Below are 57,671 nucleotides of genomic sequence, written 5' to 3' on the forward strand. Positions count from 1 at the left end.
CATAATTCCGTTTCTCTGCTGCAGACGCAGCGACGCAAACGAAGCAGTGCCGGGCAGGAGTGGTTCAGGCGCGGCGGGTTTGGCGGACCGATCTTTAAAAACTAACAGCCGATAAGTGTGGGCGCTTGATGCGGAATGCGGCGGCGGATTCTCCGGAGTCTGCTGCCAGGCAGAAGTATCAGCAGCCTCACACAGTATTAGAGGAAGGTTTGTCTGTCGGAAGACGGACTGATCATCGTCAGTACGTTGAGTGAGCGACCGGGTTCGAGAGAGCCCGAAAACAGTAACAGGTTTGAACTGAAGAGTTTGATCCTGGCTCAGATTGAACGCTGGCGGCATGCCTTACACATGCAAGTCGAACGGCAGCACGGACTCCGGTCTGGTGGCGAGTGGCGAACGGGTGAGTAATACATCGGAACGTGTCCTGGAGTGGGGGATAGCCCGGCGAAAGCCGGATTAATACCGCATACGCTCGGGAGAGGAAAGCGGGGGATCTTTCGGGACCTCGCGCTCAAGGGGCGGCCGATGGCAGATTAGGTAGTTGGTGGGGTAAAGGCCTACCAAGCCGACGATCTGTAGCTGGTCTGAGAGGACGACCAGCCACACTGGGACTGAGACACGGCCCAGACTCCTACGGGAGGCAGCAGTGGGGAATTTTGGACAATGGGCGCAAGCCTGATCCAGCAATGCCGCGTGTGTGAAGAAGGCCTTCGGGTTGTAAAGCACTTTTGTCCGGAAAGAAAACCTCGTGGCTAATATCCGTGAGGGATGACGGTACCGGAAGAATAAGCACCGGCTAACTACGTGCCAGCAGCCGCGGTAATACGTAGGGTGCGAGCGTTAATCGGAATTACTGGGCGTAAAGCGTGCGCAGGCGGTGCTGTAAGACCGATGTGAAATCCCCGGGCTTAACCTGGGAACTGCATTGGTGACTGCAGCGCTGGAGTATGGCAGAGGGGGGTGGAATTCCACGTGTAGCAGTGAAATGCGTAGAGATGTGGAGGAACACCGATGGCGAAGGCAGCCCCCTGGGCCAATACTGACGCTCATGCACGAAAGCGTGGGGAGCAAACAGGATTAGATACCCTGGTAGTCCACGCCCTAAACGATGTCAACTGGTTGTCGGGCCTTCATTGGCTTGGTAACGTAGCTAACGCGTGAAGTTGACCGCCTGGGGAGTACGGTCGCAAGATTAAAACTCAAAGGAATTGACGGGGACCCGCACAAGCGGTGGATGATGTGGATTAATTCGATGCAACGCGAAAAACCTTACCTACCCTTGACATGTATGGAATCCTGCCGAGAGGCGGGAGTGCCCGAAAGGGAGCCATAACACAGGTGCTGCATGGCTGTCGTCAGCTCGTGTCGTGAGATGTTGGGTTAAGTCCCGCAACGAGCGCAACCCTTGTCCCTAGTTGCTACGCAAGAGCACTCCAGGGAGACTGCCGGTGACAAACCGGAGGAAGGTGGGGATGACGTCAAGTCCTCATGGCCCTTATGGGTAGGGCTTCACACGTCATACAATGGTCGGAACAGAGGGTTGCCAAGCCGCGAGGTGGAGCCAATCCCAGAAAACCGATCGTAGTCCGGATCGCACTCTGCAACTCGGGTGCGTGAAGCTGGAATCGCTAGTAATCGCGGATCAGCATGCCGCGGTGAATACGTTCCCGGGTCTTGTACACACCGCCCGTCACACCATGGGAGTGGGTTTTACCAGAAGTGGCTAGTCTAACCGCAAGGAGGACGGTCACCACGGTAGGATTCATGACTGGGGTGAAGTCGTAACAAGGTAGCCGTATCGGAAGGTGCGGCTGGATCACCTCCTTTCCAGAGCTATGCATTCATTGCACTCAAGTGCTCACGCTTATCGGCTGTGGTTAATGGCAGCAACGCAGACAGACAGCAGGGGTCTGTAGCTCAGCCGGTTAGAGCACCGTCTTGATAAGGCGGGGGTCGATGGTTCGAATCCATCCAGACCCACCAGTGTCGTGTCGGGTGAGCTGAAGGGCTGGGGCCGCTGGAATGGCTGTGGGACTGGGGGATTAGCTCAGCTGGGAGAGCACCTGCTTTGCAAGCAGGGGGTCGTCGGTTCGATCCCGTCATCCTCCACCAATCCTCAATGCGCAGTGTTCTGCCTGCAGGCAGAGCGTTGCGCATTGGCGATTGAGCCAGTCAGGGCGGTATGAGGCAGAGGCTTCATACCGGCTGTCGTTCTTTAACAATCAGGAAGAAGTAGTAAAGAGATTCACGAAAGCATGCCTGGAGATGGGTGTGTGAGTAGGTGAATCAGGGTTGTGATTGTATCGATGTATTTTAAAGGTGATCGAGAGATCGCTTTGGAATACGGCGCAACACGAATACTCAACCTGTAGCGAGTGCGTCTGTCCCCTCCGGGGATGGGACCCACGTAAGCGCTAAAGCGCTCACGTGGGTCGACCCAGAGACACACCCGTTATAGGGTCAAGCGAACAAGTGCATGTGGTGGATGCCTTGGCGATCACAGGCGATGAAGGACGCGGTAGCCTGCGAAAAGCTCCGGGGAGCTGGCAAACGAGCATTGATCCGGAGATGTCCGAATGGGGAAACCCACTCCTAATGGAGTATCCGCAGCTGAATCCATAGGCTGCGTGAGGCGAACGCGGTGAACTGAAACATCTAAGTAACCGCAGGAAAAGAAATCAACCGAGATTCCCAGAGTAGTGGCGAGCGAAATGGGATCAGCCGGTACACGTTATCTGTATTGTTAGTCGAACGCTCTGGAAAGTGCGGCCATAGCAGGTGATAGCCCTGTAGACGAAAACAGCATGGAAGAACTGGGTGTACGAGAAGTAGGGCGGGACACGTGAAATCCTGTCTGAAGATGGGGGGACCATCCTCCAAGGCTAAATACTCGTGATCGACCGATAGTGAACCAGTACCGTGAGGGAAAGGCGAAAAGAACCCCGGGAGGGGAGTGAAACAGATCCTGAAACCGCATGCATACAAACAGTCGGAGCCTCTGCGAAGGGGTGACGGCGTACCTTTTGTATAATGGGTCAGCGACTTACATTCAGTGGCGAGCTTAACCGATTAGGGCAGGCGTAGCGAAAGCGAGTCCGAACAGGGCGTCCAGTCGCTGGGTGTAGACCCGAAACCAGGTGATCTATCCATGGCCAGGTTGAAGGCACGGTAACACGTGCTGGAGGACCGAACCCACTAACGTTGAAAAGTTAGGGGATGAGCTGTGGATAGGGGTGAAAGGCTAAACAAACCTGGAAATAGCTGGTTCTCTCCGAAAACTATTTAGGTAGTGCCTCGTGTATCACCTTCGGGGGTAGAGCACTGTCATGGTTGTGGGGTCCATTGCGGATTACTACGCCATAGCAAACTCCGAATACCGAAGAGTGCAATCACGGGAGACAGACATCGGGTGCTAACGTCCGGTGTCAAGAGGGAAACAACCCAGACCGCCAGCTAAGGTCCCCAAATATGGCTAAGTGGGAAACGAAGTGGGAAGGCTAAAACAGTCAGGAGGTTGGCTTAGAAGCAGCCATCCTTTAAAGAAAGCGTAATAGCTCACTGATCGAGTCGTCCTGCGCGGAAGATGTAACGGGGCTAAGCCATATACCGAAGCTGCGGATGCACAGTAATGTGCATGGTAGGAGAGCGTTCCGTAAGCCTGCGAAGGTGCACTGGAAAGTGTGCTGGAGGTATCGGAAGTGCGAATGCTGACATGAGTAGCGATAAAGGGGGTGAAAGGCCCCCTCGCCGTAAGCCCAAGGTTTCCTACGCAACGTTCATCGGCGTAGGGTGAGTCGGCCCCTAAGGCGAGGCAGAAATGCGTAGCTGATGGGAAGCAGATTAATATTTCTGCACCATTGTGAAATGCGATGGGGGGACGGATCGCGGAAGGTTGTCCGGGTGTTGGAAGTCCCGGTCCTTGCATTGGAGAAGGCGCTTTGGCAAATCCGGGCGCGTAATTCAAGGGTGCGAGGCGAGCCACTTCGGTGGCGAAGCAACTGGAAGGGGTTCCAGGAAAAGCCTCTAAGCTTCAGTTTCACAGTGACCGTACCGCAAACCGACACAGGTGGGCGAGATGAGTATTCTAAGGCGCTTGAGAGAACTCGGGAGAAGGAACTCGGCAAATTGGTACCGTAACTTCGGGATAAGGTACGCCCTGGTAGCCTGACTGGCCTGCGCCAGAAGGGTGAAGGGGTTGCAATAAACTGGTGGCTGCGACTGTTTAATAAAAACACAGCACTCTGCAAACACGAAAGTGGACGTATAGGGTGTGACGCCTGCCCGGTGCCGGAAGATTAAATGATGGGGTGCAAGCTCCTGATTGAAGTCCCGGTAAACGGCGGCCGTAACTATAACGGTCCTAAGGTAGCGAAATTCCTTGTCGGGTAAGTTCCGACCTGCACGAATGGCGTAACGATGGCCACACTGTCTCCTCCCGAGACTCAGCGAAGTTGAAGTGTTTGTGATGATGCAATCTCCCCGCGGCTAGACGGAAAGACCCCATGAACCTTTACTGTAGCTTTGCATTGGACTTTGAACCGGTCTGTGTAGGATAGGTGGGAGGCTATGAAGCGTGGACGCCAGTCTGCGTGGAGCCGTCCTTGAAATACCACCCTGATCTGTTTGAGGTTCTAACCTTGGTCCGTGATCCGGATCGGGGACCGTGCATGGTAGGCAGTTTGACTGGGGCGGTCTCCTCCCAAAGTGTAACGGAGGAGTACGAAGGTACGCTAGGTACGGTCGGAAATCGTGCTGATAGTGCAATGGCATAAGCGTGCTTGACTGTGAGACTGACAAGTCGAACAGGTGCGAAAGCAGGTCATAGTGATCCGGTGGTTCTGTATGGAAGGGCCATCGCTCAACGGATAAAAGGTACTCTGGGGATAACAGGCTGATACCGCCCAAGAGTTCATATCGACGGCGGTGTTTGGCACCTCGATGTCGGCTCATCTCATCCTGGGGCTGTAGCCGGTCCCAAGGGTATGGCTGTTCGCCATTTAAAGAGGTACGTGAGCTGGGTTTAAAACGTCGTGAGACAGTTTGGTCCCTATCTGCCGTGGGCGCTGGATATTTGAAGGGGGCTGCTCCTAGTACGAGAGGACCGGAGTGGACGAACCTCTGGTGTACCGGTTGTCACGCCAGTGGCATCGCCGGGTAGCTATGTTCGGAAGAGATAACCGCTGAAAGCATCTAAGCGGGAAACTCGCCTTAAGATGAGATATCCCCGGGGCTTCGAGCCCCTTGAAGGGTCGTTCAAGACCAGGACGTTGATAGGTCAGGTGTGCACGTACAGTAATGTACTGAGCTAACTGATACTAATTGCCCGTAAGGCTTGATCCTATAACAGGTGTGTCTCGACCCGCGTTAGTGCTTCAGCACTTGCGCGGGTCCGATCCCCGAAGGGGATTGGTGTGAACTCCCGCGGGAGCTAACAGAAACGCACGGTTGGGATTCAGTGTTGTGCCAGAAACAACACAACCCCCACACGAATCCTTTATGCTTCTTCCCGATTGGCTGTGGCGCAACCGGTTGACTCCAACCCCTGCGACGCAGCAACCCGTCATGCCTGATGACCATAGCGAGTCGGTCCCACCCCTTCCCATCCCGAACAGGACCGTGAAACGACTCCACGCCGATGATAGTGCGGATTGCCCGTGTGAAAGTAGGTAATCGTCAGGCTCCCCCCCAGGTCAGAAACCCCACCCGCCGCGGTGGGGTTTTTGCGTTTACGCGGCCCAAATCAACAGCAACATCGACAGAGATGATTGGTAAGCACCTCGCGACGGCCGTCCGCAACGCGGCGCCCGCGTGAGGCATGATCGGGAATCGGGTTACGTGTCAGCAGACGCCGATGGGCCAGACTGCCGAGGCAGCTTCGTGACCACGTTCCAGGGCAACAGTTCGTCGATGCGGTTAATGGGATGGTCAGCGATATGGGTCAGGACGTATTCGAGGTAGGCGCGCGGGTTGATCCCGTTGAGCTTGCATGTGCCGATCAGACCGTACATCGCGGCTGCCCGCTCGCCTCCGCTGTCGGAGCCGGCGAACAGGAAGTTCTTGCGGCCCAGACTCACACAGCGCAGCGCGTTTTCGGCCAGGGCGTTGCTGATCTCAGCACGACCCTCTTCGCAGTACAGCGCGAGCGCGTCCCACTGGTTGAGCGAGTAACGGATCGCTTTGGCCAGTTCGGATTTCTTCGACAGCGTTGCGAGCTTGTCCGTCATCCACGTCCTGATGGTCGCGAGCAGCGGCACGCTTTTCTCCTGCCGCACGCACAGCCGTTCAGCAGCGGGTTTGCCACGGATGTCCGCCTCGATGCCGTAAAGTCCACCGATCAGTTCGAGCACCTCTCGGGTCGCCTCGGTAGGCGTTCGGGCATGCACGTCGTAGAGGTACCGTCTCGCGTGGTCCCAGCATGCAGCTTCACGGATCTTGCCGCTCTCGTACAGCTCGTTGAAGCCACTGTAGGCGTCGGCCTGCAGGATGCCCTCGAATCCAGCGAGATGGGTCTGGGGGTGGATGCCTTTGCGGTCGGGCGAGTAAGCAAACCACACCGCGGCCGGTTCGGTCGAGCCCGAACGGGTGTCATCGCGCACATACACCCACAGTCGCCCGGTCCTTGTCTTCTTCCTGCCCGGTTCGAGCACCGGGATCGGCGTGTCATCCGCGTGCAGCTTCGACGGTGCCACCGTGTAGCGGCGCAGCGCCTCGGTCAGCGGCACGCAAAGGGCCTCGCACTGGCCGACCCAGCGTCCCATGCTGGCCGGATCCAGCTTCACGCCGTCGCGCGCGGCAATCTGCGACTGCCGGTACAACGGCGCGTGGTCAGCGTACTTCGAGACGAGGATGTCGGCCAGCAGGCTCGGATGGGCAATGCTGCGCGTGATCGGCAGGCCGGGCATGGGCGGCTGCGAGAAGTGGTGGCCGCACGGACAGACCGTCTTGCGCCGGATCGTGCGGATCACCTTGAACATTGCCGCGACGCGGGCGAGCTGCTCGGACACGTCTTCTCCGAGCGGCTGCATGGCGCTGCCGCACTTCGGGCAGGTCGCGTCGGCGTCGAGTACGCGTTCTTCGCGTGGCAGATGCGGCGGCAGCGCTTCTTTCGGCGATGCGTCGCCCACAGGCGTGCTCGCGCCTGATTCGTGGGCGCGTCGCACGTCAGCGACACCACGCTCACCGGTCAAGTCCTCGAGCGCGGTTTCGAGCCGCGCGACCTCCCGGTCCAACTGCTCGGACTTGCGTCCGAACTGCATGCGCTTGAGCCTGTCGATCTGCGCCTTGAGCTGCCCGATCTCCAGATCGCGTTCGGCAAGCTGGGCACGCGCCTCGACCAGCAAGGCCCGCAGGGTTGCAACATCGTCAGGAAGTTCAGCGCCGTTCGACATGTGGCGCAGTTTACGAGCCTTCCTCGCGGTTTACAACATCGACAGCGCAGCCGTACGACGCGGCTGCCGCCAATCGATGCCTTCGAGCAACCTCGACAGTTGCGCCGCCGTCAGATGGACCTTGCCGCCATCGGCGTGTGGCCAGACGAAGCGACCACGCTCAAGCCGCTTCGCAAGAAGCCAGAGCCCGTCTTCGGTCGCCCACATGACCTTCACGAGATCGCCGCGCCGGCCCCGGAAGATGAACACGTTGCCACCCAGCGGATTGTCCTCGAGCGCCGTCTGCACCTTTGCCGCCAGCCCCTGGAACCCGCAGCGCATGTCGGTGACGCCTGCCACCAGCCAGACGCGTGTACCCGTGGGTAGAGAGATCACGATCGCACGCTCCCCAGGACGACGCGTAGCGTGTCGGCGTCGACAACGCCGTTGACCTTGACTACCACGTCACCGAACCGGATCTCGATCGTCCCGGCTCGTGCAGTCCGGTTGCAGACGTCCCTTGCATCTGGGGGCATCGCCACGCGCTGCGGCGGCGTCTCATGAACCACCGCCACTGGAATCAGGCACGTCGTTTCCGCCTGCAATTGCTCGCGATAGCGACGCCGCCAGGTGAACAGCATGTTTGCATTGATGCCATTGTCCCGCGCCAGCTTCGCGACCGACGCACCAGGCTCACATGCCGCGGCCGCAAGCCGGCGTCGAAACTCGCGATCATAATTCGGGCGTTCCTTGCGGCTACCCGGCCTGGCTTCCGACTCTGTCACAGTGATGTCCATCAAATCGAAAATGATGGGCACCACTTTGATGTCGGTTCTCGCCGCCGTCTACGACGGTCGTCGTGAGGTGCTTACGATGATTGTAAGGTAAACGCCCGGTGAAGGCCCGGGAGCGAGCTGGCGGAGCGGCCCCTGGAACGGCCCCGTCGAAAACCGGAAACGAGGTAACGCTTAAACTTTAAGGTAGTCTTCCGCCTATGCGCCTATGTTTAAGCCTAGCTCCCATGTAGAACCCGTTGAGGTTCTGACCCAGCCGGAACAGCGCCGGCGCCGCTCTGTCGAGGAGAAACTCGCGATAGTGCGTGAGACCTTCGAACCCGGAGCGAGCGTTTCCGGGGTAGCCCGTCGCCATCAGGTGAATGCGAACCAGGTGTTCGCCTGGCGCAAGCTGTATCAGGATGGCAGCCTGTCAGCCGTGAGTGCCGGCGAACAGGTGGTGCCAGCCTCCGACCTGGTCGAAGCGACGAAGCAGATTCGCGAACTCCAGCGGCTGCTGGGCAAGAAGACCATGGAAGTGGAAATCCTCCGCGAAGCAGTGGAGTACGGCCGGGCAAAAAAATTGATTGCGCGCTCACCATTGCTGCCGGGGGACGACCGATGAAGACGGTCTGTGAAGTCCTGGGTGTGTCGCGCTCTAATCTTGCGGTCAAATCGAAGCGCCCCGCCAAGTGGGTCGACCAGCGCAAGACGCCAGCCCTGGACGACATGCCGCTGGTCACCGAGCTTCGGGGGCTGGTTGCCGAGCTGCCCACCTACGGCTACCGGCGTGTGTGGGCGCTGCTGCGGCGAAGCCGGGACGCGCAGGCCCAACCTCGCGTTAATGCAAAACGGGTTTATCGGGTCATGCGTACCTACGGCCTGCTACTCGAGCGCCGGCCTTGTCATGCCCAGTCCGCACGCCGGCACGACGGCAAGGTCGCGGTGGAGCGAAGCAATGCGCGCTGGTGCTCGGACGGCTTCGAATTCCGTTGTGACGATGGTGCGCTAGAGAACGACAATTACCTTGGCCGGCGCATTGACTCAAGATTTTTGCTACCAAGCGGTACCTGTTGCCTCATGTAATTTGTTACCCGTCAGAATGCTGGCGGGGACGACTTATGACGAGGCGGCTCAGCATGACAACACGACGGGAATTGACTGAGGCGGTTGGCGAGCGGTATCGACGTTCTGACCGGACGGAGAAACGCCAGATCCTGGACGAATTCATTCAATTGACGGGCTATCACCGCAAGCATGCGATCCGGGTGCTGTGTCGGGATCCGCAGCCGCAAAGGGCGAAGCCAGGGCCGCAGCGACGCTATGGCGACGAAGTGCGTGCGGCGCTGATCACGCTGTGGGAGGCCGCCGACAGGATCTGCGGCAAGCGGTTGGAGGCGCTCATCCCGACGCTGATCGACTCGATGACACGGCATGGTCACCTGTCGCTATCGAAGGACGTGCGCCAACGGCTTAAGCAGATCAGCGCCGCTACCATTGACCGGCTGCTGCGCGACGTGCGCGAACAGGCCTTCTCCGGCCAGCGCCGGCGCGCCGGAGGAATCGGCAATGCAATTCGCCGTGCGGTGCCGATCCGCACGTTCTCTGACTGGAACGATCCGTTGCCCGGCTATCTCGAGGTCGATTTCGTCGAGCATTGTGGTGGCACCAAGATCGACGGCGACTTCGTGCACAGATTCGTGATGACAGATATCGCGACCGGCTGGACCGAATGCCTGACCATGCCGTATCGCAGCGGGGCGTTCGTTCTCGAGCACATCGAGCGTGTTAGCCGTGCGTTGCCGTTTCCGCTACGTGGTCTGGATTGCGATAACGATACTGCCTTCATGAACGCGGCCATGCTTGACTTCTGCAAGGCAACGGGTATCGAACTGACGCGCTCACGTGCCTACAAGAAAAACGATCAGGCGTGGGTCGAGCAAAAGAATGGCGCCATTGTGCGTCGCCTCGTTGGCTATGGCAGGCTACGCGGCCTCGAAGCCACGGCAACCTTGCATCCCTCTACGAGGTGTCGCGGCTGTACATCAACTTCTTCCAGCCATCATTCAAGCTGAAATCGAAGACCCGTCACGGCGCGAGGGTGACGAAGCGCTATGAGGCGCCCTTGACGCCGCTCGAGCGCGTGCTGCGCTCTGCTTCGGTGTCGGAGGCAACCAAACGCAGACTGCGTGCCCAGTTCAGAGCGCTCGACCCACTGGATCTCTTACGTCGAATGCGCGACGCCCAGCAGCGTGTCGCCGAATGCAGTGCTTCCGGAGCGGCGCCGCCGGAGACAAGAACATCCGGTCAAGTTCCACTCGCGGATTTCCTGGCGAGTCTTGGAACGGCGTGGCAGGCCGGAGAGGTCCGGCCGACGCATCATCGAAAAGCGCGCGTCCCCCATGACTGGCGTACCCGGGAAGATCCGTTCGAGCATACTTGGCCGAAGATACAGCAGTGGCTCGAAGCGGAGCCCGGCATTACCGCGCAAAAGCTCCATGAGCGTCTCACTTCGATGGCTCCCACCATGATTCCGGCGCGCAGTTGCGCACCTTGCAGCGCCGCGTGAAGGTATGGCGATCGAATCGCGCCAGAGAACTGGTGACGCGGATACTCGGCGATGCCGACGCGATGACGGCTGGCGCCGCTACGCAGCGCCAGCCGTCATGAGCCTGTCAGAAATTTAGTGTGTCGAGGTCATGAGACGATAACGGAAATAACGTCCTATGACCGACACAACAGTGATCAAGAAAAGCAAGAACCTGAAGGCGCCGAAGCTGTTCCCCGATGAGCTGATCGATCAACTGCTGGCGCAGGTGCAGAACAAGGATGCCGGGTCGATCCTCGGCGAATCGGGCCTGGCCGGGCAACTGAAGAAGCAACTGGCCGAGCGCATGCTGGCGGCCGAACTGACGCATCACCTGGAAACCGAGGGCGGGCAAGGCAAGAGCGGCAACCACCGTAACGGCACCAGTTCGAAGACGGTCATCACGCCCAATGGCGAGCTGCACCTCGATATTCCGCGTGACCGTCAGGCGACGTTCGAGCCGCAACTGATTGGCAAGTATCAACGTCGGCTGCCGGGATTCGACGACCACGTCATCAGCATGTACGCGCGCGGCATGAGCGTGCGCGAGATCCAGGGCCATTTGCTGGAGTTGTACGGGCTGCAAATCTCGCCCGACCTGATTTCCACCGTCACCGATGAAGTGCTGGCTGAAGTTGAGCAATGGCAGCAACGCCCGCTCGAGGCGATGTACCCGATCGTGTATTTCGATGCCCTGAGGCTGAAGATTCGCGACGAAGGCACGCTCAGGAACAAGGCGGTGTATCTGGCGCTGGGCATCCGCGCCGACGGCCGCAAGGAAGTGCTGGGCTTGTGGATCGAGCAAACGGAAGGCGCCAAGTTCTGGCTGAAGGTCTTTAACGAACTGAAGAACCGCGGCTTGCATGACGTTCTGATCGCGGTCGTCGACGGCCTGCGCGGCTTTCCGGAGGCAATCGAGGCGGTCTATCCGGCCGCCCAGATCCAGACCTGCATCGTGCATTTGATCCGCAATTCGCTGAATCTGGCGAGTTGGAAGGACCGCAAGCCGCTGGCATCCGCGCTCAAACCGATCTATCAGGCCGCCACGGCTGAAGCCGCTGCGGCGGCGCTCGACGCCTTCGCGCAAAGCGAGTGGGGCCGCAAATTCCCCACCGTCGCGGCGATGTGGCAACGCCAATGGGAACAGGTGATCCCCTTCTTTGCCTATCCGCCCGAAGTGCGTCGAATCATCTATACGACCAACGCCATCGAGAGCATGCACATGCAGTTGCGCAAGATCGTCAGGAACCGCGGCCACTTCCCCAGCGACGAAGCCGCCAGCAAGCTGCTGTATCTGGCCTTGCGCAACATCGAAAAGGATTGGAAGATGCCGCCTATCACCTGGCGGCAGGCGGTCAATCAGTTCGCCATTCTGTTCGGCGAGCGATTCACCGCCGCCATGAGCTGAGATTTTCTAACCGACCTCAGCACACAAGATTTCTGACACCTCCGCCGTCATCGCAAAACATTCGGACAGTGACAATTACCCGGGAGTAACATCATCCCGTGAGGCAACACGGGCGGCCATCGTAATTGACAATCTACAGTCTGTTCTCGTTTCTGGAGAGCTGGTACAACATACGCCGCCTGCACAGCAGCATCGGCTACTGTTCGCCGCTCGAGTTCGAAAACCTGCATGCGCAAGGTCAAAGCTTATCGCCGCGCGGGTTGTCCACCGCCAGGCAGCGTCGTGGTCGTGACAGGCGACCCGCCGCCCGGCCGTGGACAACCCGCGATTCAACCTATCGGGAGGTGCCACACCGCATTAAACTCAACTGCAGATCTATCCGTCGAACCGGGTCAGCCTCAAAACAGCATTGAAGCAAGCGACACCGCCGCCCGCCTCAACGCTTTTCAACTCTCTACTTCCCTTGCGCCAGAAACTTCTGCGCCAGTCGGACCCAATACGTCGATCCCACCGCCAACAACTCGTCGTTAAAGTCATAACTCGCGTTGTGCAGCATACAAGGGCCCGCACCGTGGCCAGCTTCGCGGTGGCCGCCATCGCCGTTGCCCAAAAACGCATAGCAACCCGGTTTCGCCAGCAGCATGAACGAAAAATCCTCGGCACCCATGGTCGGTTCAACTGCTTCATCGACATTCTCCGCGCCAACGACCTCTTTCATGACCGACGCCGCAAAACGCGCTTCCTCGCTGCTGTTGATCGTCGGGGGATAGTTCCGGTGGAATTGGATCTGAACGGAGCAATCGTATGCTTCGGCTGTACTGTGCGCGATCTTGCGCATGCGTGACTCGATCAGGTCGAGCGTTTCTGTAGTGAAGGTCCGAACGGTCCCCGCGATCCAAGCGTCGTCCGGTACCACATTGACCGCATCGCCCGCATGTATCTGCGTTATCGACAATACCGCAGTATCGAGCGGCTTTTTGTTTCGCGTGATGATGCTTTGCAGCCCGTTGGCAATTTGCACCGCCGCAAAGACCGGATCACGGCCATTGTGCGGTAGCGCTGCATGCGAGCCGACACCCTTGATTTCGATGCGAAATTCATTGCTCGACGCCATGATCGGACCTTCGGTCACGCCGAAGTGGCCCGCCGGCATGCCCGGCCAGTTGTGAATGCCAAACACGGCGTTCACGGGGAATTTGTTAAACAAGCCGTCGTCCATCATAGCCTTCGCGCCGGCGCCGCCTTCTTCAGCCGGCTGGAAAATGAACACGATCGTGCCGTCGAAATCACCGTGTTTGGCCAGGTAGTGCGCGGCACCGAGCAGCATCGCCGTATGTCCGTCGTGCCCGCACGCATGCATCTTGCCGTCGTTCGTCGAACGATGATCGAAGCTGTTGAGCTCCTGGATCGGCAGCGCGTCCATGTCGGCTCGCAGGCCAATCGCACGCGAGCCGTTACCTCGCTTCAATACGCCGACCACGCCCGTCTTGCCGAAACCACGGTGAGTCTCGATGCCCCAGGACTCGAGCGAACGCGCGACGAGATCAGCAGTCGCCGTCTCTTCGTAGCGCAGCTCCGGGTGGGCATGGATGGTTCGTCGAAGGGTCTGAATTTCGCCGCGAGCGGCCTGAATTTCGGGGATGAGTTTCATGATTGAGTGATTATGCGTTTGTGCTTGACGAGCTTGAGATCGCCGCGGACCACGTCGGCCCGGGCACTGCGGATAATTCATTCTACGCCGAAGGCATTCTTGGTGGCGCCACCGAGGTCGGCGGCCTATAGACGTAATAAAATTCCACTTTGCCCGACCGCTTACTGCTCGCCAGGACACATTGCCGATGAACGCCCCGACCGAATTCGTGCGCGCCGTGTGCCCGCACGATTGCCCCGACACCTGCGCGATGCGCGTGACCGTCGACAATGGACGGGCGATCAAGGTCGCCGGCGATCCCGACCATCCGCCGACTCAGGGCGTGCTGTGCACGAAGGTCAGTCGTTACGAGGAGCGTGTATACCATCCGAACCGGTTGACGACGCCCATGAAGCGTGTCGGCCGCAAGGGCGAGGGCCGTTTCGAGCCAATCGGCTGGGACGAAGCGTTCGACCTTGCCGCAAGCCGCCTCGGCGAGATTGCCCATCGCGCGCCGGAAGCGATTCTGCCTTACAGCTACGCGGGCACGATGGGCTTGGTGCAGGGCGATAGCATCTCGCAACGCTTTTTCCACAAGCTCGGCGCCTCGCAGCTGGATCGCACGATTTGCGCGGCGGCCGGCGCTGCCGGCCTCAAGTACACGTACGGCGCCGGCATCGGTATGCACACCGAGTTTTTTGCCGAGAGCGAGGTGATCCTGATCTGGGGAGCAAATCCGATTGCATCGAATCTGCATTTGTGGACGCGCGCGCAGGAGGCCAAGCGTCGCGGCGCCCGGCTGATCGCAATCGATCCGTATCGCTCGCTGACCGCGGAGAAATGCCATCAGCATATTCCGCTGAAGCCAGGCACAGACGGGGCTCTCGCGCTCGGCATCATGAACGTCCTGATTACCGAGAATCTGCTCGACCACGAGTACATCGCGGCGCACACGCTGGGCTTCGCCGACTTGAAGGTGCGTGCGCTCAGCTATCCATTGTCTCGGGTTAGTGAAATCTGTGGCGTCGAAGAAGAGGAAATTGCCGACCTTGCGCGACTTTACGCCAGCACGAAGAAAGCCGCGATCCGCTTGAATTACGGTCTGCAGCGGGTGCGTGGCGGGGGCAATGCGGTGCGCGCAATCGCGTGTCTGCCGTCGCTGACCGGCGCATGGCGCGAGCGTGCGGGCGGGGCGCTGTTGTCGTCGAGCGGTTGGGCACCGGTCGACTCGCACGCGTTGCAGCGTCCCGACCTGATGCCGGGTTGGCCGTCGAAGCCGAGCCGCGTGATCAATATGAATGCGATCGGCGACGCGTTGCTGCATCCGGGCGACGCGACGTTCGGCCCGAAGGTCGAGGCGATCGTGGTCTACAACTCGAATCCGGTCGCGGTCGCACCGGACTCCGAACGCGTCGCGGCGGGTTTTGCGCGCGAGGATCTGTTCACGATCGTGCTCGAGCATTTCCAGACCGACACCGCGGATTACGCCGACCTGCTGTTGCCTGCCACGACGCAGCTCGAGCATCTCGACGTGCACAAGTCATACGGCCATACGCACGTGATGGTCAACCTGCCCGCCATCGCGCCGTTCGGCGACGCACGGCCGAATACCGAGATCTTCCGCAGCCTCGCGCGCCGCATGGGCATGACGGAACCGGCGCTCTTCGACAGCGACGAAGCCGTCGCGCAAGCTGCATTTCGCTGGGACGACAAGACGCTGGACGGTGTCGACTGGCCGATGCTGAAGCAAGCCGGCTGGGCCCGTCTCAATCTGCCTGACGCGCCATTTGCCGACGGCGGTTTTCGCACGCCATCCGGCAAGTGCGAGTTCTACAGCGAGCGCCTTGCACAACAGGGCCTCGACCCGCTGCCTGACTACCTGCCACCCTACGAATCGGCCGACGGCGCGCCCGAACTGGCGGCCCGCTATCCGCTCGCGATGATTTCACCGCCCGCGCGCAACTTCCTGAACAGCACCTTCGTGAACATCGAGAGTCTGCGTGCGACGGAAGGCGAACCGCATCTGGACATCCACCCTGCCGACGCGCACGCGCGCGGCATCGGCGACGGTGATCAGGTGCGCATCTTCAACGACCGCGGCTCGATGCAAGCGCGTGCCCGCGTGACCGACCGGGCGCGCGAAGGCCTGGTCGTTGGGTTGTCGATCTGGTGGAAGAAGCTCGCGCCGGACGGTCGCAACGCGAACCAGTTGACGAACCAGGCACTCACCGATCTCGGCGGTTCGGCGACGTTTTACGACTGTCTCGTCGAAGTCGAGCGGGCCTGAAGGCCGCGCCGCACATTGAAACTGACGCCCAGCCTCGCAAGTTCGAGGCTGCCGTCTAACCTCGTCGCTTTGGCCATTGGTCGCAATATGCCCATGCTACGATGCGTTTTTAGCACGACCATTCGAAAATAATTCAGGAGACGCTGCATGGAGAAAATCTGGCTGAAATCTTATCCGCCCGGCGTTCCAGCAGAGATCGACCCGACACGCTATTCGTCGGTGGCCGAGTTGCTCGAGGAAGCCTTTCGCGAACACCGCGCAAAGCCGGCGTTCGTGTGCATGGGCAAGCAGATCAGCTACGGTGAACTCGACGAGCTTTCGCGCGATCTTGCGGCGTGGCTGCAGTCGAAAGGACTCACGCGCGGCTCGCGTGTCGCGATCATGATGCCGAACGTGCTGCAGTATCCAGTCGCGCTCGCCGCGGTTCTGCGCGCGGGCTATGTGGTCGTGAATGTGAATCCGCTGTACACACCGCGCGAACTCGAGCACCAACTGAAGGACAGCGGCACCGAGGCGATCATCCTGCTCGAGAATTTCGCGGGGACCTTGCAGGCAATCGTGCGCAATACGCCGATCAAGCATGTGGTCGTCGCGGCGATGGGCGACCTGATGGGCATCAAAGGCCCGCTCGTGAACTTCGTCGTGCGCAAGGTCAAAAAGATGGTGCCGGCGTGGAGCCTCGCTGGGCACGTCAAGTTCAACGACGCGGTCTCGGAGGGCGCACGTCTGACGTTCAAGCCGGTTCAGCAGGGCCCCGACGATATCGCGTTCCTGCAATACACGGGCGGCACCACCGGCGTGGCCAAGGGCGCGACGCTGCTGCACCGGAACCTGATCGCGAACGTGCTGCAGTCTGAGGTCTGGCTCAATCCGGTGCGCGCGAACCGCACGGATATCGATCAGTTCGTTACGGTCGTCGCGTTGCCGCTGTATCACGTGTTCGCACTGACCGTGTGCGGGCTGCTGACGATCCGCACCGGCGGTCTCGGCGTGCTGATTCCGAATCCGCGCGATATCCCCGGCATGATCAAGTCGCTCGAGGGGTATGCGATCACGACGATTCCCGCGGTCAACACGCTCTACAACGCGATGTTGAACAGCCCCGACTTTCACAAGCTCGACTTCTCGAAGCTGCTGACCGCGAACGGCGGCGGCATGGCGGTGCAGGAGGCGGTCGCGAAGCGCTGGTTCGAGCTGACGCGCACGCCGATCGTCGAGGGCTACGGACTGTCGGAAACGTCGCCGTGCGTGACCTGCAATCCCGTCACCGCCACCGAATACAACGGCACGATCGGGCTGCCACTGCCGTCGACCGAAGTCTCGATCCGCGACGACGAAGGCAGCGAAGTATCGCCCGGCCAATCCGGCGAGATCTGCATCCGCGGCCCGCAGGTGATGGCGGGCTACTGGAACAGGCCCGACGAAACCGCCAAGGTGATGACGGCGGACGGCTTCTTCAAATCGGGCGACGTCGGCGTCATGGGCGCGGACGGCTTTGTGAAGATCGTCGATCGCAAGAAGGACATGATTCTGGTGTCCGGCTTCAACGTGTATCCGAATGAAGTCGAGGACGTCGTCGCAAAGCTGCCGGGCGTGTTCGAAGTCGCGGCGGTGGGGGTACCGGATCAGCATTCCGGCGAGGCAGTGAAGCTGTTCGTCGTGAAAAAGGATCCGTCGTTGACTGACGAACAGATCTTCGCATACTGCAAAACGCAATTGACCGGCTACAAGCGGCCGAAGGTCGTCGAATTCCGCACCGAGTTGCCGAAGAGCAATGTCGGCAAGATCCTGCGCCGCGAGTTGCGCGACGGCAGGGCTTAAGCGACCCAAGAACAAAAGCCCGGCGCACGAAAGTGCGCCGGGCTTTTTGTTGCCCGTACAAAATCCGCGCATAAAAAAAGGCGCCCGAAGGCGCCTTTGAGACAAACTGCGTTTTTTTACGACTTATTAGAACTTGTGGCGGATCCCGACGCGAGCCGTGAACTGGTTGTTGGTCGTCGAACCGGTCAGGCCGTTGATGCCTGCCGTTGCTGCGACCACCTGACCCGTTGCGTTGACCGTGTCGCCCAAAGCGTGCTGGTACACGCCGACCAGGTACACGTCGGTACGCTTGGACAGGAAGTAGTCCACGCCCAGCGCGCCTTGGTGGTATTGAGCACGCGAGTTGCCTTCGATCTGCGTGCCGCGCGTGTAGTCATACGCTGCGCCGACCAGCAGTGCCGGGGTCAACTGATACTTGAAGTTGATTTCGCCGTTGTTGAACGTTGCCTTCTGGCCAGCGAACGGCGACGCGAACGTCTTGCCGAGGTTGCCGAACTGGATGTTCGAATACGTCAGGCCGATGGTTGCCGCGCCGAACGTGTATGCACCGCCCGCGCCGACGACCTGGTACGTGTTGGCCGACGAGAAGCCGGCGTACACCGGGCTCGATACCGCAAAACCCGCCGGGCTCGCGGTCGAGAAACCGGCGCCTGGCGTGTTCGCTGCGATCGTGCCGCCGTTGTTGAACAGACCGCCCGACGCTGCCGGCGTACGTGCGTTCAAATAACCCACGCCCAACTGCAGCGGACCGTTGTTATAGCCACCACCCAACGACCAGATCTGGTTGTGCGTGAAGTCACCGGCGACGCCACCGAAGCTATACGTGCCGCCGAACGTCAGGCCGTTGTAGTTTTTGCTGGTGAACTTGACCGTGTTGTTGGTGCGATACGCGTTGTTGAAGTTGTCGATATCGCCCGGGTGAGCGGCGATGTAGCCGCCCCACTGATCACCCGATTCGAACGGACCCACGTAGTCGACGACGGAGTCGTACTGACGACCCAGCGTGACCGTGCCGAAGTTGCTCGACAGACCGACATATGCCTGACGACCGAACATCAGGCCGCCTTGACCGAGCTTGCCATTCGTCGTGTCAAAGCCGTTTTCCAACACGAACAGGGCCTTCAGACCGCCGCCCAGGTCTTCCGTGCCACGCAGGCCGAAACGCGAGCCTTGCAGGACGCCGCTGGACATGTTGTACAGATGCTTACCGCCCGAGTTGGTGTTCATGTTGATACCAACGTCAACGATGCCGTACAGGGTCACGCTGCTCTGCGCATGAGCGACGCCTGCGAATGCGCCCAATGCTGCGAGAGCGAGAAGCGACTTTTTCATCGAATGATCTCCAAGGAATACGAATCTTTTGTACAAGGCGAAATATTTAGTTAGTGCTGAGGGCCTTGCTATCCAACTTCGCGAGAAGTTGCCACGTAATGTAACAAAAGGCATACATGGAACAAAGAAAAAGGAGTCGCTCCGGAAGGCCGCTGTTTCGTTTACGCAACATGGTCTAGAATCCGAAATTAACCGCCCATTTCATGCGGATGGGTGCCTGTCGGGCCGCGGGTTTCGCGTCGCGAGGCCTTGTCGCACGGACCTTCCGGAACGATGCGACGGTTATCGAATCAGGGAGCGCTTTATGTTGCTGGACGAGTTGATTGGCGAGTTTGATCGGGGTTTACGCTCACTGACGGGGGTCTCGCGGATGAGCCGTCCGCTGCCGCTTCCGCAGGTTTCCGCGGCGACGGCCGAAGCTCCCGAACTCTCGCCCGCGGAGCGCGCGCATGCGGCGGGTTTGATGCGTGTGAACCACGTCGGCGAAGTGTGCGCGCAGGCGCTTTACCAGGCGCAGAAACTCGCCACTGACTCGCCTTCATTGCGCGCCATGTTCGACCACGCCGCGTCGGAAGAGGAAGATCATCTGGCGTGGACCGCTAAACGCCTCGAGGCGCTCGACTCGCGTCCGAGTCTGCTCAATCCGCTGTGGTACACCGGCGCGCTCGCGATCGGACTTGCCGCAGGGCGTCTCGGCGATCGCGTAAGCCTTGGCTTCATGGCCGAAACGGAGCGCCAGGTCGAGCAGCATCTCGACAGTCATCTCGATCAGCTCCCCGCCGCGGATCATGAATCGCGCGCGATCGTCGAGCAGATGCGCGTCGATGAAGCGCGGCACGGCAAGGCCGCGATGGACGCGGGCGGCATCGAGTTGCCGTTTCCTGCACGCGCGTTGATGCGTGCGATGTCGAAGGTGATGACGCGCACCGCCTATTACATATGAGCGTTTCACCCGCCTCGCTTCGCTAACCGGAGCACCGCACGCATCGCCTCAACCATCGCTGAACGCATTTTCGCAAGCGAGACGGCGCCGCGCGCCCCGTTCGTCGTCCGTCCGGGCGACGCCGCCTTGTCTCTTTCAGAATCCCTTAACGATCTCTTTCAATTCGCGCTGTTTCCTCGCACTTTTCACGTATCACCTTCACAAGTTGCAGTAGCCCATTCATTTATAACGGTTTTCCGTTTTTATGCGGGACGTGAAGGAGTCGCCCTAAGTCCTTGTTCTAGCAAACAAAATCCGCTCAAAAAGCGGGCCGCTCCCTTGACCCATGTTTAGCGTTACTCTAAAGTGGGAGACAGTGTGAGAAAGTGTATTTTTGTGTGTTCTCGGCACCACTTTCGGGTAGATTTTCACGGATCGGGCGAGCGGCGCAAACAGCGTCGCAATAGGGGAAAGCGAAGTGTTCCAAGGGGCGTCGGCGCTGACGCTCGATGCGAAAGGGCGGATGTCGATTCCCTCTCGTTATCGGGATGCGCTGCAAACACAGGCAGAGGGCCGGGTGACTATCACCAAGCACCCGGACGGCTGCCTGTTGCTCTTTCCGCGCCCCGAATGGGAAATCTTCCGTGACAAGGTCGACAAGCTGCCCATGAACGCCGCCTGGTGGAAACGCATATTTCTCGGCAATGCAATGGATGTGGATATGGACGGCGCAGGCCGTGTGCTCGTGTCGCCTGAGTTGCGAGCGGCTGGCTCGCTGGAGAAAGAAGTGACCTTGCTCGGCATGGGCCGCCATTTCGAGTTGTGGGATGCACAGATCTACGCCGCGAAGGAACAGGCGGCGATCGCCGAGGGCATGCCCGACGCGTTGAAAGATTTCACGTTCTGATCGCGGCTCATTTATATGGCTTCTGCGATGGGAAACGAATTGCAGCATCGCACGGTGCTGTTGAACGAAGCGGTCGATGCGCTGGTCACGCGCGCCGACGGCACGTATGTGGACGGCACGTTCGGCCGTGGCGGCCATAGCCGCCTCGTGCTGGAACGGCTCGGTGAAGCAGGGCGGCTGATCGCGTTCGATAAAGATCCGCTCGCGATCGCGACGGCGCAGAAGATCGCCGATCCGCGCTTTGCCATCGTCCACGAGAGTTTTGCTTCACTGCGCGCCGCGATGGCGGAGCGCGGGGTAGGGCGTGTGTCGGGGGTGTTGCTGGATCTGGGCGTGTCGTCGCCGCAAGTCGACGATCCGGAGCGGGGCTTCAGCTTCCGCGCCGACGGCCCGCTCGACATGCGGATGGACCCGACGCGCGGCGAGTCCGCCGCTGACTGGCTCGCGCGGGCCACGGTGCAGGAATTGACGGAGGTGATACGAGATTATGGGGAAGAACGGTTTGCTTTTCAGATTGCAAAGGCGCTTGTTGCTCGCCGGGCAGAGTCCGACCGTCTTGGGCCTCTCGTCAGCACGGGCGAGCTTGCCCAAATCGTGGCTAACGTCGTCAAAACCCGTGAGAAGGGCAAGGACCCGGCAACCCGCACCTTTCAGGCTATACGGATTCACGTCAATAAAGAGCTTGCGGAGCTGCAAGTCGTTCTAGAAGCAGCGTTGTCGTTGTTGGAACAAGGGGGGCGGCTGGTGGTCATCAGCTTTCATTCGCTCGAGGACCGTATCGTCAAGCGATTCATGCAGGCGCACGCAAGCGCGCCGGCGGTCGACCGCCGCCTGCCGATCCGCGCGGTCGACCTGCCGAGCCCTCCGCTCAAGATCATCGGCCGCGTCTTCGCGAGCGACGCTGAAGTCGCCGACAACCCGCGCGCCCGCTCTGCCGTGATGCGCGTGGCGGAGCGGATCGCGCCATGAACCGCCTCAATATTTTCCTGCTGATCATCGTGATGGGCTGCGCCTTGTCGGTCGTCAACGCGACCAATCAGCAGCGCCAGATCTTTATCCAACTGCAGCGCGCGCAATCGCAGGAGCGTCAGCTGCAGCAGGACTATTCGCAGCTTCAATATCAGCAGAGCGCGCTGTCCAAAACGTCGCGCATCGAGCAACTCGCCACCGCCTCGCTGAAGATGCAATCGGTCATCACGGGCCGCACCCAGTACCTGACGCTCGCCCCGGGTGCCGCGACGGCGATCGACGCACCCATTCCGACTTCCGCGCCGGCCTCGGCGCCGGTCGCGACGCGTCGCGGAGCAACGCGATGAAAAAATCGTCGGCCCACAAGAGCGTTGCGTTTTCGGCCAACCCGATTCTGTCGGTGCGCCTGCCGATGTGGCGCTCGAAGCTCGTCGTGTTCCTGCTGTTCATGGCGTTCGTCGCACTCGCTGCGCGCGCGTTCTGGATTCAGGGCCCGGGCAACGCGTTCTATCTGAAGCAGGGCGAGATCCGCTATCAGCGCCGCATCGACATGCCGGCCACGCGCGGCAAGATTCTCGACCGCAACGGCCTCGTGCTCGCCACGAGTCTGCCGGTGCGTGCAATCTGGGCGATTCCCGAATCGGTGCCCGACGACCTCGGCGCTGACAAGCTCGACGCGCTCGGCAAACTGCTCGGCATGACCACGAAGGAATTGCGCTCGAAGCTGTCGGAAGACAAGACCTTCGTCTACGTGAAGCGCCAGGTGCCGGTCGACGTCGCAGAAAAAGTCGCGGCGCTCGACATCCCCGGCATTTACTCGCGCGACGAGTACAAGCGCTTCTATCCAGAAGGCGAGATCACCGCTCACCTGATCGGCTTCACGAACGTCGAGGACGAGGGCCAGGAAGGCGTCGAGCTCGGCGACCAGAAGCTGCTCGCGGGCATGTCGGGCAGCCGTCGCGTGATCAAGGACCGGATGGGCCACATCATCGAGGACGTCGACGAACAGGTCGTGCCGCACAACGGCAAGGACGTCGATCTGTCGATCGACAGCAAGATCCAGTACATCGCCTATACGAACCTGAAAGCGGCAGTCGAGAAATTCAAGGCGAAGGCCGGCGCAGCGATGGTGATCGACGTGCGCACCGGCGAAGTGCTCGCGCTCGTCAATTATCCGACCTACAACCCGAACGACCGCTCGCGCCTGACTGGCGACCAGCTGCGCAACCGCATCCTGACCGACACGTTCGAGCCGGGTTCGATCATGAAGCCTTTCACGGTGTCGCTCGCGCTCGATCTGCACCGGGTGACGCCGACTACACTGGTAGATACGGGCAACGGCCACTTCGTACTCGACGGCGCGCCGATTACCGACGACAGCGGCTTCGGCGTGCTGACGGTCGGCGGCGTGATCCAGAAGTCGAGCAACATCGGCGCGACCAAAATCGCGATGCAGCTGCGGCCCGAAGAGATGTGGAACATGTACACGAGCATCGGTCTCGGCCAGGCGCCGAAGGTCGGTTTCCCGGGCGCGGCGGCGGGCCGTCTGCGCCCGTGGAAGAGCTGGCGCCGCATCGAGCAGGCGACGATGTCGTACGGCTACGGCCTGTCGGTGTCGCTGTTCCAGCTCGGCCGCGCGTACACCGCGATCGCGCACGACGGCGAAATCATGCCGGTGACGATTTTCCATACGCCGGGCGACCAGCCGGCCACCGGTCCGCAGATCTTCTCGCCGACCACCGCGCGTGAAGTGCGCGCGATGCTCGAAACCGTGGTGTCGCCGCAAGGCACGTCGCCGGATGCGGCGGTGCCCGGCTATCGCGTCGGCGGCAAGAGCGGTACCGCGTACAAGCACGGTCCGCACGGCTACGACCACTCCAAATATCGTGCCTCGTTCGTCGGCATGGCGCCGATGCCGAATCCGCGCATCGTCGTCGCGGTGTCGGTCGACGAGCCGACGGCCGGTAGCCACTTCGGCGGCCAGGTGTCGGGCCCGGTGTTTTCGGGCATCGCCGGGGATACGCTGCGCGCGCTGAACGTGCCGCCCGACATGCCCGTCAAGCAGATGGTCGTGTCCGACGATTCGGCGCCGCCCGCGCCCAGCGCGCCGGCCACGCCGTCCGAGGCGAAGAAGCTGTCGACGAGCCCCGGCGTGAAGAAGATGACCATTTCCGCCAACCCGAAAAATCATCCAGGAGTCGAGCGATGAGCGCGCTGCGCGAGCAACATCCAGCGCACCGGCAGATCGCCGACGCCCTCGCCTGGCTGCACGCGCACGTGCAGCCAGGCGCGCATCTGCACGCCGACACGCGCTCGCTCGCGGCCGGCGACGCGTTCTTCGCTTACGCGGTCGACGGCGCGGACAACCGCGGCTTCATCGACGCGGCAATCGAGCGCGGCGCGGCCGCCGTGCTGGTGCAACCCGAAGGCTTCAGCGGCACGCTCGATGCGTCGGTCGCCCACGCGGTGCCGGCGTTGAACGAACTCGCCGGCACGATCGCGAGCGCGTGGTATCGCGATCCGAGCGACGCGATGCTCGCGGTCGGCATCACCGGCACGAACGGCAAGACCTCGTGCAGCCAGTGGGTCGCCGCGGCGCTGTCCGCGCGCGGCACGCGCTGTGCGATCGTCGGCACGCTCGGCACAGGGCTCGTCGGCCAACTCGTGCACACCGGCTTCACGACGCCCGACGCACCGCAATTGCAACGCAGCCTCGCGCAATTGCGCGACGCGGGCGCGCAGGCGGTGGCGATGGAAGTGTCGTCGCATGCGCTGCATCAGGGGCGGGTGAACGGCACCGCTTTCGACATCGCGGTGTTCACCAACCTGACGCAGGACCATCTCGACTATCACGGCACCTTCGAAGCATATGAAGCCGCCAAGGCGCGCCTGTTCGCGTGGCCCGAGCTGCGCGCGGCCGTGATCAATCGCGACGATGCCGCCGGCCGGCGTTTGCTCGCGAGCACGCGTAGTCACGCGCGCACGATCGCGTATGGCATCGAGGGCGAGCATGGCGACGCCGACGCTAACGGCACGCCGCAATCCGACGCGTGGCTCACTGCATCGAACGTGCGTGCCACCGCGACCGGCACCGCGTTTCATCTGAGCACCTCGGACTGGGGCAACGCCGAAGTCGAAGTGCAAACGCTCGGCCTCTTCAACGTCGGCAATCTGCTCGCGGTGCTCGGCGTGCTGCTCGCCGCCGACGTGCCGTTCGACGCGGCGCTCGCCGAACTCGCGAAGCTCGAACCGGTGAACGGCCGCATGCAGCGTCTGGGCGGCCGACTGCAAAACGACGAGCCGCTCGTCGTGATCGATTACGCGCATACACCCGACGCGCTCGAAAAAACGCTCGAAGCACTGCGGCCGATCGCGACCGCGCGCGGCGGCGAACTCGTCTGCATGTTCGGCTGCGGCGGCGACCGCGATGCGACCAAGCGTCCGCTGATGGGCGAGATCGCCGAGCGGCTCGCGGACAACGTCGTCGTGACGAGCGACAACCCGCGCAGCGAAGATCCGCTCGCGATCATCGAGCAGATCGCCACGGGCATGCGAGACGCCTCGAAGGCGCGCCGCATCGAGGACCGCGCGAGCGCGATCCTGCAGGCGATCCGCGGCGCCGCGCGCGAAGACGTGATCGTGCTGGCCGGCAAGGGCCACGAAGCCACCCAGGAAATCATGGGCAAGAAACGCGCTTTCTCCGATCAGGACCACGCTCGCCTCGCGCTCGCCGCGCGGGCCACACAAACACGCGGAGGTGGCGAATGAACATGTTCTCGCTACGTGCAGCCGCCGCGCAGATCCCCGGCGCGAGCGTCACCGGCGACGACAGCGTGCGCTTCGAGCGCGTGTCGACCGACAGCCGCAGCGCCGGTCCCGGCGATCTATTCATCGCGATCAAGGGCGACCGTTTCGACGCGCACGACTTCCTGCCGCAAGTCGCCGAGCGCAACGTCGCGGCGGTGCTCGTCGCGCGCACGCCGGATAGCTGGAGCGTGCCCGCGATCCGCGTCGCCGATACGCGCGAAGCGCTCGGCGCGCTCGCGCGCGGCTGGCGTCGTCAGTTCGACCTGCCGCTCGTCGCGGTCACGGGCAGCAACGGCAAGACCACGGTCAAGGAAATGATCGCCTCGATCTTCGCGGCCGCGGTCGGCGCGGATGCGCGTCTCGCGACCGCGGGCAATTTCAACAACGATATCGGCCTGCCGCTCACGCTTTTCCGTCTGCATGCCGCGCATCGACTCGCGGTGGTCGAACTCGGCATGAACCATCCGGGCGAAACCGAACAGCTCGCGAAGCTCGCCGAGCCGACGGTTGCCGTCGTCAACAACGCGCAGCGCGAGCACCAGGAATTCATGGCGACCGTCGAGGCGGTCGCGCTCGAACACGCGAGCGTGATTCACGCGCTGTCGCCGGAAGGCACGGCGGTATTCCCCGCCGACGACGCATACGCGAGCATCTGGCGCGTCGCCGCTACCGGCAGTCGCATCATCGATTTCGCGTTGAACAGCGCGGAGCGCACGACCGAAGCCGCGGTGAAGGGCAGGTTCGACGGCAAGCGTTTGTCTATCGACACGCCGCAAGGCCATCTCGACGTCACGCTGCAGGTGCTTGGCAATCACAACGCGCACAACGCGCTCGCGGCGGCCTCCGCCGCGTTGGCAGCGGGTGTGTCGCTCGACGCGATCCAGCGCGGCCTCGAATCGTTCGGCGCGGTGAAGGGTCGTCTGCAGGTCAAGCAGGCTGTGCTCGGCACGCTCGCGGGCGCAACCGTGATCGACGACACCTACAACGCGAATCCCGATTCGATGCGCGCCGCGATCGACGTGCTCGCGTCACGTGAATCGCCGCGTGTGCTCGTGATGGGCGACATGGGCGAAGTCGGCGACAACGGCGCGGCGTTTCATCGCGAAATCGGCACGTATGCGAAACAGCGCGGTATCGACGCGCTGTATGCGATCGGCGACGCCTCGCGCGACGCCTGCACCGCATACGGTGCGGGCGCGCACCACGTCGCCGATGTCGGCGCGCTGGTCGCGCAACTGCAGCAGGCCCGCTTCGGCGCCGCCGCAACGCTTCTCGTGAAAGGCTCGCGCTTCATGCAGATGGAGCGCGTGGTGGACGCCGTTACGAGTCCACAACCCAACGCCGCGGGCACGACGCCCGCTGCACATTGAAATAGAAGGATCCAGGCATGCTACTGGCGCTGGCGCAATGGCTGCAGAATGACGCAAGCTTCTTGCGCGTGTTCAGTTATCTGACGTTTCGCGCGGTGATGGCGACCATCACCGCGTTGTTGATCGGGCTCGTCTGCGGCCCGGCGGTCATTCGCAAGCTGACCGCGATGAAGGTCGGCCAGGCCGTTCGCAAGGACGGCCCGCAATCTCACCTCGTCAAATCGGGCACGCCGACGATGGGCGGCGTGCTGATCCTGCTCGGCATCGCCGTGGCCACGCTGCTGTGGGCCGATCTGACCAACCGCTTCATCTGGATCGTGATGCTCGTCACGTTCGGCTTCGGCGTGATCGGCTGGGTCGACGATTACCGCAAGGTCGTCTACAAGGACCCGCGCGGCATGTCGTCCCGCGAGAAGTATTTCTGGCAATCGGTGATCGGCCTGTTCGCGGCGGTTTATCTCGCGTTCAGCGTGTCCGAGGCGAGCAACGTGCGCGTGTTCGACCTGTTCATGGCGTGGGTGCGCAGCGGTCTGTCGATGGGCCTGCCCGCGCGCGCCGACCTGTTGCTGCCGTTCTTCAAGTCGATCACTTATCCGCTCGGCGTGTGGGGCTTCATCGTGTTGACGTACCTGGTGATCGTCGGCGCGAGCAACGCGGTGAATCTGACCGACGGCCTCGACGGCCTCGTGATCATGCCGGTCGTGCTGGTCGGCGCGTCGCTCGGTGTGTTCGCGTACGTGATGGGCAGTTCGGTCTACTCGAAATACCTGCTGTTCCCGCATATTCCCGGCGCCGGCGAATTGCTGATCTTCTGTTCGGCGATGGGCGGCGCGGGTCTCGCGTTTCTTTGGTTCAACACGCACCCGGCGCAGATGTTCATGGGCGACGTCGGCGCGCTCGCGCTCGGCGGCGCGCTCGGCACCGTTGCGGTGATCGTGCGTCAGGAAATCGTGCTGTTCATCATGGGCGGCATTTTCGTCGCGGAAACGCTGTCGGTGATGTTGCAGGTCACGTGGTTCAAATACACGAAGCGCCGTTACGGCGAAGGGCGGCGGTTCTTCAAGATGGCACCGCTGCATCACCATTTCGAATTGTCGGGCTGGAAGGAAACGCAGGTGGTCGTGCGTTTCTGGATCATCACGTTGATGTTGTGCCTGTTCGGTTTGTCCACGCTCAAATTGCGTTAAGCAGCAGTATTTAAGGAAGCAGGCGATGTTCGGCGAGAAGTTTCGGGATCGGCAAAAGCCGATGGTGCTCGTGCTGGGACTGGGTGAATCCGGTCTCGCGATGGCGCGCTGGTGCGCCAGGCACGGCTGTCGGCTGCGCGTGGCCGATACGCGCGAAGTGCCGCCGAACCTGTCCGCGCTCGAAGCGCATGGCGTCGATGCCGATTTCGTCGGCGGTCCGTTTTCGCCGGTGCTGCTCGCAGGCGTCGAGCTGGTCGCGATCAGCCCGGGGCTGTCGCCGCTGGCCGCCGATCTGCTGCCGCTGATCACGGCGGCGCGCGAGCAGGGCATCCCGGTGTGGGGCGAGCTCGAACTGTTCTCGCAGGCGCTGCGCACGCTCGGCGAGTCCGGCTACGCGCCGAAGGTGGTCGCGATCACCGGCACGAACGGCAAGACCACGACGACGAGCCTGACCGGCTTGCTGTGCGAACGCGCGGGCAAGAAGGTCGCGGTGGCGGGCAACATCAGCCCGTCGCTGCTCGACAAGCTTTCCGAAGCGATCGACCAGACCGCGCTGCCCGACGTGTGGGTGCTCGAACTGTCGAGCTTCCAGCTGGAGACCTCGCATACGTTTACGCCGGACGCGGCGGCCGTGCTCAACATCACGCAGGATCATCTGGACTGGCACGGCGGACTCGATGCGTACGCGGCCGCGAAGGGCCGCATCTTCGGTACACGGACGGTGCGCGTGCTGAACCGCGACGACGCGCGCGTGATGGCGCTCGCGCCCGCCAGCGGCGAAGCGGAGATCGTCACGTTCGGCGTGACCGAGCCGAAGAACGACGGCGACTATGGCCTCTTGCGCGACAACGGCATGGTGTGGCTCGTCGAAGCGCAAGATCGCGACGCGAGCGACGAACCGACGCCGAAGCGCCGTCGCAAGAACGAAGCAGCCGCAACGCCCGACATCGCGTTGAAGCGTCTGATGCCCGCCGACGCACTGCGCATCCGTGGCCTGCACAACGCGGCCAACGCGTTGGCCGCGTACGCGCTCGCACGCGCGATCGGCCTGCCCGGCGCGCCGCTTTTGCACGGCCTGCGCGAATATCGCGGCGAGCCGCATCGCGTGGAACTGATCGCGTCGATCGACGGCATCGACTATGTGGACGACAGCAAGGGCACCAACGTCGGCGCGACGGTCGCCGCGCTCGACGGTCTCGCGCAGCGTGTCGTGCTGATCGCCGGCGGCGACGGCAAGGGTCAGGAGTTCGAGCCGCTCGCCGCGCCGGTGATGCGTTGGTGCCGCGCGGTGATGCTGATCGGCCGCGACGCGCCACAGATTCGCGCGGCGCTCGAACATTGCGGCGTCGCGATGACCGATCACGCGACTCTTGAAGACGCGACGCGCGCGGCCACCGCGCTCGCGCAGCCCGGCGACGCGGTGCTGCTGTCGCCTGCGTGCGCGAGTTTCGACATGTTCAAGGGTTATGCACACCGCGCGGCGGTATTCCGCAGCACGGTCGAAGATATCGCGGCCGAACGGGGGACGATGATATGAGCTGGTCGGAACGTTTCGGCTCGCGCGAAGCCGCCGGCGGCAACGGCGCCGCGGCGCGCACGTCCACCCGCACCGGCGGCAGCGGTCTCGCGAGCGCGGTCAACGGCGTGCGGCCGCTGCGCTCGCGCATGCTCGACTACGACCACTCGCTGCTGTGGGTCGTCGTCGCGCTGCTCGGGCTCGGCGTCGTGATGGTGTACTCGGCGTCGATCGCGATGCCCGATTCGCCGAAGTACGCGTCGTATCGCGATTGGGCGTTCCTCGTGCGCCAGATCATCTTCGTGCTGATGGGCGCGGCGGTCGGCGTCGCGTCGTTCCGCATTCCGATTTCGACGTGGGACAAGTACGCACCGAAGCTCTTCCTGATCTCGCTCGTCGCGCTCGTGATCGTGCTGATTCCGCACGTCGGCAAAGGCGTGAACGGCGCGCGCCGCTGGATTCCGCTCGGCATCACGAACATGCAGCCGTCCGAAATCATGAAGCTCGCGGTGACGATCTACGCGGCGAACTACACGGTGCGCAAGCAGGAATACATGCACAGCTTCGCCAAGGGCTTTCTGCCGATGGCCGTCGCGGTCGGTCTCGTCGGCATGCTTCTGCTGCTCGAGCCGGACATGGGCGCGTTCATGGTGATCGCGGCGATCGCGATGGGCGTGCTGTTCCTCGGCGGTGTGAACGGCAAGCTGTTCGGCGGCCTCGTCGCGACCGCGGTGGGCACGTTCACGTTGCTGGTGTGGGCGTCGCCGTGGCGTCGTGAGCGGATCTTCGCGTACCTCGATCCGTGGGACGATCGCTACGCGCAGGGCAAGGCATATCAGTTGACGCACTCGCTGATCGCGTTCGGGCGCGGCGAGTGGTTCGGCGTCGGTCTCGGCGGCAGCGTCGAGAAGCTCAACTATCTGCCGGAAGCGCATACCGACTTCATTCTCGCGGTGATCGGCGAGGAGCTGGGTTTCGTCGGGGTGCTGGTAGTGATTCTGATGTTCTACTGGATCGTGCGCCGCTCGTTCGAGATCGGCCGTCAGGCGCTCGCGCTCGATCGCACGTTCGCGGGTCTCGTCGCGAAGGGCGTCGGCATCTGGTTCGGCGCGCAGACCTTCATCAACATGGGCGTGAACCTCGGTCTTCTGCCGACCAAGGGCCTGACGTTGCCGCTCGTCAGCTACGGCGGTTCGGGCATCTTGCTGAACTGCGTGGCGATCGCGGTGCTGATGCGGGTCGACTATGAGAACCGGGTGTTGATGCGCGGGGGCAAGGTATGACGGCTCTGCCACAACGCACGCTGATGGTGATGGCCGGCGGCACCGGGGGACATGTGTTCCCGGGGCTCGCGGTCGCCCATCTGATGCAGGCGTGGGGCTGGAAAGTCGTGTGGCTCGGCAACCCCGCGGGCATGGAAGCGACGCTGGTACCGAAGCACGGCATTCCAATGGAGTACCTGCGCTTCGGCGGCGTGCGCGGCAAAGGTCTGAAGACCAAGCTGATGCTGCCGGTGAATCTGCTGCGCGCGTGCACGCAGAGTTTGAGCGTGCTGCGTCGCGTGAAGCCCGACGTCGTGCTCGGCATGGGCGGCTACATCACGTTCCCGGCCGGTCTGATGACCGCGCTGAGCGGCCGGCCGCTCGTGCTGCACGAACAGAATTCGATCGCGGGTCTCGCGAACAAGGTGCTCGCAAAACTCGCGAAGCGCGTGCTGGTCGCGTTTCCGGATGCGCTGCCGCACGGCGAATGGACCGGTAATCCGATTCGCGAGGAACTTGCGCGGGCGAATCCACCCAAAGCACGCTACGCGCAGCGTAATGGTCCGCTGAACATGCTCGTCGTGGGCGGCAGTCTCGGCGCCGCGGCGTTGAACGAAGTCGTGCCGCGCGCCGTCGCGCTGCTTGGCTCCAACGAGAGACCGCGCATCGTGCATCAGGCGGGCGCGAAGCATATCGACGCGCTGCGCGAGAACTACGCGGCGGCTGGTTTGCAGGCTGGTGCGGATGTCTCGCTCGTGCCGTTCATCGACGACATGACGAGCGCCTACGAAGCAGCCGATCTGGTGATCTGCCGCTCGGGCGCGATGACCGTGTCGGAGATCTCGGCGGTCGGCGTCGCGGCGCTGTTCGTGCCGTTCCCGTACGCGGTCGACGATCACCAGACCACTAATGCAGCGTTCCTCGCCGACAACGGCGCGGCGCTGGTCGTGCAACAACGCGATCTGTCGGCGGAAAAGCTCGCCGACTGGTTGCGCAGCCAGACGCGGGAAAGTCTCGCGGAAATGGCGGAGCGTTCGCGCTCGCTCGCGAAACCGGATGCCACCGAACAGGTCGCGCAGATCTGCGCGACGGTGGCGGCTGCGGGTTCGATGGCGGGCGTGAGCCCAGAAGGAAAGCAATGAAACACATCGTCAAACACATTCATTTCGTCGGCATCGGCGGCGTGGGCATGAGCGGCATCGCCGAAGTGCTCGTCAATCTCGGCTATCAGGTGAGCGGCTCGGACCTGTCGGGCAACGCGGTCACCGAGCGCCTCGCTGGGCTCGGCGCGCGCATTTCGATCGGGCACGCGGCGGAGAACATCGAAGGCGCGAACGCGGTGGTGGTGTCGACCGCGGTGCGCAGCGACAACCCGGAAGTGCTGGCCGCGCGTCATCGCCGCATTCCGATCGTGCCGCGCGCGGTGATGCTCGCGGAGTTGATGCGTCTGAAGCAGGGCATCGCGATTGCCGGCACGCACGGCAAGACCACGACCACGTCGCTGGTCGCGAGCGTGCTCGCCGCGGGCGGGCTCGATCCGACCTTCGTGATCGGCGGCCGGCTGATCAGCGCGGGCGCGAATGCGCGCCTCGGCACCGGCGACTTCATCGTCGCCGAGGCGGACGAATCGGACGCGTCGTTCCTGAACCTGTTCCCGGTGATCGAGGTCATCACGAACATCGACGCCGATCATATGGACACCTATGGTCACGACTTCGCGCGTCTTAAGCAGGCCTTCATCGAATTCACGCACCGTTTGCCGTTCTACGGCATCGCGGTGCTGTGCGTCGACGATCCGAACGTGAAGGAGATCCTGCCGTTCGTGTCGAAGCCGATCATCCGCTACGGTTTCGCGTCCGATGCGCAGGTGCGCGCGGTCAACGTCGAAGCTCGCGAAGGCCGCATGCATTTCACCGTGATGCGTGAAGACGCGGCGCCGCTCGACGTCACGTTGAACCTGCCGGGCGAGCACAACGTGCAAAACGCGTTGGCCGCAATTGCAATTGCGACTGAACTTGAAGTGAAAGATGCCGATATCCTGCGGGCGCTCGCGGATTTCAACGGCGTCGGCCGACGCTTCCAACGCTATGGCGAGGTGCCGGTTCTCAGCGACGGCCAGGGCGCGGGCTCCTACACGCTGGTGGACGACTACGGTCACCACCCGGTCGAAATGGCCGCCACGGTGGCGGCGGCGCGCGGCGCATTTCCGGGCCGGCGTCTGGTGCTGGCGTTCCAGCCGCACCGCTTCACGCGCACGCGTGATTGCTTCGAGGATTTCGTGAAAGTGCTGTCGACCGTCGACGCGCTCGTGCTGACCGAAGTCTATGCGGCCGGCGAAGCGCCGATCGTCGCCGCCGACGGCCGCGCATTGGCGCGCGCGCTGCGCGTCGCGGGCAAGGTCGAGCCGGTGTTTGTCGATACGGTGGATGAAGTGCCGGACGCGCTGTCCACGGTGGTGCGCGACGGCGACGTGGTGATTACGATGGGCGCGGGTTCGATCGGCGGTGTGCCGGTTCGCCTCGCTCAGGAACTGAAGGTGTGAGATGAGCAGTATCGACCCTAAACAATTCGGCAAGGTGGCGGTGCTGCTCGGCGGTAATTCCGCCGAGCGCGAGGTGTCGCTCAATTCCGGGCGCCTGGTGTTGCAAGGTCTGCGCGACGCCGGCGTCGACGCGCATCCATTCGATCCCGCCGAGCGTCCGCTGTCCGCGTTGAAGGATGAAGGCTTCGTGCGCGCGTTCAACGCGCTGCATGGCGGCTACGGCGAGAACGGCCAGATCCAGGGCGCGCTGGATTTCTATGGCATCCGTTACACCGGTAGCGGCGTGCTCGGCTCGGCGCTCGGTCTCGACAAGTTCCGCACCAAGCTCGTGTGGCAGCAGCTCGGCATTCCGACTCCGCCGTTCGAAGCGGTGCTGCGCGGTGACGACTACGAAGCGCGCGCGAAGGAGATCGTCGCGAAACTCGGTTTGCCGCTGTTCGTGAAGCCGGCGAGCGAAGGTTCGAGTGTCGCCGTGATCAAGGTGAAGAGCGCGGACGCGCTGCCGGCCGCGTTGATCGAAGCCGTGAAGTACGACCGTATCGTCGTGGTCGAGAAGAGCATCGAAGGCGGCGGCGAGTACACCGCGTGCATCGCCGGCAATCTGGACCTGCCGGTGATCCGCATCGTGCCCGCCGGCGAGTTCTACGACTACCACGCGAAGTACGTCGCCAACGACACGCAGTATCTGATTCCGTGCGGTCTCGGCGCTGAAGAGGAAGCGCGCCTGAAGGTGCTCGCGCGCCGCGCGTTCGACGTGCTCGGCTGCACCGACTGGGGCCGCGCGGACTTCATGCTCGACGGCGAAGGCAAGCCGTACTTCCTCGAAGTGAACACGGCGCCCGGCATGACCGATCACTCGCTGCCGCCGAAAGCGGCGCGCGCGGTCGGCATCAGCTATCAGGAACTGGTGGTCGGCGTGTTGGCGCTGACGCTGCAGGAATAACCAAGGCAACCGCAAGCGACACCATGTGGAACAACGTTCGCCAGCTCAATCTCGCCAGCAACGCGCTGCACGCGTTGCTGGTGCTCGTGCTGCTGGCGGCGGGCGGTTACTGGCTGATCCAGCGCCCGAATTTCGCGCTGCGCGAGATCCAGATCGACGGCGATACCGAGCACATCAATTCGCCGACGGTACGCGCCGGCGTGGTAGGGCGACTGAAGGGCAACTACTTCACGGTCGATCTCGACGCCGCACGGCAGGCGTTCGAGCAGATGCCGTGGGTGCGTCACGCGAGCGTACGGCGCGTATGGCCGAACGCACTGGCTGTCACGCTGGAGGAGTACAAGCCGCTTGGGACGTGGGGCAGCGATCAGCTGGTGAGCGTCGACGGCGAGCTGTTCACCGCGAACCAGGGCGAGCTCGACGGAGACCTGCCGTCGTTCGACGGCCCGGACGGTACGGCGAAGGAAGTCGTCGCGCGTTATCACGACTTCCAGAAGTGGTTCGCGGCGATCAACGCGACGCCGGAGGAAGTGACGCTGTCGCCGCGCTACGCGTGGACGGTGAAGCTGTCGACCGGCACGCAGGTGGAGTTGGGCCGCGAACGCAATCAGGACACGCTGGCCGATCGCAGCAAGCGCCTGACCGCGGCATGGAGCGCGGTGACGCAACGTTGGGGAAAGGATATCGAGAATGCGGACTTGCGCTATCCGAACGGTTTCGCGATCCGTGCCGCTGGCATGCGCTTCATCAGCGAACCCGACAAGGGCAAGAAGTAAACGGACATCACACGCACTGAGCACGCTATGAGTAAAGACTATAAAGATCTGCTGGTCGCCCTTGACATCGGAACGTCGAAGGTAGTGGCCATCGTCGCCGAGTTGAAGGGCGAGGGGCACTACGAGGTGATCGGTCTCGGCCAGAGCGAATCGAAGGGGCTCAAGAAGGGCGTGGTGGTGAATATCGAAGCCACCGTGCAGTCGATTCAGCGCGCGCTCGAGGAAGCCGAGCTGATGGCCGACTGCAAGATCACGAATGTGTTCACCGGGATCGCCGGCAGCCATATCCGCAGCTTCAACTCGAGCGGCATGGTCGCGATCAAGGAGAAGGAAGTCACGCAGACCGACGTCGCGCGCGTGATCGAAACCGCGAAGGCGATCAACATTCCGACCGACCAGCAGGTGCTGCATATCCTCACGCAGGAATTCATCATCGACGGTCAGGAAGACGTGCGCGAGCCGATCGGCATGAGCGGCATCCGCCTCGAAGTGAAGGTGCATATCGTCACCGGCGCGGTCAGCGCGGCGCAGAACATCGTCAAGTGCGTGCGTCGCTGCGGCCTCGAAGTGAACGATCTGATTCTGCAGCCGCTCGCGTCGTCGCTCGCGGTGCTGACGGAAGACGAAAAGGAACTGGGCGTGGTGCTGGTCGACATCGGCGGCGGCACGACGGACATCGCGATCTTCAGCGAAGGAGCGATCCGCCACACGGCCGTGATTCCGATCGCCGGCGACCAGATCACGAGCGACATCGCGATGGCGCTGCGCACGCCGACGCCGGATGCCGAGGACATCAAGGTCGACTACGGCATCGCCAAGCAGGCGCTCGCCGATCCGGACGAGATGATCGAAGTGCCGGGCCTCGGCGAGCGCGGTCCGCGCACGCTGTCGCGCCAGGCATTGGCGGCTGTGATCGAGCCGCGCGTCGAAGAACTGTTTTCGCTCGTGCAGCAAGTGGTGCGCGAGTCCGGTTATGAGGAGCTGCTGAGCTCGGGCGTCGTGCTGACGGGCGGCGCGTCGATGATGATCGGCATGGTCGAGCTCGGTGAGGACATTTTCCTGAAGCCGGTGCGCATCGGCGTGCCGGAGTACGCGGGCGGTCTCGCCGACGTCGTGCGCAATCCGCGCTATTCGACGGCGATGGGCCTGCTCGTCGAAGGACGCTCGCAGCGCATGCGTGGGCGCAAGGTTGCGGTGCAGTCGGGGTCGATGGGGCAGGTGTTCTCGCGCATGAAGGACTGGTTCCTCGGCAACTTCTGACCACAGGTTTCGAGAAATTCGCGCTGGTGCCGGCGGCCGGTGCGCGACAGGAGGTTGCCCGATCTCCTGCCGGATAACGCCGAGTGGCAGTAATTTTTTATCTTGACGGAGGCAACATGGAATTCCAGATGCTGGAAACCGAAACGAGCGGCACGATCATCAAGGTCGTCGGAGTCGGTGGCGCTGGCGGCAATGCCGTTCAGCACATGATCAACAAAGGCGTGCAAGGCGTCGACTTCATCGTGATGAACACGGACGCGCAGGCGCTGTCGCGTTCGCGCGCCACCGCGGTGATCCAGCTCGGCAACACGGGTCTGGGCGCGGGCGCCAAGCCGGAAATGGGCCGCGCCGCCGCCGAGGAAGCACGCGAGCGTATCGCCGACGCACTGCGCGGCGCGCACATGGTGTTCATCACCGCTGGCATGGGTGGCGGTACCGGCACGGGCGCGGCACCGGTCGTCGCGCAGATCGCAAAGGAAATGGGTATTCTGACGGTTGGCGTCGTCAGCAAGCCGTTCGAATTCGAAGGCGGCAAGCGTATGCGCGTGGCGGAAGCCGGTTCGCAGCAACTGGAGGATCACGTCGACTCGCTGATCGTCGTGCTGAACGACAAGCTGTTCGAGGTGATGGGCGACGACGCCGAGATGGACAAGTGCTTCCAGTGCGCTGACGACGTTCTGAACAACGCGGTCGCGGGCATTGCGGAAATCATCAACGTGGACGGTCTCGTCAACGTCGACTTCGAAGACGTGAAGACCGTGATGGGCGAGCAGGGCAAGGCGATGATGGGCACGGCGACGGTTGCCGGCGTCGATCGCGCGCGTCTCGCTGCCGAACAGGCCGTCGCGAGCCCGCTGCTGGAAGGCGTCGATCTGTCGGGCGCGCGTGGCGTGCTGGTCAACATCACGTCGAGCCGTTCGCTGCGTCTGTCGGAAACGCGCGAAGTGATGAACACGATCAAGAGCTATGCCGCGGAAGACGCCACGGTGATCTTCGGCGCCGTGTACGACGACGCGATGGGCGACGCGCTGCGCGTGACGGTCGTCGCGACGGGCCTCGGCCGCGCGGCGAAGAAGCAGCAATCTGCACCGATGACGCTGCTGCGCACCGGCACCGACAACCAGCCGATCGGCGCGATGGCGCATGCGGCGTACACACCGGCGGCAGGCCACGCCAGCACGGCCGACTACGGCGCGCTCGATACGCCGGCAGTGTGGCGCACGTCGCGCGACACGGCAGCCTCGCACGTGCAGGCGCTGCAGGAAAAGGGCGTCGATACGTACGACATTCCGGCATTCCTGCGCAAGCAGGCGGACTGAGCGCACGGGCAGGCTTCGTTGCCGCGTTGCGAGTAGGGTCGCAGACGCAGCGCTGGCGGACGAACGCACGAGCGTGGCGGGTGAACGGCAAGCAGGTCGCTTATCGTCTGATTCGCGGCAGGGGCAACTGCCCTCTGCGGATTCGCGAAGCGGACGAAGTGACTGCGCCGAACGGCGTTGGCTTATAGTTGAATGGGCCGAACCGAAATTCACTGCGACACGAGGACGTGCGAGCGTGCTTCGCATCGATGCAAAGGACTGAGCATGATCAAGGAAGGTGAAAAGCTGCCCGACGCGACGCTCTTCGAGTACGTTGAAGACGACCGGGCGGGCTGCACGATCGGACCGAACAGCTTCGACGTGCGCGAGCAGACGGCGGGCAAGCGCGTGGTGATCTTCGGATTGCCCGGCGCGTTCACGCCGACCTGTTCGGCCAAACATGTACCGGGCTATGTCGAGCATGCCGAGCAGTTGCGCGCTGCCGGCATCGACGAAATCTGGTGCGTGTCCGTCAACGACGCGTTCGTCATGGGCGCGTGGGGACGCGATCAGCACACCTCGGGCAAGGTGCGCATGATGGCGGACGGTAGTGCGGCTTTCACACGGGCGCTTGGTCTGGAGCAGGATCTGTCGGCGCGCGGCATGGGGATCCGTTCCCTGCGCTACGCGATGGTGATCGACGACGGCGTGGTCAAGACGCTGAACGTCGAGGCTGCCGGCAAATTCGAAGTCAGCGATGCAGCGAGTATTCTCGCCACGTTGAGCTAGTTGCTGACGTCGCACCTTCGTCGCGACCCCGCGCTTATGCCGCGTGGCGTTACGGCAACGGTGATTACGACGCTTTTGTGACAGGCCGTTACGCGGGCCGATGACCGGAAACGCCTCCGTTCCGGGGCATCGGCCCGTCACGCTTTCCGTCGCTGAGCCCAGTGGGTAATGCAGCGAAACAGATTGTCACGTCCCCGCAAAGATGCTGGTCTGGGGATTGGAGTATAATTCGCGCTATGGAATAAAAAATCCTGATTAGGATTTTCAATCGAACAGAATGCCACCATGTTGAAGCAGCGCACAATTAAATCGATCGTCAAGACTGTCGGCATCGGGCTGCACTCCGGCCGTAAAGTCAATCTGACGCTCCGCCCGGCGGCGCCGGGCACTGGCATCGTGTTTTCTCGCGTGGATTTGCCCACGCCGGTGGACATTCCTGCGTCGGCGATGGCGATTGGCGATACGCGTCTGGCTTCCGTATTGCAGAAAGACGGCGCGCGCGTGTCGACCATCGAGCATCTGATGTCCGCCTGCGCCGGTCTTGGCATCGACAATCTTTACGTCGACGTCACCGCCGAGGAAATCCCGATCATGGACGGCAGCGCGGGTTCGTTCGTGTTCCTGATCCAGTCGGCGGGTATCGAAGAGCAGAACGCGCCGAAGAAATTCATCAAGGTCACGAAGTCGGTCGAAATCCGTGACGGCGACAAGTTCGCGCGCCTCGATCCGTACTTCGGTTTCAAGCTCAAATTCACGATCGACTTCCGTCACCCGGCCGTGGACAAAACCGGTCAGGCGTTGGAAGTGGATTTCGCCAACACGTCGTACGTGCGCGAAATCGCGCGTGCCCGCACGTTCGGCTTCGCGCATGAAGTGGAAATGATGCGTGAGCTCGGCCTCGCGCGCGGCGGCAGCATGGACAACGCGATCGTGCTCGACGAGTATCGCATCCTGAACAACGACGGCTTGCGTTACGACGACGAGTTCGTCAAGCACAAAATGCTCGACGCGATCGGCGACCTGTACGTGGTCGGCCACCCGTTGCTCGCGTCGTACACCGCGTACAAGTCGGGCCACGGTCTGAACAACGCGTTGCTGCGTGAGCTGCTCGCGCACGAAGACTCATACGAAATCGTCACTTTCGACGACACGCAGAAGGCCCCGCGCGGCTTCGCGTACGAGACGCAGACGGCGTTCGCATAATGCCAGCGTAACAGCCAAGCAAATGAAAACGGCCCCTCGGGGCCGTTTTTTTCGTCGAGCGTTCAGCGATTGCGCCGATGCCGCGCGGCCATGCGCGCGAGCGCCTCCTGCAACGGCGAAGGCTCGAGCGATTCGCTCAACGCCTGCAGCGCGGCAGCACCGGCCGGCGTCATGCGCGCCTGTTTTACGGGCGGCGGTTCTTTCAGCGCCTGCGGCCGCACGCGAATCCTCAGCGCCTGCACGGGCCAGCCGCGCTGCTGCAAATCCGCCAGCAGCCGCGGCTCCAGATGCCGCAGACGCGCTGCGAGCGCGTTGTGCGCGGCGAACAGGGCCAGCACGCCCTCCTTGATAAAGCCAGGCTCGACGCTCGTCGCCAGATAATCGGGTAGCAGCTCGCGCAGATCCTTCTCGAGCGCGGCGATCTGCTCGACGCCTGCGCGCAGCGCAGCGAACGCGTCCGTGCGGCCGAGTACCTCGGCAAGCGGTTGCGGACGGCGCAGATCGAACGGCTTCGGCGGCCTTGAAAAGGACGAAAAACGGCTCATGTTTGGGATTGACGACGGTGAGCTCGCCCCATGCGCGCTCACGCCGCGATTGTACCGCGCGGGCAGCTTGCGGAGTCGGTCCGCGCCGCGCCGGAGGTTGCCGGGCGGGGCTGGCGGAGGCCGGCGCCGTCACGCCTGCGACACGAGCGCGGCCGGAGGCGCGTGCTAAAATGCCCGATTCGAATTCACTCTTGGACTAAGCCGCCGAGGACTTTCCGACCCAGGCGCGGTATGCGCATAGCGCATACCGCGAGCCAGCCGAAGCCGCGACGCAGACACCGATCCGATGACCACCGGTTTTCTACAGAAGCTTTTTGGCAGCCGTAATCAGCGGCTAGTCAAGCAATATCAAAAGACCGTCGCGGCGATCAATGCGCTCGAGCCGCAGATCGAGCAATTGACGGATGACCAACTGCGCGCCAAAACGGGTGAATTCCGCCAGCGCGTCGCGAGCGGTGAATCGCTCGACAAGATCCTGCCGGAAGCGTTCGCGGTCTGCCGCGAGGCCAGCAAGCGGGTGCTGAAGATGCGCCACTTCGACGTGCAGCTGATCGGCGGTATGGCGCTGCACTACGGCAAGATCAGCGAAATGCGCACCGGCGAGGGCAAGACGCTCGTCGCGACGCTGCCGGTCTACCTGAACGCGCTGTCGGGCCGCGGCGTTCACGTGGTCACGGTCAACGACTACCTCGCGCAGCGCGACGCCGAATGGATGGCGGGTCTCTACAACTTCCTCGGTCTGTCGGTCGGTATCAACCTGTCGCAGATGGAGCACACGGCGAAGCAGCAAGCCTACGCCGCCGACATCACCTACGGCACCAACAACGAATTCGGCTTCGACTACCTGCGCGACAACATGGTCTACGAGACCGACGCGCGAGTACAGCGTAGCCTGAACTTCGCGGTCGTCGACGAGGTGGACTCGATCCTGATCGACGAAGCGCGTACGCCGCTGATCATCTCCGGCCAGGCCGAAGATCACACCGAACTCTACGTGCGCATGAACGCGTTGCCGCCGCTGCTCGAGCGCCAGATCGGCGAAGAGAAGGCGGACGGCACCGGTGTCGAGAAGCCGGGCGACTACACGCTGGACGAAAAAGGCCGTCAGGTCTTCCTGACCGAGTCGGGCCACGAAAAGGCCGAGCGCCTGCTCTCTGAGTGGGGCCTGATCGGCGACGGCGAAAGCCTGTACGCGCCGCAGAACATCACGCTGATGCACCACGTGTACGCGGCGTTGCGCGCGCACACGCTGTTCTTCAAGGATCAGCACTACGTCGTGCAGAACGGCGAAGTGATCATCGTCGACGAATTCACCGGCCGTCTGATGGCCGGCCGCCGCTGGTCGGACGGTCTGCACCAGGCGGTCGAGGCGAAGGAGCACGTGAAGATCCAGAGCGAGAACCAGACGCTCGCATCGATCACGTTCCAGAATTACTTCCGCATGTACGCGAAGCTGGCCGGCATGACCGGCACGGCCGACACCGAAGCGTACGAATTCAACGAGATCTACGGTCTCGAAACGGTCGTGATCCCGACCAACCGTCCGCCGAAGCGGATCGACAAGCAGGATCAGATCTACAAGACCGCGAAGGAACGCTACGACGCCGTGATCCGCGACATTCGCGAGTGCTTCGAACGCGGTCAGCCGGTGCTGGTCGGCACGACATCGATCGAGAACTCGGAGCTGCTGTCGCATCTGCTGAAGCAGGTCAGCTTGCCGCACGAAGTGCTGAACGCGAAGCAGCACGCGCGCGAAGCGGAGATCGTCGCCGAAGCGGGCCGTCCGCAGCGCGTCACGATCGCGACCAACATGGCCGGCCGTGGTACAGACATCGTGCTCGGCGGCAACGCGGAGAAGCAGGCGTCGTTCATCGAGCAGGACGAAACGCTCGCCGCCGACGAAAAGCAGCGCCGCATCCAGAAGCTGCACGACGAATGGCAGACGCTGCACGATCAGGTGAAGGCCGCGGGCGGTCTGCACATCATCGGCACCGAGCGTCACGAGTCGCGCCGGATCGACAACCAGCTGCGCGGCCGTGCGGGCCGTCAGGGCGACCCGGGTTCGTCTCGCTTCTATCTGTCGCTGGAAGATCCGCTGCTGCGCATTTTCGCGGGCGACCGCGTGCGCGCGATCATGGACCGCCTGAAGATGCCGGAAGGCGAGGCGATCGAAGCGGGCATCGTATCGCGCTCGATCGAATCGGCGCAACGCAAGGTCGAGGCGCGCAACTTCGATATTCGTAAGCAATTGCTCGAATACGACGACGTATCGAACGACCAGCGCAAGGTGATCTACCAGCAGCGCAACGAACTGCTCGAAGCGAACGACATCACCGAGACCATCACCGCGATGCGTCACGGCGTGGTCGGCGACATCGTGCATCAGTTCGTGCCGGTGGGCAGCATCGAAGAGCAGTGGGACGTGCCCGAGCTCGAGGAAGTGCTGCGCAACGAATGGCAGCTCGACCTCGCGATTCAGGAAATGATCAACGAGTCGAACTCGATCAGCGCGGAAGAGATTCTCGAAGCGGTCGAGGCCGCCGCGGACGAGGGGTACGAGGCGAAGGTCCAGCTGGTCGGCCGCGAATCGTTCAGCGCGTTCGAGCGCTCGATCATGCTGCAGACGCTCGACCGCGCGTGGCGCGAGCATCTGGCCGCGCTCGATCATCTGCGTCAGGGCATCCATCTGCGCGGCTATGCGCAGAAGAACCCGAAGCAGGAATACAAGCGCGAGGCGTTCGAACTCTTCGCCGCGATGCTCGACGCCGTGAAGCTCGAAGTCACGCGCATCGTGATGAACGTGCAGATCCAGTCGCCGGAGCAGCTCGAAGCGGCCGCGGAGCAGATGGAAGAGCAGGGCGGTCATCTGGAGAACGTCGAGTTTCGTCATGCGGAGTTTGCCGAAGCCGGCGCCGCCGCGCCCGTCGCGGCCGAAGCGGCCACCGCCGCGATGATCGGCGACGCGATGAGCCACGGCCACGGCGCAGCGCCGCAGGCGGCCGTGCACATGAATACCGACAACGTGCCGAAGGTCGGCCGCAACGACCCGTGCCCGTGCGGCAGCGGCAAGAAGTACAAGCAGTGCCACGGCAAGATCGCCTGATGGCGATGCGGCGCGCTTCCGGGCGCGCCGTGTCGCTTTTAAGCGCCGTTTGGCCGTTTTGATTTCGCGGGTGACCCGGCAGCACACCCGGGTCGTCAGTTCCGTTCCCCGATGCCGGCGTCCGCCGGCATTTTCTTCGACAGGTCGCGACCATGGCTGTCAACTTTCCCTCGATCGATCCCGCTCAACTCCACCCCGTCGCCGGCGTCACGTTAGGCTGGGCGGAAGCGAATATCCGCAAACCGAATCGCAAGGACGTGCTCGTCATTTCCGTCGACGAAGGCGCGACGGTAGGCGGCGTGTTCACGCAGAACCGCTTCTGCGCGGCGCCCGTCACGGTCTGCCGCGACAACCTGCAGCGCGTGCGCGCGGGCGGCAAGCCGATTCGCGCGCTGGTGATCAATACCGGCAACGCGAACGCGGGCACCGGTGAGTCGGGCCTCGCGGCGACGCGCGAAACCTGCGCGGAACTCGCGCGTCTCGCCGACATCGAGCCCGAGCAGGTGCTGCCGTTCTCGACGGGTGTGATTCTCGAACCGCTGCCGGTCGATCGTCTGAAGGCGGGCTTGCCGGCCGCGCTCGCGAACCGCAAGGAAGCGAACTGGTACGACGCGGCGCAGTCGATCATGACAACCGACACGCTGCCGAAGGCGAGCTCGCGCCAGGTCACGATCGGCGGTCACACCGTCACGCTGACCGGCATTAGCAAGGGCGCCGGCATGATCAAGCCGAACATGGCGACCATGCTCGGCTTCCTCGCGTTCGACGCGGCCGTCGCGCAGCCGGTCCTCGACGAGCTCGTGAAGCACGTCGCGGATCGCTCGTTCAACTGCATCACGATCGATGGCGATACGTCGACCAACGATTCGTTCATCCTGATCGCGTCGGGCAAATCGAGCCTGCCCGCGATCACGTCCACCGATTCGCCCGCTTATGCAGCGCTGCGCGACGCGGTGACCGAGGTCGCGCAGAACCTCGCGCAACTGATCGTGCGCGACGGCGAGGGCGCGACCAAATTCATGACCGTGCGTGTCGAAGGCGGCTCGAGCGTCGGCGAATGCCGCCAGATCGCCTACGCGATCGGCCACTCGCCGCTCGTCAAGACAGCCTTCTATGCATCGGACCCGAACCTTGGCCGTATTCTCGCGGCCATCGGCTATGCCGGCGTGGACGATCTCGACGTCGGCAAGATCGATCTGTATCTGGACGACGTGCTGGTCGCGACTGCCGGCGGCCGCAACCCGGCCTACCGCGAAGAAGACGGCCAGCGCGTCATGAAGAAAAGCGAGATCGGCATTCGCGTCGTGCTCGGCCGCGGCAATGCGCAAGCCACGATCTGGACCTGCGATCTGTCGCACGACTACGTGAGCATCAACGCTGACTACCGCTCGTAATCAGCTTCAAAGCGCGGCCGCGGGCCGCCTACTTACCATGGACAAACTCGAACTGTTTCTGAACCGGGCCGAAGCCGTGCTTGGCCGCCTGGAAGCGATGCTTCCGCCCGCCGCACCGGAGATCGACTGGTCGGCCGCAGTCGCTTTCCGCTGGCGCAAGCGCCAGGGGCGCGGCTACTTGCAGCCGGTGCACGCTATTTCGCCGATCACGCTCGACGACCTGCAGAACATCGATCGCCAGAAAGGGTTGATCGAACAGAACACGCGCCAGTTCGTGCGCAGTCAGCCGGCCAACAACGTGCTGCTGACAGGCGCGCGCGGTACCGGCAAGTCGTCGCTGATCAAGGCGTGCCTGAACGCGTATGCGAAAGACGGTCTGCGCCTGATCGAAGTAGACAAGGACGATCTGCACGACCTCGGCGACATCGTCGATCTGATTGCGAAGCGGCCGGAGCGCTTCGTCGTGTTCTGCGACGACCTGTCGTTCGAAGAAGGCGAGTCGGGCTATAAGGCGCTCAAGGTCGCGCTCGACGGCTCGGTGGCTGCGCAGTCCGACAACGTACTGATCTATGCGACGTCGAACCGCCGCCATCTGCTGCCCGAGTACATGAGCGACAACGAGACGTACAAGCACACCTCGGACGGCGAGATTCATCCGGGTGAACTGGTCGAAGAGAAGATCTCGCTGTCCGAGCGTTTCGGGCTGTGGGTTAGCTTCTATCCGTTCAAGCAGGACGACTACCTGACGATCATCGCGCACTGGCTGCGCCATTTCGGTTGCGACGACGCCGAGATCGAATCGGCGCGCGGCGATGCGCTCGTGTGGGCGCTCGAACGGGGCTCGCGCTCGGGGCGGGTCGCATGGCAGTTCGCGCGCGACTGGTCCGGCCGTAAGACACCGGCATGAGCGACGCTGACAAAAGCGCCGGCGATGGCGCCGGCAATAGCGTCGGCGCCAACGGCGCGGGCCGTCCGGTCACCGAAGTCGCGGTCGGCGTGCTGGTGCAGCCGGATGGACGCTATCTGCTCGCGCAGCGTCCGACGGGCAAGCCGTACGAGGGCTACTGGGAGTTTCCGGGCGGCAAGCTCGAAGCGGGCGAGTCGGTCGAGGCCGCGCTCGCGCGCGAGCTGCACGAGGAGCTTGGAATCGAGGTCGAGGCGAGCCATCTGTGGCACACGCTCGAACACGATTATCCGCACGCCTATGTGCGCCTCTTCTTCTGCAAGGTGACGCAGTGGTCGGGCGAGCCGCACGGGCGCGAAGGCCAGGCCTTCGTGTGGCAGAGCTTGCCTGCGGATGTCTCGCCGTTGCTGCCGGCCACGATCCCGGTGCTGGAGTGGCTCGCGGCTGAGAAGAAGTGATTGATTGAAGGCAGTGACTGAAAAAGCCACGCGGTAGCGGGCGCTGTATCGGCAGCGCCGGTTCGCGTGGCTTTTTTACTGGCTCGCTCAGTGCGGGTTGTAGTCGCCGCGCGGCGTTTCCTCTTCGGACGAAGACCCTTCCTGTTCGTTGCCGCCAATCCTGTATTTTTCGGCGGCCCATGCGCCCAGATCGGTCTGCTTGCAGCGCTCGGAGCAGAAAGGACGGAAGCGGCTCTCGGAGGTCCAGCGGACATCTTTACCGCAGGTAGGACATTTGACGACGGTAGGCATACGGTCGGACGGTCAATCTCAAACGGAACAAGTAACGAATATAGGGCTATTTCGCGCCGGTTCAAAGGCGCGTTCGGTCAAATCCGGTGTGCGCTGCTCAACGCGGCGGTGATTGACAGGCGATTACAGGCTGCAGAGCGTGAGGTGGAACGGCACGTCGACGTCGACCGCGCGCGGCCGCAAATCGCCGTCCTGCACCGTAAAGCGAACCCACAGCATGTACTTGTTGGCGCTCGCTTCGGGAATCACGCGCAATTCGGGAGCGACGCGAACCTGCATCAACTGATACGAGCGGCCCGACAGCATTTGCTGATAGCTGCCTTGCATCGCCATGACCTTCGACGCCTGGCCCGACTCGCGCGCGAGGCGCAGCACGATGGTGGCCGCGTCGCGCAGCGGCAAAAGCGGTGTCACCCACTTAGCGATGTCCTGGCGACGCTGATCGGGATGCAACTGTTGCCACGCGTAATACGAGGGCAGGTCGAATTTGCAGGTACCCCCGGGGATGATTGCGCGGCTGCGAATGCTCGCGAGCCACTCGTTGTCCGCAAGATGCTGGCCGGCTTTGCCTTGCATCTGCGTGAGCCCCGCAAGGGTCTGTTCGATTTCACCGAGCACCGCTTCGAGCGCGTTCTGCTCGATGCCCGGATTGCCGCGAAACGGCGCGAGCGTCTGCCGCTGCCGCTCGAGTTCTTTCATCAGATCCGACTTCAGATCCGCGCGACCCGCCACTTCGGAGATTTCGAACAGCGTTGTCAGTGCGACGTGATGTTCCCGCGCGTCTTCCTGAGTCAGAAAGAACGTGAAGCGCTCGAACAGATCTTCGAGCCGCAACAGCGTCCGGATTCGCTCATTGAAGGGGTACTCGTAAAGGATCAAGCGGGCTCGCCTCGGGCGTGGTCGGTGACAGGAATGTAAAACATTCTAATGCCGTGGGACTACCCAGGCAATCACGCACTTTTTCTGCGCGCTTTCGCAACTTTTTTGTGAGTTCCCGGTGTGATGAGCGCTTCGGCTCCCGCGTGCACGCAAAGTTCAATGTGTCGGTGACGACGCGTCTGCGCGCGCTACAACTCGGCATCGCCCTTCGCCAGCGACAGATACGCTTGATGGTGCGCGTCCACCTGCGCCTCGAGTTCTTCGAGCGGCGCATCGTTATTGACGATCACGTCGTCTGCGGCGGCGAGGCGCGCTTCGCGCGTGGCTTGGCGCGCGATGATCGCGAGCACCTGCTCACGGCTGAAGCCGTTGCGGCTCATCACACGCGCGATCTGCGTGTCGACGCTGCAATCGACGGTGAGCACGCGATTGACGCGGTCCTTCCATGTCCCGGACTCGACCAGCAGCGGCACCACGACGATCACATACGGCCCTTGCGCCGCGCGCTCTTCGCGCTCGGTTTCTGTGCGAATCAGCGGATGCGTGATGCCTTCGAGACGTTTGCGTGCGGTCTCGTCGCTGAACACGAGCGTGCGCATGCGCGCGCGATCGAGCGAGCCATCGGCCGCGACGAACTCGGTGCCGAATTCGGCGGCGATGTGCGGCATCGCCAGGCCATGCGGCGCGGTGATGCGATGCGCGATTACGTCGGTATCGACGAGCGGCACGCCGCGTCCGGCGAACAGACCGGCAACCGTCGACTTGCCACTACCGATGCCGCCGGTGAGTCCCACAACGAACATGGTTCAGCCTCCCAAAGCCAGATAAAGCGGCGTGCCGGCAAACAGCGTAAGCACACCGCCCGCCGCGAGAAACGGCCCGAACGGCAGCGGCTCCTCGAAGCGCATACGGCCACGCCACGTCGCCGCGAGGCCGATCACGGCACCGGCCACCGCGGCGACCAGCACGATCTGCGGCAGCGCGGGCCAGCCGAGCCACGCGCCGAGCGCGGCGAGCAGTTTGAAGTCGCCATAGCCCATGCCTTCGATACCACGCACGAGCTTGAACGCCCAATGCACGGCCCACAACACCAGATATCCGAAGATAGCGCCGAGCACCGCATCATGCAGATTCGTGAACATGCCGTTGAAATTGACGATCACGCCGGCCCACAACAGCGGCAGCGTCAAGGAGTCGGGCAGCAAATGCGTGTCGACGTCGATCGCGCTCATCGCCAGCAACGTCGCGCACAGGCCGAACGCGGCGAGTGCCATCAGCGTCGGGCCGAACGCTATCAGTGCGCCTGCCGCGAAAGCGGCGCTCGCGATTTCGAGCAGCGGATAGCGTGCGCTGATATGCGTGCCGCACGCGGAACAACGGCCGCGTAACAGCAGGTAGCTCAGCACCGGCAAGTTTTCCCAAGCGCTCAGTACATGGCCGCAATGCGGGCACGCGCTGCGCGGCACCCACAGGTTGTAGCGCGCGGGCAGTCCGTCGTCGGGCTGCGGCTCGTCGGTGGTCTCGCTGATTTCGGCGCGCCATGCACGCTCGAGCATGATCGGCAATCGATGCACGACCACGTTCAGGAAGCTGCCAATCACGAGGCCAAGCACGATCGCGAATGCGATCTGCACGCCGGCGGGCAGGCTCGCGAGCGCGAAGCCGATATCGCTGGCAAAGCGGCCCGGCAGTAAGCCCGCGAGCAGGCTGGAGGTAGTTTGTGACACGAGTGGAAGAGGAGCCTGCATGGTGACGAAGTGGATTCGGCTGCGATGCTACACCACGTTGCCGAGTTGAATAATGGGAAGATACATCGCGATGACGAGGCCGCCGACCAGTGTGCCGAGCACGACGATCACGAGCGGTTCACACAGGCTCGATAGCGTGCCGATCCTGTCGTCGACCTGGCGATCCGCAAGCGACGCGACATCGAGCAGCATGCTGTCGAGCGCGCCGGATTCCTCCGCGACCGCAACGGGCTGCACGACTTCGGGGGGAAAGCAGCGGGCCGCGAGCATGGCCGCGGCGAGCCGTTCGCCGCGCCGCAATCTGATGGCGATGCTTGCCGTCGCGCGATCGAAGAAGGCATTGCCGGTCGCCTGAGTGAGCGAATCGAATGCGTCGGCGAGCGGCGTGCCGGCGGACATCAAGGTGCCAAGCGCGCGACTCCAGCGCGCCGCGCACAGCGTGCGCAGCAGCGGGCCGGCCACCGGCAGGTCGAGCAACAGGCGCGCGAAGCGGATGCGAGCGCTTATCGAACGACGCAGCACGAGCGTGATGGCCGAGCTCATTGCGAGCACCAGTATGAACAGCGGCACACTCCAGCGCGCGGCGGCCGCCGAGAGCGCCAGCACGAACTGCGTCGGCGCGGGCAGCTTCGCGCCGAAGCCATCGAAGATCTGCTTGAACGTCGGCACGACCCACACCAGCAATGCGACGGTTATCGCGATCGCGAGCAGCAGGATTGCGACTGGATAGGTGAGAGCCGCGCGCACCTTGGCACGCTGCGCGGCGGCGCGTTCGCGATCGTCGGCGAGGCGGGCGAGCACGGTGACGAGCGCGCCCGCCGCTTCACCCACCTCGACGAGCTGGCAATACAGCGCATTGAACTGCGCCGGGTGTCGCTGCAAGGCCGCCGAAAACCGCAGGCCGGCGGTGATATCGCGCGCGACAGTGCCAACGATACGCGGCATGCCTTGCCGCTGACCCGACGTCGGGGTCTGCGCGAGTAGTTCGAGCGCGGGCGCGAGCGGCAAACCGGCACGCAGCAGACTGGACAGTTGTCGCGTGAACAGCGTGACAGCGGCCGCGCTGGTCTTCGGGCGTGGCGCCGGCCCTTGCGTTGCGAGTTCGACGATAAAGAGGTTGTCGCGTTTGAGCATCGTGCGTGCGGCGCTCGCGTCGGGCGCGATCAGCGTGCCGCTTTGGCGCGTGCCGTCCGCGTCGACGCCGCGCCATCTGAAGCGCAGATCGGCTGAGACGGGCTTTGTTGGTGACAGCTCGGCGGTACTCATGCGACCTCCGTGGCGGCGAGCGCTTCGGCGAGACTCGTGGTGCCGTCGCGCACGCGCGCAAGCGCCGCGTCGCGTAACGTCGCGACCTGTTCCATCTGCGCGAGGCGGGCCAGCTCGTGCGCGCCCGCGCTTGCGACGATCTGCTCACGCATCGCGTCGGAAACGGGCATCACCTGATGAATGCCGACGCGCCCCCGATAGCCGATGCCATGACAAACCGCGCAGCCGGTCGCCGCATACGGTTGCCAGCCGTCGAGCTCGTGTTCGCCAAAGCCCGCGGCGCGGAGTGCCGCCGGCGAATGCGGCGCGGGCGCGCGGCATGCGACGCACAGTCGCCGCACCAGCCGCTGCGCGGTCACCATGCGCAGCGCTGCGGCAAGGTTGTACGGCTCGACACCGATATCGACGAGCCGCGCGATGGCCGCGGGCGCGTCGTTCGTATGCAGCGTGGACAGCACGAGGTGACCGGTTTGGGCGGCCTTCACGGCAACGTCGGCGGTTTCGTTGTCGCGGATTTCGCCGACCATGATCACGTCCGGGTCCTGGCGTAGGAACGCGCGCAGCGCGACCGCGAAAGTGAGGCCGGCTTTTTCGCGCACGCTGACCTGGTTGATGCCGGCCAGCTGGATCTCGGCTGGGTCTTCCACCGAGCAGAGGTTGCGTGCCTCGCCATTCAGCAGGTTCAGGAAGCAGTACAGCGATAGTGTCTTGCCGCTACCCGTCGGTCCGGTTACGAGCATCAGACCGTGCGGCGCGCGGATCGCGGCGTCGACAGCTTCGCGCTGCCGCGGATCGAGGCCGAGCGAATCGAGCGAAAGATCGGCGGGCAGCGCGTCGAGCCGTCGTAGTACAAGCTTTTCGCCGAACAGCGTCGGCAGCGAATTGACGCGGTAGTCCTCGAGTCGCCCTGGCGACGTCGCGAGGCGTAGCCGGCCGTCCTGCGGCACGCGTCGCTCGGCGATGTCCATGCGCGCGAGCACTTTCACACGCGTGACGAACGCGTCGCGCAGATGTGCGGGCGGCCGCGGGATTTCATGCAGCACGCCGTCGATACGCAGGCGCACACGCCAGCCATGTTCGGCCGGCTCGATGTGGATATCCGACGCATTGCGCCGCGTCGCTTCGTGCAACGTGTCGGTCAATAGACGCACGGCTGGGGCGTTGTCGGGATCGCTCAGACTCGTTGCGCTGGATTCGCCGTCGACAGCGAGTGGGCGCGGCGATGCCGCGGCGGTGGCAAAGGTTGTTTGCATGAGTGACCGGTGATGAGCCGCCTGTAGAACATGACGGCTTCATCTTCCGGTTGCGGGCGTCCGAATGCCATTCGGCCATTCGGCCAATGGCGCGTGTCGCGAGCCTATGCGATGCTGACTGTGAATCAGCGAGCGACGGCGCCAAGTTCAGGCTGACCGTGCTTTACCGGCCTTCGTGCGCGACGGCGGTTTGAAAAGCTTGACGGTGCGGATCGCCTGATCGTCGCTGCGCATCACTTCGAGCTTGGTGTCTCCGATGCGCACGCAGACGTCGCCGTCGGGGATGTCTTCGAGGATTTCGAGAATCAGGCCGTTCAGCGTTTTGGGGCCATCGGTGGGCAGCCCGAGTTGCAGCCAGCGGTTCAGCTCGCGCAACGGCATGCTTCCCGCGACGATGCATTCGCCCGCCTCGTTCCAGCCACCGCGTGAGCTGGCGCTGCGCGGAATCGACGTGGTGAATTCGCCGATCAGTTCCTCGATGATGTCTTCCGGTGTGACGAGGCCTTGCAGTTCGCCGTATTCGTTGACGACGAGTGCGATGCGTTGCCGGCTCTCCTGAAAGTATTGCAGCTGCTGGAACACCGGCGTGCCGCTTGGCACGAAGTACGGCTCGGCGAGCAGCTCGCGCAAGGTATCGCGCTCGAGCTCCTGGTTGTGCAGCCCTGACAGCGTCTTGCGCACGTGCAGCACACCGAGCACGCGGTCGATGTCGCCCTGGTAGACGATCAGCTTGTTGTGATAGCAGGTCTCCAGTTGATGCAGGATCTGTTCGAACGGCGCATCGAAGTCGAGCGCCTCAATACGGCGGCGCGGGATCATCACGTCATCGACGGAGATGTTTTCGAGGTCGAACAGGTTCAGCAGGATGCTGCGGTGCTTGGTGGGCATGAAGCTTCCCGACTCGAGCACGATGGTGCGCAGTTCTTCGGTGGACAGCCGCTGGTCGCGCGCGCCCTTCGTGTTGATGTGCAGCACGCGCAGGATGCCGGTCGCGAACAAGTTGACAAACCAGATCAGTGGTCTCGCGACGCGCATCAACGGCGCGATCAGCAGGCTCGCGGGCAGCGCGATTTTCTCGGGAAACGTCGCGCCGACGATCTTCGGTGTGATCTCCGCGAACACGATAATGAGGAACGCGACGATACCGGTCGCGATCGACAGCACGAGGCTATTGCGGCCGAACGTGTGCAGCGCGAGCGATGTCGTCAGTACCGGAATGATCGTGTTGAACAGGTTGTTGCCGATGAGGATCACGCTGAGCAGCTGATCGGTTTTTGCGAGCAGGCCCTGAGTCGTCTTTGCGCCGAGCGTGTTCTTGCTGGCGAGATGTTTGAGGCGATGACGATTGAGCGCCATCATCGCTGTCTCGGAAATGGAAAAGAAGGCGGAGCAGACAAGGAGCAGAAGGACGGCGCCGATCTGCGCCCATAAGGGAAGTTGTTCCACGCGTCGTGAAAAAATAGGGGGAAAGGATGGAGAGAATATAGCAGAGGGGGCCGCGCGTTCTGGCGTGGACGGCGGCTGACGCCGCTAGAACGACAACGTGGCAACGTACGCACTGTGCCTGACGAGCCGGAGGAAGGAAAGCGGCGAAGGGCAGCACGAGAGCAACGAAAAAAGCGCCGCGCAAAACAAAAAACCGCCCAGCAACGCTGCGGCGGTTTTGAACCTTGAGCTAACAAGGACAATCTGGTCGGGGTGAGAGGATTCGAACCTCCGGCCTCTACGTCCCGAACGTAGCGCTCTACCAGGCTAAGCTACACCCCGATTTGGTACTGCTGACTCGATTCAGACTAATTCGGTGTTTCAGTCTTGTTCAAGACTGCCTTGCCGTCGAGTAAGAACATAAGTCTAGCAGGCTCTCTTTGAAAATGGAATGGGGAAACGACGAAATTGCTGCCGCGGCTGCCTGCGCCTCCTGTTTCGCGCACTCGAGCGTGTGATCCAGCGCGCCCGAGCGCGTGATCGCGTCGAAAATCGTATCGAAACGGTCGGTGCCACCTTGCTCGATGGCTTCGCGCGCGAGCGCCGACTGCTCGGGCGTGCCGCGTTCGATCAGATAGATGAGCGGAAGCGTCGGTTTGCCTTCGCGCAGATCGTCACCGGCGTTCTTGCCCATCGACTCGGCCGTGCCTGTGTAGTCGAGCCAGTCGTCCATGATCTGGAACGCGGTGCCGATGCGACGGCCGTACTCGGCGGCGGCGGCTTCGGTTTTCGCGTCCGAGGCGGCCAGCACCGCGCCGAGCTGGGCGGCCGCCTCGAACAGCTTTGCGGTCTTGTAGCGGATCACCTGCATGTAACGTGCTTCGTCGACGTCGGCATCGTGCATGTTCAACAACTGCAGCACTTCGCCTTCAGAGATGATGTTGGTCGCCTCCGACAGAATTTCCATCACGCGCATCTTGCCCACGCCGACCATCATCTGGAACGACCGTGAGTAGAGAAAGTCACCGACCAGCACGCTCGCCGCGTTGCCGAACAGCGCATTGGCGGTCTGGCGGCCGCGCCTCAGGTCGGACTCGTCGACCACGTCGTCATGCAGCAGCGTGGCCGTGTGAATGAATTCGACGACCGCTGCCAGCTCGTGCCGGTGCCCCGTCGTATCGCCCAGCGCGCCCGCCACCAGCAACAGCAGCGCGGGCCGCAGCCGCTTGCCGCCGGCGCTGATGATGTACTCGGAAATCTGATTGATCAGCATCACGTCCGACGCAAGACGTTGCCGGATGACGCGATTGACCTGCTGCATGTCTTCGGCGATCGGAGCAAGCAGGCTGGCGACGTTGGGGGAGGTGGTGGCAGTCGACGACATGATGGCTGAATTGGGTAGTGCCGCGAATTATAAGGCGATCGGGGCGCTTCCGGGTCGCCGGCTGCGGCGTGGATGCGTTCGGCATCGCGCGCGGGGCACCTGCCAAGGCGGTCTGCGGGGCGCCGCGCGTCGCAGGTTTGCCGTCTGCGAGCGCCTGCGAGGGAGGCGAAGCCGGACGGTAGACGGTTTGGTAAGCAGGTTTTGACCGAGCAGCTAACTCTATGTATAATTGAGAGTTTCCGCGCGCGGTGCGTGGGAAAAATGAATACAGAGTGAGGTTCTCAATGTACGCGGTCATAAAAACCGGTGGCAAGCAGTACAAGGTTGCCGTCGGCGAAAAACTTAAAGTAGAACAGATACCGGCAGACATTGACGCTGAAATCACGCTCGACCAGGTTCTCGCAGTGGGCGAAGGCGAATCGATTAAGTTCGGTACGCCGCTGGTCAGTGGGGCTTCCGTCAAGGCTACCGTCGTGTCGCAAGGTCGTCACGCCAAAGTGACGATCTTCAAGATGCGTCGCCGGAAGCACTACCAGAAGCATGGCGGCCACCGCCAGAACTATACCGAACTGCGCATCGACGCGATCAACGCGTAAGCGCACCGGTTAAGGAGCAAATCAAATGGCACACAAAAAGGCAGGTGGATCGTCCCGGAACGGCCGCGACTCCGAATCGAAACGCCTCGGCGTTAAGGTTTTCGGCGGCCAGGCTATCAACGCTGGTGGCATCATCGTGCGTCAGCGCGGTACGCGCATGCACGCTGGCGAGAACGTCGGCATGGGCAAGGATCACACCCTGTTCGCGCTGAAGGACGGCCACGTCCAGTTCTCGACGAAGGGCGCGGCGAAGAAGCACACCGTTTCCGTCGTCCCGGCAGCCTGAGTTTAATCAGGCACGGGCTTCAGGACCGGAAAAAGGCCCCGCGAAGTTCGCGGGGCCTTTTTTATTGCGGCGCCTCTTTAGCTTGGCGCCGAAGCCGCGCAGCCGACCGCTCCTCATCGGCGGACTATGCAGTTCGGTCGTTTGATCAACGCGCGGCGCGCGCGGCAAAATAGCAGCATCCAATCAGTATCAACCCCTGCATCGAATCGGGCAGTACACCACGTGACGGAGTAACGCATGAAGTTCATTGACGAAGCGAGGATTGAAGTCATCGCCGGCGACGGAGGGGATGGCAGCGCGTCGATGCGCCGCGAGAAGTTCGTCCCGTTCGGCGGCCCCGATGGCGGTGACGGCGGCCGGGGCGGCAGCGTGATCGCGGTGGCTGACCGCAACATCAACACGCTGATCGATTACCGCTACGCGAAAAAACATCTGGCGCGCAACGGCGAAAACGGCCGCGGCTCGGATTGCTACGGCAAGGGCGGCGACGACATCACGCTGCGCATGCCGGTCGGCACCACAATCACGGACATTGAAACCGGCGAGCTGATCGCCGATCTGACCGAGCACAACCAGAGCGTGCAAATCGCGCAAGGGGGAGCCGGCGGCCTCGGCAACCTCCATTTCAAGTCCAGCACGAACCGCGCGCCGCGTCAGAAGACCGACGGCAAGCCGGGCGAGCGCCGCATGGTCCGCCTCGAACTAAAAGTTCTGGCCGACGTCGGTCTGCTCGGCATGCCGAATGCGGGCAAGTCGACGTTTATCTCGTCGGTGTCGAACGCGAAGCCGAAAATCGCCGACTACCCGTTCACCACGCTCGCGCCGAACCTTGGCGTCGTGCGCGTCGGGCCGAGCCGCAGCTTCGTGATTGCCGACATTCCGGGGCTGATCGAAGGCGCGGCGGAAGGCGCCGGCCTAGGCCATCAATTCCTGCGCCACCTGCAGCGCACCGGGCTGCTGCTGCACATCGTCGACATCGCACCATTCGATGAATCGATCGATCCGGTCGCGGAAGCGAAGGCGATCGTCAACGAACTGCGCAAGTACGACGAAGAGCTTTATCAGAAGCCGCGCTGGCTTGTGCTGAACAAGCTGGACATGGTGCCTGAGGACGATCGCGAAGCGCGCGTGGCGGCTTTCCTCGACGGCTTCGGCTGGGACGGTCCGGTGTTCGAGATCTCGGCGCTGACTGGCCAGGGCTGTGAAAATCTTTGCTACGCGGTGTTCGACTACCTCGCCGAGCACTCCGACGCGCAACGCGCGGCCGAAGCCGAAGACCTGGCCTCCGACGTGCGTTTCCGCGACGGTACGCAAGTACCGGCCGCGACCCGCGAAGCCGGCACCGATCCGCAGGAATAACAACTCGAGCGCCGGCGCCAGCGGCGGGTGCCGGTATGCATCACGCGTCATCTTGGGAGACAGCGCACAATGCGTTCCGTCATCGCAGATTCACGGCGATTGGTCGTCAAAGTCGGTTCGAGCCTCGTCACGAACGACGGGCGTGGCCTCGATCATGTGGCGATCGGCCGCTGGGCCGCGCAAATTGCCGCACTGCGCGCGCAAGGCAAGGAAGTCGTGCTGGTCAGCTCGGGCGCGATCGCCGAGGGCATGCAGCGGCTCGGCTGGACGAAGCGGCCGCGTGAAATCGATGAGCTGCAGGCGGCCGCGGCGGTCGGTCAGATGGGTCTCGCGCAAGTGTACGAAAGCCGCTTCGCCGAACATTCCATCCAGACTGCGCAGATCCTGCTTACTCACGCTGACCTTGCTGACCGCGAGCGCTATCTGAACGCTCGCTCCACGCTGCTCACGCTGCTGGGGCTCGGAGTTGTACCGATCATCAACGAGAACGACACGGTCGTCACCGACGAAATCAAGTTCGGCGACAACGACACGCTCGGCGCGCTGGTTGCCAATCTGATCGAGGGCGACGCGCTGATCATTCTGACGGACCAGCAAGGCCTTTTCACCGCAGATCCGCGCAAGGACCCGACCGCGACACTCGTCCAGCAAGCCGACGCCGGCGCGCCTGAGCTCGAGGCGATGGCGGGCGGTGCGGGCTCGAGCCTCGGCCGCGGCGGCATGCTGACCAAGATTCTCGCCGCGAAGCGTGCGGCCCATAGCGGCGCCAATACGGTGATCGCGAGTGGGCGCGAGTCGGACGTGCTGGTGAGACTGGCGGCCGG

At 62.8% G+C, this 57,671-nt stretch carries 46 protein-coding genes, 3 tRNA genes, 3 rRNA genes and 1 pseudogene (1 of these 53 running past the window's edge); 38 read left to right on the forward strand and 15 right to left on the reverse strand.

Annotated features, from left to right (window positions below):
* Positions 1 to 294: 294 nt before the first annotated feature.
* From OKW45_RS14750 to rrf, 5 genes are all read left to right on the forward strand, one after another.
* Positions 295 to 1,827: ribosomal RNA gene (locus tag OKW45_RS14750) — 16S ribosomal RNA — on the forward strand.
* Positions 1,828 to 1,906: 79 nt separating this feature from the next.
* Positions 1,907 to 1,983: transfer RNA gene (locus OKW45_RS14755), tRNA-Ile, on the forward strand.
* A 53-nt stretch (positions 1,984 to 2,036) separates the two neighbouring features.
* A tRNA-Ala gene (locus OKW45_RS14760) sits at positions 2,037 to 2,112 on the forward strand.
* Between the two features lie 346 nt (positions 2,113 to 2,458).
* A 23S ribosomal RNA gene (locus OKW45_RS14765) occupies positions 2,459 to 5,340 on the forward strand.
* A gap of 225 nt (positions 5,341 to 5,565) precedes the next feature.
* Positions 5,566 to 5,679 (forward strand): 5S ribosomal RNA (gene rrf / locus OKW45_RS14770).
* Together the 16S, 23S and 5S rRNA genes with 2 tRNA genes alongside form the textbook arrangement of a ribosomal RNA operon.
* 152 nt (positions 5,680 to 5,831) lie before the next feature.
* Here the strand turns inward: rrf and tnpC are convergent.
* Genes tnpC through tnpA form a run of 3 tightly spaced genes read right to left on the reverse strand, consistent with a single transcriptional unit; the run spans position 5,832 to position 8,188 of the window.
* Positions 5,832 to 7,388: an IS66 family transposase gene (gene tnpC / locus OKW45_RS14775; RefSeq protein WP_429469450.1), complete on the reverse strand. Its 1,557-nt coding sequence runs from the start codon at positions 7,386 to 7,388 to the stop codon at positions 5,832 to 5,834.
* Positions 7,389 to 7,418: 30 nt separating this feature from the next.
* Positions 7,419 to 7,763, reverse strand: a complete 345-nt coding sequence (tnpB, locus tag OKW45_RS14780) for an IS66 family insertion sequence element accessory protein TnpB (RefSeq protein WP_429466265.1) — start codon at positions 7,761 to 7,763, stop codon at positions 7,419 to 7,421.
* Positions 7,760 to 8,188: an IS66-like element accessory protein TnpA gene (gene tnpA / locus OKW45_RS14785; RefSeq protein ID WP_429469452.1), complete on the reverse strand. Its 429-nt coding sequence runs from the start codon at positions 8,186 to 8,188 to the stop codon at positions 7,760 to 7,762. The genes tnpB and tnpA overlap by 4 nt, the downstream gene beginning before the upstream one ends.
* A 181-nt stretch (positions 8,189 to 8,369) precedes the next feature.
* On the opposite strand from tnpA, the pseudogene OKW45_RS14790 reads away from it, so the two are divergent.
* From OKW45_RS14790 to OKW45_RS14805, 5 genes and pseudogenes are all read left to right on the forward strand, one after another.
* Positions 8,370 to 9,145: pseudogene (locus OKW45_RS14790) on the forward strand (transposase); the annotation flags it as partial.
* Between the two features lie 134 nt (positions 9,146 to 9,279).
* Positions 9,280 to 10,215 (forward strand): integrase catalytic domain-containing protein, encoded by a 936-nt coding sequence (locus tag OKW45_RS14795; protein WP_429469455.1) that lies wholly within the window; start codon positions 9,280 to 9,282, stop codon positions 10,213 to 10,215.
* A complete protein-coding gene (locus OKW45_RS14800; RefSeq protein WP_429469458.1) occupies positions 10,170 to 10,709 on the forward strand; it encodes a hypothetical protein in 540 nt (179 codons plus the stop codon). The genes OKW45_RS14795 and OKW45_RS14800 overlap by 46 nt, the downstream gene beginning before the upstream one ends.
* Positions 10,706 to 10,810 carry a hypothetical protein gene (locus OKW45_RS39650; RefSeq protein ID WP_503129157.1) on the forward strand — a complete coding sequence of 35 codons (105 nt, stop codon included), beginning with the start codon at positions 10,706 to 10,708 and terminating at the stop codon, positions 10,808 to 10,810. The genes OKW45_RS14800 and OKW45_RS39650 overlap by 4 nt, the downstream gene beginning before the upstream one ends.
* Positions 10,811 to 10,866: 56 nt before the next feature.
* Positions 10,867 to 12,135 (forward strand): IS256 family transposase, encoded by a 1,269-nt coding sequence (locus OKW45_RS14805; RefSeq protein ID WP_429469461.1) that lies wholly within the window; start codon positions 10,867 to 10,869, stop codon positions 12,133 to 12,135.
* Positions 12,136 to 12,589: 454 nt separating this feature from the next.
* On the opposite strand, the gene OKW45_RS14810 is transcribed toward OKW45_RS14805, so the two are convergent.
* Positions 12,590 to 13,786, reverse strand: coding sequence for a M20 aminoacylase family protein (locus OKW45_RS14810; RefSeq protein WP_018421902.1), 1,197 nt, complete (start codon positions 13,784 to 13,786; stop codon positions 12,590 to 12,592).
* 187 nt (positions 13,787 to 13,973) lie between these two features.
* Here OKW45_RS14810 and OKW45_RS14815 point away from each other — a divergent pair, with 187 nt between their 5' ends.
* Complete coding sequence (locus OKW45_RS14815) at positions 13,974 to 16,052, forward strand: molybdopterin-containing oxidoreductase family protein (RefSeq protein ID WP_429469464.1); 2,079 nt, start codon at positions 13,974 to 13,976, stop codon at positions 16,050 to 16,052.
* A gap of 147 nt (positions 16,053 to 16,199) precedes the next feature.
* Positions 16,200 to 17,873 (forward strand): long-chain fatty acid--CoA ligase, encoded by a 1,674-nt coding sequence (locus tag OKW45_RS14820; RefSeq protein ID WP_429469467.1) that lies wholly within the window; start codon positions 16,200 to 16,202, stop codon positions 17,871 to 17,873.
* Between the two features lie 126 nt (positions 17,874 to 17,999).
* Here the strand turns inward: OKW45_RS14820 and OKW45_RS14825 are convergent, their stop codons facing one another.
* Positions 18,000 to 19,205: a porin gene (locus tag OKW45_RS14825; RefSeq protein ID WP_018421898.1), complete on the reverse strand. Its 1,206-nt coding sequence runs from the start codon at positions 19,203 to 19,205 to the stop codon at positions 18,000 to 18,002.
* A gap of 304 nt (positions 19,206 to 19,509) precedes the next feature.
* Between OKW45_RS14825 and coq7 the strand changes: the two genes are divergently transcribed.
* From coq7 to lpxC, 18 genes are all read left to right on the forward strand, one after another.
* The gene (coq7, locus tag OKW45_RS14830; protein WP_429473289.1) at positions 19,510 to 20,148 is read left to right on the forward strand and encodes a 2-polyprenyl-3-methyl-6-methoxy-1,4-benzoquinone monooxygenase; all 639 of its coding nucleotides are present in this window, start codon (positions 19,510 to 19,512) and stop codon (positions 20,146 to 20,148) included.
* 457 nt (positions 20,149 to 20,605) lie between these two features.
* Positions 20,606 to 21,034, forward strand: a complete 429-nt coding sequence (gene mraZ / locus OKW45_RS14835; RefSeq protein ID WP_013090620.1) for a division/cell wall cluster transcriptional repressor MraZ — start codon at positions 20,606 to 20,608, stop codon at positions 21,032 to 21,034.
* A gap of 15 nt (positions 21,035 to 21,049) precedes the next feature.
* Positions 21,050 to 22,003 carry a 16S rRNA (cytosine(1402)-N(4))-methyltransferase RsmH gene (gene rsmH / locus OKW45_RS14840; protein ID WP_429469470.1) on the forward strand — a complete coding sequence of 318 codons (954 nt, stop codon included), beginning with the start codon at positions 21,050 to 21,052 and terminating at the stop codon, positions 22,001 to 22,003.
* Entirely contained in the window at positions 22,000 to 22,350 is a 351-nt protein-coding gene (ftsL, locus tag OKW45_RS14845; RefSeq protein WP_018421895.1) for a cell division protein FtsL, read from the forward strand. The genes rsmH and ftsL overlap by 4 nt, the downstream gene beginning before the upstream one ends.
* Positions 22,347 to 24,212: a peptidoglycan D,D-transpeptidase FtsI family protein gene (locus OKW45_RS14850; RefSeq protein WP_429469473.1), complete on the forward strand. Its 1,866-nt coding sequence runs from the start codon at positions 22,347 to 22,349 to the stop codon at positions 24,210 to 24,212. Before ftsL ends, OKW45_RS14850 begins: the two co-directional genes overlap by 4 nt.
* Complete coding sequence (locus OKW45_RS14855) at positions 24,209 to 25,771, forward strand: UDP-N-acetylmuramoyl-L-alanyl-D-glutamate--2,6-diaminopimelate ligase (RefSeq protein ID WP_429469476.1); 1,563 nt, start codon at positions 24,209 to 24,211, stop codon at positions 25,769 to 25,771. Before OKW45_RS14850 ends, OKW45_RS14855 begins: the two co-directional genes overlap by 4 nt.
* Complete coding sequence (locus OKW45_RS14860) at positions 25,768 to 27,180, forward strand: UDP-N-acetylmuramoyl-tripeptide--D-alanyl-D-alanine ligase (protein WP_018421892.1); 1,413 nt, start codon at positions 25,768 to 25,770, stop codon at positions 27,178 to 27,180. Before OKW45_RS14855 ends, OKW45_RS14860 begins: the two co-directional genes overlap by 4 nt.
* A gap of 17 nt (positions 27,181 to 27,197) precedes the next feature.
* Positions 27,198 to 28,367: a phospho-N-acetylmuramoyl-pentapeptide-transferase gene (gene mraY / locus OKW45_RS14865; RefSeq protein WP_018421891.1), complete on the forward strand. Its 1,170-nt coding sequence runs from the start codon at positions 27,198 to 27,200 to the stop codon at positions 28,365 to 28,367.
* Between the two features lie 25 nt (positions 28,368 to 28,392).
* Positions 28,393 to 29,904: a UDP-N-acetylmuramoyl-L-alanine--D-glutamate ligase gene (gene murD, locus OKW45_RS14870; RefSeq protein ID WP_429469479.1), complete on the forward strand. Its 1,512-nt coding sequence runs from the start codon at positions 28,393 to 28,395 to the stop codon at positions 29,902 to 29,904.
* Positions 29,901 to 31,166 carry a putative lipid II flippase FtsW gene (ftsW, locus tag OKW45_RS14875; RefSeq protein WP_429451826.1) on the forward strand — a complete coding sequence of 422 codons (1,266 nt, stop codon included), beginning with the start codon at positions 29,901 to 29,903 and terminating at the stop codon, positions 31,164 to 31,166. Before murD ends, ftsW begins: the two co-directional genes overlap by 4 nt.
* Positions 31,163 to 32,287, forward strand: a complete 1,125-nt coding sequence (gene murG, locus OKW45_RS14880; protein ID WP_018421888.1) for an undecaprenyldiphospho-muramoylpentapeptide beta-N-acetylglucosaminyltransferase — start codon at positions 31,163 to 31,165, stop codon at positions 32,285 to 32,287. Before ftsW ends, murG begins: the two co-directional genes overlap by 4 nt.
* Positions 32,284 to 33,687 carry a UDP-N-acetylmuramate--L-alanine ligase gene (gene murC, locus OKW45_RS14885; protein ID WP_429469481.1) on the forward strand — a complete coding sequence of 468 codons (1,404 nt, stop codon included), beginning with the start codon at positions 32,284 to 32,286 and terminating at the stop codon, positions 33,685 to 33,687. Before murG ends, murC begins: the two co-directional genes overlap by 4 nt.
* A gap of 1 nt (position 33,688) precedes the next feature.
* The gene (locus OKW45_RS14890) at positions 33,689 to 34,630 is read left to right on the forward strand and encodes a D-alanine--D-alanine ligase (RefSeq protein ID WP_184006599.1); all 942 of its coding nucleotides are present in this window, start codon (positions 33,689 to 33,691) and stop codon (positions 34,628 to 34,630) included.
* 23 nt (positions 34,631 to 34,653) lie between these two features.
* On the forward strand, positions 34,654 to 35,406 hold the full coding sequence (locus OKW45_RS14895) for a cell division protein FtsQ/DivIB (protein WP_429469485.1): 753 nt from the start codon (positions 34,654 to 34,656) through the stop codon (positions 35,404 to 35,406).
* A gap of 27 nt (positions 35,407 to 35,433) precedes the next feature.
* A complete protein-coding gene (gene ftsA, locus OKW45_RS14900) occupies positions 35,434 to 36,666 on the forward strand; it encodes a cell division protein FtsA (RefSeq protein ID WP_429469487.1) in 1,233 nt (410 codons plus the stop codon).
* Positions 36,667 to 36,782: 116 nt separating this feature from the next.
* On the forward strand, positions 36,783 to 37,985 hold the full coding sequence (ftsZ, locus tag OKW45_RS14905; protein WP_018421884.1) for a cell division protein FtsZ: 1,203 nt from the start codon (positions 36,783 to 36,785) through the stop codon (positions 37,983 to 37,985).
* A 264-nt stretch (positions 37,986 to 38,249) separates the two neighbouring features.
* On the forward strand, positions 38,250 to 38,753 hold the full coding sequence (locus tag OKW45_RS14910) for a peroxiredoxin (RefSeq protein ID WP_018421882.1): 504 nt from the start codon (positions 38,250 to 38,252) through the stop codon (positions 38,751 to 38,753).
* Between the two features lie 285 nt (positions 38,754 to 39,038).
* Positions 39,039 to 39,956, forward strand: a complete 918-nt coding sequence (gene lpxC / locus OKW45_RS14915; RefSeq protein WP_018421881.1) for a UDP-3-O-acyl-N-acetylglucosamine deacetylase — start codon at positions 39,039 to 39,041, stop codon at positions 39,954 to 39,956.
* A 62-nt stretch (positions 39,957 to 40,018) separates the two neighbouring features.
* Here lpxC and OKW45_RS14920 read toward each other — a convergent pair whose 3' ends face one another.
* Positions 40,019 to 40,501: a DciA family protein gene (locus tag OKW45_RS14920; RefSeq protein ID WP_018421880.1), complete on the reverse strand. Its 483-nt coding sequence runs from the start codon at positions 40,499 to 40,501 to the stop codon at positions 40,019 to 40,021.
* Between the two features lie 286 nt (positions 40,502 to 40,787).
* Between OKW45_RS14920 and secA the strand changes: the two genes are divergently transcribed.
* The 4 genes from secA to OKW45_RS14940 all read left to right on the forward strand — a co-directional run bounded on the left by secA (position 40,788) and on the right by OKW45_RS14940 (position 46,360).
* Positions 40,788 to 43,604, forward strand: coding sequence for a preprotein translocase subunit SecA (gene secA, locus OKW45_RS14925; protein ID WP_018421879.1), 2,817 nt, complete (start codon positions 40,788 to 40,790; stop codon positions 43,602 to 43,604).
* Between the two features lie 152 nt (positions 43,605 to 43,756).
* On the forward strand, positions 43,757 to 44,998 hold the full coding sequence (argJ, locus tag OKW45_RS14930) for a bifunctional glutamate N-acetyltransferase/amino-acid acetyltransferase ArgJ (RefSeq protein ID WP_429469490.1): 1,242 nt from the start codon (positions 43,757 to 43,759) through the stop codon (positions 44,996 to 44,998).
* A gap of 37 nt (positions 44,999 to 45,035) precedes the next feature.
* Positions 45,036 to 45,905 (forward strand): ATP-binding protein, encoded by an 870-nt coding sequence (locus OKW45_RS14935; RefSeq protein WP_018421877.1) that lies wholly within the window; start codon positions 45,036 to 45,038, stop codon positions 45,903 to 45,905.
* Entirely contained in the window at positions 45,902 to 46,360 is a 459-nt protein-coding gene (locus OKW45_RS14940) for an NUDIX domain-containing protein (RefSeq protein WP_018421876.1), read from the forward strand. The genes OKW45_RS14935 and OKW45_RS14940 overlap by 4 nt, the downstream gene beginning before the upstream one ends.
* Before the next feature lie 87 nt (positions 46,361 to 46,447).
* Here OKW45_RS14940 and OKW45_RS14945 read toward each other — a convergent pair whose 3' ends face one another.
* The 9 genes from OKW45_RS14945 to OKW45_RS14985 all read right to left on the reverse strand — a co-directional run bounded on the left by OKW45_RS14945 (position 46,448) and on the right by OKW45_RS14985 (position 54,606).
* Positions 46,448 to 46,651, reverse strand: a complete 204-nt coding sequence (locus OKW45_RS14945) for a DNA gyrase inhibitor YacG (RefSeq protein WP_084754177.1) — start codon at positions 46,649 to 46,651, stop codon at positions 46,448 to 46,450.
* Between the two features lie 123 nt (positions 46,652 to 46,774).
* A complete protein-coding gene (gene zapD / locus OKW45_RS14950) occupies positions 46,775 to 47,530 on the reverse strand; it encodes a cell division protein ZapD (RefSeq protein ID WP_026226047.1) in 756 nt (251 codons plus the stop codon).
* Between the two features lie 188 nt (positions 47,531 to 47,718).
* Positions 47,719 to 48,333: a dephospho-CoA kinase gene (gene coaE, locus OKW45_RS14955; protein WP_429469493.1), complete on the reverse strand. Its 615-nt coding sequence runs from the start codon at positions 48,331 to 48,333 to the stop codon at positions 47,719 to 47,721.
* A gap of 3 nt (positions 48,334 to 48,336) precedes the next feature.
* Positions 48,337 to 49,278 (reverse strand): prepilin peptidase, encoded by a 942-nt coding sequence (locus tag OKW45_RS14960; protein WP_429469496.1) that lies wholly within the window; start codon positions 49,276 to 49,278, stop codon positions 48,337 to 48,339.
* A gap of 27 nt (positions 49,279 to 49,305) precedes the next feature.
* Positions 49,306 to 50,544: a type II secretion system F family protein gene (locus OKW45_RS14965; protein ID WP_429469499.1), complete on the reverse strand. Its 1,239-nt coding sequence runs from the start codon at positions 50,542 to 50,544 to the stop codon at positions 49,306 to 49,308.
* Positions 50,541 to 51,797, reverse strand: a complete 1,257-nt coding sequence (locus OKW45_RS14970) for a GspE/PulE family protein (RefSeq protein ID WP_429469502.1) — start codon at positions 51,795 to 51,797, stop codon at positions 50,541 to 50,543. Before OKW45_RS14970 ends, OKW45_RS14965 begins: the two co-directional genes overlap by 4 nt.
* A gap of 147 nt (positions 51,798 to 51,944) precedes the next feature.
* Positions 51,945 to 53,243 (reverse strand): HlyC/CorC family transporter, encoded by a 1,299-nt coding sequence (locus tag OKW45_RS14975; protein ID WP_429469505.1) that lies wholly within the window; start codon positions 53,241 to 53,243, stop codon positions 51,945 to 51,947.
* Positions 53,244 to 53,487: 244 nt separating this feature from the next.
* Positions 53,488 to 53,564: transfer RNA gene (locus tag OKW45_RS14980), tRNA-Pro, on the reverse strand.
* Positions 53,565 to 53,613: 49 nt separating this feature from the next.
* On the reverse strand, positions 53,614 to 54,606 hold the full coding sequence (locus tag OKW45_RS14985) for a polyprenyl synthetase family protein (protein WP_429469508.1): 993 nt from the start codon (positions 54,604 to 54,606) through the stop codon (positions 53,614 to 53,616).
* A 284-nt stretch (positions 54,607 to 54,890) separates the two neighbouring features.
* On the opposite strand from OKW45_RS14985, the gene rplU reads away from it, so the two are divergent.
* From rplU to proB, 4 genes are all read left to right on the forward strand, one after another.
* Positions 54,891 to 55,202, forward strand: coding sequence for a 50S ribosomal protein L21 (gene rplU / locus OKW45_RS14990; RefSeq protein WP_007180329.1), 312 nt, complete (start codon positions 54,891 to 54,893; stop codon positions 55,200 to 55,202).
* A 25-nt stretch (positions 55,203 to 55,227) separates the two neighbouring features.
* Positions 55,228 to 55,488: a 50S ribosomal protein L27 gene (rpmA, locus tag OKW45_RS14995; RefSeq protein WP_018421868.1), complete on the forward strand. Its 261-nt coding sequence runs from the start codon at positions 55,228 to 55,230 to the stop codon at positions 55,486 to 55,488.
* 237 nt (positions 55,489 to 55,725) lie between these two features.
* On the forward strand, positions 55,726 to 56,847 hold the full coding sequence (gene cgtA, locus OKW45_RS15000; RefSeq protein ID WP_429469511.1) for an Obg family GTPase CgtA: 1,122 nt from the start codon (positions 55,726 to 55,728) through the stop codon (positions 56,845 to 56,847).
* A gap of 69 nt (positions 56,848 to 56,916) precedes the next feature.
* Positions 56,917 to 57,671, forward strand: partial view of a glutamate 5-kinase gene (proB, locus tag OKW45_RS15005; RefSeq protein WP_026226045.1) — the 5' portion only. Its footprint extends 364 nt past the window's final position; the window shows 755 of its 1,119 coding nt (coding positions 1-755); its start codon is at positions 56,917 to 56,919; its stop codon lies beyond the right edge, outside the window.

It is taken from the genome of Paraburkholderia lebeckiae (assembly GCF_050436225.1).
GTDB classification, from domain to species: Bacteria; Pseudomonadota; Gammaproteobacteria; order Burkholderiales; family Burkholderiaceae; genus Paraburkholderia; species Paraburkholderia tuberum.

Excerpts from the sequence above, each read along its gene's own strand:
- OKW45_RS14910 (WP_018421882.1), top strand. The coding sequence starts at position 38,250 with ATGATCAAGGAAGGTGAAAAGCTGCCCGACGCGACGCTCTTCGAGTAC.
- OKW45_RS14810 (WP_018421902.1), bottom strand. The coding sequence starts at position 13,786 with ATGAAACTCATCCCCGAAATTCAGGCCGCTCGCGGCGAAATTCAGACC.
- OKW45_RS14820 (WP_429469467.1), top strand. The coding sequence starts at position 16,200 with ATGGAGAAAATCTGGCTGAAATCTTATCCGCCCGGCGTTCCAGCAGAG.
- OKW45_RS14935 (WP_018421877.1), top strand. The coding sequence starts at position 45,036 with ATGGACAAACTCGAACTGTTTCTGAACCGGGCCGAAGCCGTGCTTGGC.
- OKW45_RS14825 (WP_018421898.1), bottom strand. The coding sequence starts at position 19,205 with ATGAAAAAGTCGCTTCTCGCTCTCGCAGCATTGGGCGCATTCGCAGGC.
- OKW45_RS14945 (WP_084754177.1), bottom strand. The coding sequence starts at position 46,651 with ATGCCTACCGTCGTCAAATGTCCTACCTGCGGTAAAGATGTCCGCTGG.
- OKW45_RS14965 (WP_429469499.1), bottom strand. The coding sequence starts at position 50,544 with ATGAGTACCGCCGAGCTGTCACCAACAAAGCCCGTCTCAGCCGATCTG.
- coaE (WP_429469493.1), bottom strand. The coding sequence starts at position 48,333 with ATGTTCGTTGTGGGACTCACCGGCGGCATCGGTAGTGGCAAGTCGACG.
- murC (WP_429469481.1), top strand. The coding sequence starts at position 32,284 with ATGAAACACATCGTCAAACACATTCATTTCGTCGGCATCGGCGGCGTG.
- OKW45_RS14795 (WP_429469455.1), top strand. The coding sequence starts at position 9,280 with ATGACAACACGACGGGAATTGACTGAGGCGGTTGGCGAGCGGTATCGA.
- OKW45_RS14850 (WP_429469473.1), top strand. The coding sequence starts at position 22,347 with ATGAAAAAATCGTCGGCCCACAAGAGCGTTGCGTTTTCGGCCAACCCG.
- rsmH (WP_429469470.1), top strand. The coding sequence starts at position 21,050 with ATGGCTTCTGCGATGGGAAACGAATTGCAGCATCGCACGGTGCTGTTG.
- ftsZ (WP_018421884.1), top strand. The coding sequence starts at position 36,783 with ATGGAATTCCAGATGCTGGAAACCGAAACGAGCGGCACGATCATCAAG.
- secA (WP_018421879.1), top strand. The coding sequence starts at position 40,788 with ATGACCACCGGTTTTCTACAGAAGCTTTTTGGCAGCCGTAATCAGCGG.
- OKW45_RS14895 (WP_429469485.1), top strand. The coding sequence starts at position 34,654 with ATGTGGAACAACGTTCGCCAGCTCAATCTCGCCAGCAACGCGCTGCAC.
- rpmA (WP_018421868.1), top strand. The coding sequence starts at position 55,228 with ATGGCACACAAAAAGGCAGGTGGATCGTCCCGGAACGGCCGCGACTCC.
- lpxC (WP_018421881.1), top strand. The coding sequence starts at position 39,039 with ATGTTGAAGCAGCGCACAATTAAATCGATCGTCAAGACTGTCGGCATC.
- OKW45_RS14920 (WP_018421880.1), bottom strand. The coding sequence starts at position 40,501 with ATGAGCCGTTTTTCGTCCTTTTCAAGGCCGCCGAAGCCGTTCGATCTG.
- ftsW (WP_429451826.1), top strand. The coding sequence starts at position 29,901 with ATGAGCTGGTCGGAACGTTTCGGCTCGCGCGAAGCCGCCGGCGGCAAC.
- murG (WP_018421888.1), top strand. The coding sequence starts at position 31,163 with ATGACGGCTCTGCCACAACGCACGCTGATGGTGATGGCCGGCGGCACC.
- mraY (WP_018421891.1), top strand. The coding sequence starts at position 27,198 with ATGCTACTGGCGCTGGCGCAATGGCTGCAGAATGACGCAAGCTTCTTG.
- OKW45_RS14815 (WP_429469464.1), top strand. The coding sequence starts at position 13,974 with ATGAACGCCCCGACCGAATTCGTGCGCGCCGTGTGCCCGCACGATTGC.
- argJ (WP_429469490.1), top strand. The coding sequence starts at position 43,757 with ATGGCTGTCAACTTTCCCTCGATCGATCCCGCTCAACTCCACCCCGTC.
- OKW45_RS14805 (WP_429469461.1), top strand. The coding sequence starts at position 10,867 with ATGACCGACACAACAGTGATCAAGAAAAGCAAGAACCTGAAGGCGCCG.
- OKW45_RS14890 (WP_184006599.1), top strand. The coding sequence starts at position 33,689 with ATGAGCAGTATCGACCCTAAACAATTCGGCAAGGTGGCGGTGCTGCTC.
- ftsL (WP_018421895.1), top strand. The coding sequence starts at position 22,000 with ATGAACCGCCTCAATATTTTCCTGCTGATCATCGTGATGGGCTGCGCC.
- OKW45_RS14970 (WP_429469502.1), bottom strand. The coding sequence starts at position 51,797 with ATGCAAACAACCTTTGCCACCGCCGCGGCATCGCCGCGCCCACTCGCT.
- ftsA (WP_429469487.1), top strand. The coding sequence starts at position 35,434 with ATGAGTAAAGACTATAAAGATCTGCTGGTCGCCCTTGACATCGGAACG.
- OKW45_RS14985 (WP_429469508.1), bottom strand. The coding sequence starts at position 54,606 with ATGTCGTCGACTGCCACCACCTCCCCCAACGTCGCCAGCCTGCTTGCT.
- cgtA (WP_429469511.1), top strand. The coding sequence starts at position 55,726 with ATGAAGTTCATTGACGAAGCGAGGATTGAAGTCATCGCCGGCGACGGA.
- OKW45_RS14940 (WP_018421876.1), top strand. The coding sequence starts at position 45,902 with ATGAGCGACGCTGACAAAAGCGCCGGCGATGGCGCCGGCAATAGCGTC.
- rplU (WP_007180329.1), top strand. The coding sequence starts at position 54,891 with ATGTACGCGGTCATAAAAACCGGTGGCAAGCAGTACAAGGTTGCCGTC.
- murD (WP_429469479.1), top strand. The coding sequence starts at position 28,393 with ATGTTCGGCGAGAAGTTTCGGGATCGGCAAAAGCCGATGGTGCTCGTG.
- OKW45_RS14860 (WP_018421892.1), top strand. The coding sequence starts at position 25,768 with ATGAACATGTTCTCGCTACGTGCAGCCGCCGCGCAGATCCCCGGCGCG.
- coq7 (WP_429473289.1), top strand. The coding sequence starts at position 19,510 with ATGTTGCTGGACGAGTTGATTGGCGAGTTTGATCGGGGTTTACGCTCA.
- OKW45_RS14960 (WP_429469496.1), bottom strand. The coding sequence starts at position 49,278 with ATGCAGGCTCCTCTTCCACTCGTGTCACAAACTACCTCCAGCCTGCTC.
- tnpC (WP_429469450.1), bottom strand. The coding sequence starts at position 7,388 with ATGTCGAACGGCGCTGAACTTCCTGACGATGTTGCAACCCTGCGGGCC.
- OKW45_RS14855 (WP_429469476.1), top strand. The coding sequence starts at position 24,209 with ATGAGCGCGCTGCGCGAGCAACATCCAGCGCACCGGCAGATCGCCGAC.